This is a genomic window from Curtobacterium sp. MCPF17_001 (assembly GCF_003234615.1).
Classification (GTDB): Bacteria; Actinomycetota; Actinomycetes; order Actinomycetales; family Microbacteriaceae; genus Curtobacterium.
Genome location: NZ_QKSL01000005.1, coordinates 170,388 through 225,229, shown reverse-complemented (window position 1 = coordinate 225,229; position 54,842 = coordinate 170,388). Strand labels below are relative to the sequence as shown.

Genomic DNA, 54,842 nt, shown 5'->3' with positions numbered 1-54,842 from the left:
CCGTCCTGGCGGGCAAGACGGTCGCGGTGTCCTCCGGGACGAACCAGGAGAAGATCCTCCTGGAGTGGCAGAAGCAGCTGGAGGCCGCCGGCGAGACCCTGACGATCAAGTACTACCCGGACGCCAACGCGACGCTGCTGGCGTTGCGTTCGGGCAAGATCGACGCCGCCTTCGGGCCGAACCCGTCCATCGCCTACCAGAACACCCAGAGCGCCGGGAGCGCGAACCCGACGAAGACAGCGGGCACGTACTCCGGCGCCGGGTCGTCACTGCAGGGCCTCATCGCGGCGACGACGAAGAAGGACAACGGCCTCGTCGAGCCGCTGCAGAAGGCGATCGACGAGCTCATCGACGACGGCGCGTACGCCACCTGGTTGCAGACCTACAACCTGTCGAACGAGGCCGTCCCGCGGTCCGAGGTGAACCCTCCCGGCCTGCCGCTCGACAACGGGTGACCGTCGCGGCGGGTGACCGCCATGACGGGAGGCCGGTCAGCGATCCGCTGGCCGGCCTCCCGTCTTCTCGACCTCGGGTCTCAGGCGCCCCATGCGTCGGCGAGCAGCCGGTACGACCGGACCCGGGCGTCGTGCGCGTGGGTGATCGTGGTGACGAGCAGCTCGTCCGCGCCAATCACCCGGCGCAGGGTCGCCAGCCGTTCCACGACGTGCTCGGGCGCACCGACGAACCGGGTCGCCAGGCGGTCGGCGACCGTGACGACGAGGTCGTCGGGCAGCTCCGGGGCGTCCTCGGGGGACGGGTACGGGATCGCGCCGACACCGGAGCGGATCGAGTGCACCCAGGCGCCGTACCCGCGTCCCAGCCGCGTCGCCTCGGTGTCCGTGTCGGCGACGACGACGTCCGCCGACACGACGACGTGCGGTGCGTCGAGGACGCCCGGCCGGAACGCCTCCCGGTAGGCCCGGACCGAATCGAGCACGGTGCCGGGTGAGGAGTGGTAGTTCGCACCGTAGGGGAGTCCGAGGGAACCGGCGATCCGGGCGCTCTCGCCACCGGTGGACCCGTGGATCCACAGCTCTGGAGCCGAGTCCGGACGGGAGGCCGGGGTCGCCTCGACGACGACACCGTCCCGTTCGAAGGTGCCCGCCAAGAAGGCGCGGATCGTGGTGAGTTCGTCGGCGAAGCGATCCACGTCCCCGGGCACGCGGCCGAGGAGTTCGCCCTGGAGGGCGAACCGGCTGCCCGGCGCGACACGGAACGGGAACGGGGCCGGCACGACGAGACCGTCCACGACCTCGTCCGACCGCGCGGCCGCGGTCGCCGGTGCCGGCGGGCGGACACCCGTGCCGGGCGCGGGCGCGCCGGAGCGGCCGAGGCCGAGGTCGAACCGCGGGCCGTGGAGGCCGACGAGCGTGCCGAAGGCCTCGACGATCTGCAGCGCCCGGACGTTGCCGACGAGGGTGGCAGCGCTGCCGACGCGGATGCTCGACGTGGCGGCCGCGACCGCACCCATCACGAGGTTCGGCGCGCTGCCGGCGACGCCCGGGTTCAGGTGGTGCTCGGCGAGCCAGTACCGGGCGTAGCCGGCGGCTTCGGCCTCGCGAGCCAGGTCGACGGTGTTGTGGAGGGCTTCGGATGCGTTCGAGCCCGCGCTGACGGGTACGAGGTCCAGGACGGACAGCGGGACGCGGCTCATGCTGCGTCCAGCCCGAGGGTCTGCCGCAGTGTCGCGTCCGGGTCGTACGACTGCCGGTACACGCCCCGCTCCTGCAGCAGCGGGATCACCCGGTCGACGAACTCGTCGAGACCGTAGGGGTTCGTGTGCGGCACGACGACGAAACCGTCGGTCGCTCCCGCCTGCACGTACCGGTCGACCTCCGCGGCGATGTGCTCCGGCGTGCCGACGAAGCCGCCCCGGGTGGACACCTCGATCACCAGGTCCCGGATCGACAGGCGCTCCGCCTCGGCACGCTCGCGCCACCCGCGGACGACCGGCTCGACGTCACGGACGTGCCGGACCCGGCCGCGGGTGATCGGTCCGCCGTCGAGGTCCGGTTCGACCTCGGGGAGCGGACCGTCGACGTCGTACGCGGAGAGGTCGCGGTTCCAGACCTGTTCGAGGAACGCGATGGCGGTCGCCGGGCTCACCTGGGCGCGTCGGATGGCCCGTGCACGCTCCTCGGCCTCGGCGTCGCTGTCACCCAGCACGAACGTCGCCCCCGGCAGGATCACCAGGTCATCCGCCGGACGTCCGGCCCGCAGCAGCCGGGTCCGGAGGTCGTCGGAGAACCGTCGGGCGTCCTCGAACCCGGTGTGCAGCGAGAACACCACCTCCGCGCGTGTCGCCGCCAGGTCCCGACCTTCGTCGGAGTCGCCCGCCTGCACGACGACTGGTCGGCCCTGGGGGCTCCGCGGCACCGGGAACGTCCCGGTCACGTCGAACTGGGGCCCGTGGTGGTCGACGTCCCGGATCCGGGCACGGTCCGCGAAGTGCCCCGTCGCACGGTCCACGAGGACCGCGTCGGCCTGCCACGAGTCCCAGAGCTCCCGGGCGGTGTCGACGAACTCCGCAGCCCGGGTGTACCGGTCGGCGTGCTCCAGAAAGCCACCGCGGCGGAAGTTCGCCCCGTGGAAGGCATCCGAGCTCGTCACGACGTTCCACCCGGCGCGACCACCACTGAGGTGGTCGAGGGTCGCCAGCTGCTTCGCGAGCTCGAGCGGCTCGTTGAAGGTCGTCTGCAGGGTCCCGACCAGACCGATGTGGTCGGTGACCCCGGCCAGGGCCGCGAGGATCGTCAGCGTGTTTGGGCGCCCGACGACGTCGAGGTCGTGGATCCGGCCCTTCTGCTCCCGCAGCCGCAGTCCCTCGGCGAGGAACACGAAGTCGAACAGTCCGCGTTCGGCGTTCCGGGCGAAGTGCTCGAAGGACGAGAACGCGATCTGGCTCTCCGCCCGGTCGTCGCTCCAGACCGTGGTGTTGTTCACGCCGGGGAAGTGCGCGGCGAGATGGACCTGACGCTTGCTCATGCGCGGACCTCCGGAGTTCGGGCGTAGCGGCTGACGGCGGGGGCGATCCCGAGCCGGGAGCGCAGGTCGGCCACGGGACGGGACGAGACGTCGGCGCGGAGTCCCACCGTGACGAGGGCGGGGACGAGCTGGCGCGCGATGGCCGTGCTGTCCCGAGGGGTGCGGAGCGGCCGGAGCCGGACGCCGGCGATCCCGGCATCGCGGAGCGAACCGATCCGCGCCACCAGCTCCGGAACGGTGGTCGCGAGCACCGCGGCGTCCGACCCGGACCCGAGCGCATACGGCCGACCGGCGGCCTCGTCGAGCGCGGCCAGTTCGTCCTCGGCCAGGGCTCTCGACGGCTCGATGAGCACCGCGAGGTCCGCGATCACCGGACGGGAGGTCCGCGACGGGTCCGTCTCCTCCAGGTGACGGATCTCGGTCACCAGGTCACGCGTCTCCCGGCCGTCGAAGCCGGGCGTGACCAGGACGACGTCCGCGACGTCCACCGCCAACGACGCCGCGTCCGCGCGGTGCGTGAGGACGAACACCGGCGGGCGACCCTGCGGCGACCGGGGGACGATCGACGCACCGTGCACCGAGACGAACTCGCCCCGGAACTCGGCGTTGTGGATCCGGTCGCGGTCGATGAAGCGACCGGTACGGACGTCGCGGATGATCGCGTCGTCGTCCCAGCTGTCCCAGAGCCGCGAGACGACCTCGGCGACCTCACGCGCCTCCGCGAACAGGGCGGCGGCCGTCTCGTCGTCCGGTGCCGACGTGGTCGTCGGGAACGTCCGGCGGCCGAACAACGCGGCCTCGCGAGCGGTCGGACTGACCTGCAGACGCCAGCCGGCCCGACCGCTCGAGACGTGGTCGAGGGTCTGCACGCTCGTCGCGACGTGGAACGGTTCCGTGTGCGTGACGCTGACCGTTGGTACCAGACCGATCTGCCGGGTGGCGGGCGCGACCGCAGCCGTCACGAGCAGGGCGTCGAGCCCGCCGACGACGGTCGTCACGTCGAGGTCGCCGTCGTCGCCGAGCGGGCCGGCGGTGAACGAGTCCTCAACGGTCACCGCGTCGACGCCGAGCCGGTCCTGTTCGACGATGACGTCCCGCCAGTGACGGAGGCTGCGGAGCCGTTCGGCGCCGGAGTCGGCGGCACGCCACGCTGCGGGGTGCCACCCGGCTCCCCGCAGCGCCGTGACGAGGGCGAAGCGATCAGGCATCTGCACCGCCCCGGTGCGTGTGTCCGGCGCGGGTCTGCTGCTCGTGGACCGTCGCCCAGGTCGTGTCCTGCTCGCGGTCGAGGGGGTCGCTCATGCCGCGACGGTACGACCCCCGCCAGCGTCGGCCTCGCTCTGTTGCGACACATGACCGCGGGTTGCGTCACATGACGCCGTCCCCGGCGCAGGTCAGCGGTCGAACACCTCCGGCAGGGTCGCCACGAAGGCGTCGAAGTGGCTGTACCAGACGGAGTGCGCCGCACCGGGGATGCTCCGGACGTCCACACCGGACGCCGTCAGCGCCGCAGCGGTCGCGTCGTCGACGAAGTGGCTCGGGTCCGCGCGGACGACGATCGACCCCGGCCGCGGCGGCCACGTCCCACCCGGTCCCGCGGCGATGGCCGCCGCCGTCACCGGGTCGAACCGGGAGGCTGCCCGTGCCTCCACCTGACAGTCGCGCTCGCCGTAGTGCGGCTTCTCCGCGCGGAGCCGGTCCTCGGTCCGGCTGTCCCGTTCGGCCTCGTACTCGGCCTGCACCTCGGCCCGGTCGTACCCGCCGCGGGTCCCGAGCGGGGCGTCGACGCACACCGTGACGCCGGCGTCGAGCCGTCCGGTCGCGACGGCCGCTGTGAGCACGAGGCCACCGAACGAGTGTCCGAGCGTGGCGACCGGTCGGACCCCCAGCACGTCGAGTGTCCCGGCCACCGCTGCAGCGGCGTCGAGGACCGTCATCGTCGGACTGCGCGGAGAGCGTCCGTGCCCGGGCAGGTCGAGGGCGACCACACGGAGGCCGCGGTCGGCCAGGAGGTCCGTGATGCGCCACCAGCTCTCCGCCGCGCCTGTCATGCCGTGGAGGAGCACCACCGTCTCGTCGCCGTCCCCGGCTGTCTCGGCGTGCAGTCGCATCCCCACATCGAAGCACGGCCGATGCGTTCAACGGCGATTCACCATGAGTTCCGCATGGTGGCGGTGGATTCGCATCTTCGACCCATATCGTCATCGCAAGCGCGATTGCGTGAACTCCTCTGCGCTGGTCGAAGGGCCGCGATGACGGAAGGTCGGTCCCTCGTTGACCACCACCCCAGTCCAGTCGGGCTACACCCGCACCCGTCCCGCGACGAGCGGACGGGGCTCGAGCACATCGACGTACTCGGCGGTCCTGGCACAGGTGAAGGAGCACGACCTGCTCCGTCGCCGCACCGGGTTCTACTGGTCGCTGTTCGGGTCCTTGATCGGGACGCTCGCCCTCGCGTGGGTGGCGTTCTCGTTCCTCGGCGAGTCGTGGTTCCAGCTCATCGTCGCCGGCGTCCTCGGGGTCCTGTTCACGCAGTTCGCCTTCTTGTCCCACGAGGCCGCACACCGTCAGGTGTTCGCCTCGCAGCGTTGGAACGACCGGGCCGGCCGGTACGTCGGGACCTTCCTCGTCGGGCTGTCGTACTCGTGGTGGATGAACAAGCACACCCGGCACCACGGCAACCCGAACACCGTCGGCAAGGACCCGGACATCGCGCCCGGCGTCATCGCCTTCATCCCCGAAGACGCACCCGTCACCGGGCTGAAGGGCGTGTTCACCCGGTTCCAGGGATGGCTGTTCTTCCCGCTGCTCACTCTGGAGGGCATCAACCTGCACTGGTCCGCCGTGCGCGCCGTCGTGAGCGGCACCGGCACCACCGCCGACCGACGGCACCGGATCATCGAGGGTTCCCTGCTCGTCGCACGGTTCGCGATCTACCTGACCGCCGTGTTCTGGTTCCTGCCGTTCGGGATGGCGTGTGCGTTCCTCGGGGTGCAGCTGGCCGTGTTCGGCGTGATGATGGGCGCCTCGTTCGCCCCGAACCACAAGGGCATGCCGACCATCGCGCACGACGCGAAGGTCGACTTCTTCTCCCGCCAGGTCCGCACCTCGCGCAACATCCGCGGCGGCTGGTGGGTGTCGTTCCTGATGGGCGGCCTGAACTACCAGGTCGAGCACCACCTCTTCCCCTCGATGCCCCGCCCCGCCCTCAAGCAGGCACGGCTCCTGGTCCGGGACCACTGCGACAGCCTCGACGTGCCCTACACCGAGACCACCCTGCTGCGCTCCTACGGCATCGTCGTCGCGTACCTGAACCGCGTCGGTCTCGCGGCCCGCGACCCGTTCACCTGCCCGATGGTGTCGCAGCTCCGGATCAACTGACCGCGGGCCGGGAGGTCGCGTGGACACGTCCACTCGGCGGAGGACTTCCGGACGCACCGGCGCAGCACTAGCGTCATCCCGAGACGTGGGGGAGGCGCCGTGTTCATGATGCTGTTGTTCCCGATCGGGGTGGTCGGGACGATCGTGCTGCTCGCGCTGGCGGTCCGCGGGTCGGCGCAGAAGAGCCCGACCGAGGAACGTCAGGACGACGAGTGGCGCGCCCGGCGCGCGGACCGCCAGCGAGCGCGTTCCCGTTCCTGAGCAGGCCGCGAGCAGTCGGTCACCACCGCGTCAGGTGCGAACCCACCTCGGCTCGTCGTCCTCGTCCTCGGCCCCGGCGGAGCGCAGCTGCCACCGCTCCGCATCCGGCTCGATCACGATGTCGTCGGTCAGCCAGAACGTCTCGTCCGGTGACCAGCCCGCGAGCACCGTCGCACCGCCGTCGACGTCGATCGCCCGACCGGCTGCGGCGAGGTAGCCCTGCACGGACACGTGCACGGCGTCGTGGTCCGCCGCGACGGCCGCGTAGTCGGGGAGGAACCAGTGCTCCTCGCGCCCGGTCGACTCCCACCACACCCGCCGTCGTGCCCACTGCGCCGGCATCGGGTAGCGCTCGACCAGGCGTGCCCAGTCCGCGGCGCCGTGCACTTCGAACACCCGGGCGCCGACTGGTGGATGCAGGGATCGGAGCAGGACCTCGTCGTCGCCGAAGGAGTCCTCGACCAGGGTCGACCCGGACGAGCCGAGGCCGTCGACGCGCCGCGTCGACGACGGCAGGATCGCTGCTCCGCCGGGCTCGTCACCGAACTCGTGGGGCGTCGACCACCAAGCGCCACCAGCGGAGTCCACCACGGGCCCGGCGACGCGGGATCGTCCTTCACTGGCAACGACGTTGCGCCGCCACCGGTCGAGCACCTCAGCCATCGGCCCCGAGGTCGCGACGACCTCCGGCACACCGTTCCGCACCGGCTGGGTCACCCACTGCGCCGTCCGGTCGACGTCCGTGCCCCACCACGAGGCGGCGGGGGAGGCGACGACCGCCTCAGCCACAGCCCGGAGTGCGTTCCGCACGGACGGGAGGCCCGTGATCGCGTCCTCGACGAACGGCGGCTGCCACGGCATCGCCGAGTCGACGGAGTGCTGCAGTACGGGGAGGAACCGCATCGGATCGGTCCACGAGGCGAGCTCCGTCGCGTCGACATCGGACAGGACTACGGCGAGAGCGTCGGCAGTGTCCTGCTCCGGCCGGAGGTCGGCGAGCAACCCGTAGCTCGCGGTGATCGGCTCGAGGAGCGCCGTGACGGCCCGGTGCACGCCCTCGTCGAGCCCCGCGGCCACGGCGAGGCAGAGCGTCCGGAACCGGGGACCGTCGAGGAGGTCGTCGAGCGTCGTCTGCTGCACCACCGGATCCTTCCACGCCCGGGCCGTCTCCAGGAGGATGGTGGCGGCGACGACGCTGGTCGCGCCTCCCGTCCGTGCCGACGACGACCGGCGGCCCGACCCGTGAAGGACACCCCATGCAGCCCACCACCCTGACCGGATCCGTCGCCCTGGTGACCGCGGCGTCCCGCGGCATCGGTCGCGCCGTCGCACTCGACCTGGCCGCGCACGGGGCCGATGTCGCGCTCGGTGTCCGCGATCCCGAGGCAGCGGCCGGCCTCGCCGACGAGATCCGCGCGATCGGCCGGCGTGCGGCGGTGGTGGCGATGGACGTCACCGACCTGCCCTCCTGTCGGGCCGCCGTGGACGCCGTCGTCACGGAGCTCGGGACCATCGACGTGCTCGTGAACAACGCCGGCGGTGGCATCGTCGAGGACGCGCTCGACGTCACCGAGGAGCACTTCGACACGGTGTGGGCGCTCACGACGAAGTCGACGTTCTTCGTCTCGCAGTACGTCGCCCGGCACATGCGGACGGCCGGCGGTGGATCGATCGTGAACGTCGCCTCGCAGGCCGGCCTCGTCGCCCTGCCGGGGGAGTCGGTCTACTGCCTGAGCAAGGCCGCCGTGATCCACCTGACCAAGTGCCTGGCGGTCGAGTGGGGCCAGTACGGGATCCGGGTGAACGCGGTGGCGCCGACCTTCATCGAGACGGACGGCACCGCTCCCGCCCTGTCCGACGCGGCGTTCCGGACCGACACGGTCGAGCGCATCGCGGCACTCCACCGGATCGGGCAGCCGGAGGAGGTCGCCGCGGCGGTGACGTTCCTGGCCGGCGAGGGGGCATCGCTCGTCACCGGGACCGCGCTGCCGATCGACGGAGGGTGGACGGCTCGCTGACCGGCACCGGTGCGCGAACTGCGCTCCGGACACGGTGCGCGACGAACAGGGCGACGGACGCGACGAGGATCCACACGACGAGCGTGACCAGCGCACCCGCCGCACCGGCGCCGTCGAAGTAGCTGGTCGCCGTGACGGCTCCGAACGCGGCCCCCGGGGGGAGTGCCCCGCCGACAGCGGTGAGCACCGGCGGCAGCAGGTGGTTGCTGATCGTCGCGCCGCTGGTCGCGTTGCCGAGGGTGGTGAACAGCAGGGTGGAGAGGACGACGCCCATCGGTCCGACGATCGACGTGATCGCGAGCGTGGACAGTGACACCGCGACCGCGAGGAGCGACAGCACCGCGATCACGGCTCCGGTCGCTGCCGGGACGGCGCCGTCGACCGGACCGGCGATCACCGCCACGACGATCGCCGCGGCGACACTCCCCACCACGGTCACGACGATGCGGACCCGGAGCCGGGCGAGGGCGGCGAGGGCGTTCATGACCTGCGCCAGGATGAATGCCGCGAGCGTGGTGCCGAACACCAGGTAGAACCCGGCGATCCCCTGCGAGTCGCTGGTGGACAGCGGGACGAGGTCCTGCGTGCGGACGATGTCGCTGCCGCCGGCCTGTGCGACCCGGCTGAGCATCGTCGTCGCGGCGGCGGTGGCGCTCCGTCCGTTCGCACCGGCGGTGTACAGCGTCGACCCGTCGGCTTCCGGGACGAGCGCGGCGACGACGTCGTGGGAACGCACGAGCTCCTCGGCCGCGGTGGTTGTCCTGACGCTGCGCACGTCGGCCGAGTCACCGAGCGCGGTGGTGGCGGCACGGGCCAGTTGTGCGTTCGCCACGGCGACGGGGAGGTGGTGCGGGACGGGCGACTTCTGGAGCCCGATGTAGAGCCCCGCGAACGCGCCGGCGACGGTCATCGCGACGATCACCTGGGTGATCAGGACCGGGAGGACCCGGCGGAGCGGCGGATGTGGAGCGGGCGGTGTCATCCGGTTAGTAATCGATTCATTACTCATGGCATCGGATGATACCCTCGTGACATGACGACAGCAAGGGGTTCCCTCCCGAAGACGGCGGAACGCATGGCGGGCAGCCAGCGGCGTGAGGCGACACTCGCCGCGGCGGCCGCGGTGTTCGCCCGCGAGGGCTACCACGGCGCCACCACGGAACGGATCGCGCAGGCCGCCGGGATCAGCCAGCCCTACGTGGTCCGGATGTTCGGCTCGAAGGAGAACCTGTTCCTCGCCGTCATCGACGGGTGCCTGGAGGCCGTGCTCGACACCTTCCGCGCAGCCCTCCACGACGGACCACAGCGGACGGCCACGGCACGCCTGGGTGAGGCCTACCGGACCCTCGCCACCGAGGACGGCGTGCACCTCATCGTGATGCAGGCGTACATGCTCGGCGCCGACCCGGTGATCGGGCCGGTGGCGCGGGACGGCTTCACCCGGATCCTCCGCTTCCTCGTCGACGACGCCGGGCTGTCCCTGGCCGCCGCCGAGGCGTTCCTGGCGAAGGGGATGCTCATCAACACGCTCCTCGGGATGCGTCTGGGCGACCACGACGACGAGCTCGCGCAGCGCTTCACGCAGGCGGTGTCCCACCCCGCCAGCTGACGGGAGGCACGCTCAGGCCCCGGCGCGCTCCGCACCCTGGTGCCCGGAGTCGGTCAGATGCCCGGGGCCGGCCTGGTGCGGCGTCTCGGCCTGCAGGACCCGGTCCACCAGTGCTCTGACCGCCTCTGCCGCGCTCGGGCGCTGCCGCGTCTCGGCGCTCAGCCGACGGGCCGCGTCGAAGTGGTCTCGTCCGGCCAGCATCCGGTGCACGGCCGGCCCCACTGCTCCGGGCTCGTCGACGACCACCGCCGTCCCGGCTGCCGCTGCCCGGGCGGCGTTGATGAACTGGTCCGCACCCTGCGGGAGCAGCACCATCGGGATGCCCACAGTCGCCGCGGCGAGCACGGTGCCGGCCCCGGCGGCGCTGACGACGAGGTCGACGCCGTCCAACAGGTCGCGCATCGGGCGGAACGGCACGAAGCGCACGTGCTCGGTGTCCGCCAGGGGCTCGCCGATCACGCCGACGGTGGCCACGACGTCCACCTCGTCGGGGTGGAAGCCGTCGAGGATCGCCCGCAGCAGAGCGGCATCGCCGAAGACGGTGCCGAGCGTCACCAGGACGCGAGGCCGCCGGTCGGCGACAGGGAACAGGACCGGTGCTGCGGCCGCTCCGGGACCGCTGTGCGGCTCGGGACGGCTGTGCGGCTCGGACCGGAAGGGGATGGTGATCGGCGAGGGCGTCCAGCCGGGGGCCTGCAGTGTCACCGGGGTGGGGTCGAGGAGCGCGACGGGCGGTGCGGGGAGCAGTCCTCGCCGTTCGTAGCGTGGTAGCACCAGATCCGTCATCGGTTGCCGGAACACCTCCGGGACCTCGGGCCCGAAGGCGACGACCGCGTACGGCACGCCGAGCTGCGCCGCGACGAGGGGCCCCACCAGGTCGACGGCGTCCGCGACGATGACGTCGGGTGCCCAGTCGGTCGCGACCCGCACGGCGTCGTCGATGGTCAGGTCGACGCGGGTGCCGGCGAAGAACTCCGCCACGGCCGCGGGTTCCGGCCGGTTCGCGGGGTCGCTCCCGGGGATGCGGCGGCCCACCTCGGCGAAGAGCTCGCCGGGCATCGGGCCGGCTGCCAGCACGGGGACCGTCGGCAGCTCGACCGACAGCGCGTCGCGCATGCCTTCGCTGGTGAGCAGGGCGACGTCGTGTCCGGCGGTCTGTGCCGCACGGGCGAGGGGGACGAGGGGCAGGAGGTGCCCGAGGGCCGGGACAGCGGAGAAGAGGATGCGCATGGTTCTTCCTGGGGAGGGGATCGGGAGCGGGGAACGGGGTCAGTCAGCGGCGAGGACGAGCGGGATGCTGCGTCGGGCGCCGGTGACCAGGGGGAGTGTGCCGGCGGCGACCATGAGCACGGCACTGACGAGCGCAGCCGGGAGCGCGGCCGACAGGCCCAGGTGCGGGAGCGTGCCCGGTGTCGTCACGCCGAGGGCGAGAGCCTGACCGACGCTGGTCACGACGAGGACGGCCGCGGCGACGATGACCGCCGTGCCGACGAGGATCACGGACTCCCAGGCAGCGCGGGCGAGCACGATCCCGCGGGAACCGCCGGCGGCCTCGACGAGTGCGGCCTCCTGCTCCCGCGTCCGTCCCGCCATCAGGACCGTGGCGGCCGCGCCGAACAGCGAGACGAGCAGCGGCCCACCGAGCATGAGCAGGAAGCTCTGCGTGTCGATACCGCCCAGCGACCTGCCGGTCGTGCGTTCGACCGCATCGCCGAGGGTCGCGAAACCGGCGGTGATGCTCCCGGGCAGGGCGATCGTCATGACGAGCGCGCTGACCGTCGCACTGCTCCGGCCGACGGCGAAACCGGCCGCGTTCCGAGCGAGGAACCACGAGGCCGAGCGGTGCGCTGGCACCACGGCGGTCCACGCCCGGAGGACGGACGGGAACACCGTCGGACCGATGGCGACGAAGGCCGCGGTGACGAGCGGTCCGACCAGCAGGACCTGTGCTCCCGCCCGGACGCCGCTGGCGGCGAGGCCGAGCGTCATCAGCGTCGCGAGGCCCAGCGCCACGATGCCGGCGGCCCAGCGCCGCCATCCCTTGCGGCGTCGGGCGGCTTCCGGTTCGCGGAGCACCTCGATCGGACGGACCAGGCCGGCCAGCCGGGAGGCCCGGAGGCTGCTGAGGACCACCACGGCGGTGACGGCCACCACGACCGCGACACCGCTGACCGGGCTGAAGCGCTCGTCGAGGCTCCGGAGCCCGTCCGAGGCGGAGAGCCCGTAGTGCAGGAAGACCGGCACGAACGGGGCCGCGACGAGGCACCCGATCGTGCTGCCGACGAGCGCGACGACGCCGAGCTGCAGACGGACGACCAGGGTCACGGTGCCGGACGGCACACCGACAAGCTGCCAGAGGGCGTACCCACGGCGCTGCAGGTCGATCGTCAGACGGGTCACGCTGCCGAGGACCGCGGTCACGGCGACCACCGTCAGCACCACGACGAGTGAGGCGAGCGTCGCGAGTCCGCCGGCCCGGAGGAGATCACGCTCGCCGCCACCCTGCACGAGGACGAAGCCGGTCTCGAGCATCCCGGCGGCGACGGCAGCAGCAGCAGCCGTCGCCGCGCTCACGACGAGTGCGCCGATCCAGATGCCGACGTTGTACCGGAGGTCGCTGAGGACGAGTCGGAGCATCTCAGGTCTCCTGCGCGGCCGCGGTGAGCGCCTGGAGGACCTCGGCGGCGTCCGGCCGGACGAGTTCGCGGTGGATGGTGCCGTCGCGGAGGACGAGGACGCGGTCGGCCCGGGCCGCGGCCTCCAGGTCGTGCGTGACCATCACGACCGCTCGCTCACCGGCGGCGACCTGACGGAGCAGACCGAGGACAGCGTCCCCGGCGGTGGTGTCGAGGGCGCCGGTCGGTTCGTCCGCGAAGACGACGTCCGGCTCGGACGCCAGGACGCGGGCGATCGCGACCCGCTGCTGCTGGCCGCCCGACAGACTGCCCGGGCGGTGGTCGCCCCGGTCCGCCAGGCCCACCGCTGCCAGGGCCGCGTCGACGTCCGTCGCCGAGACCGGCCGGTGCGCCAGGCTGGCGGGAAGCGCGATGTTCTGCCGTGCCGTCAGCGACGGGATGAGGTTGAAGGACTGGAACACGAAGCCGACCGTCGAGCGGCGCAGTGCCTGCAGCTGCTTCGGACGGAGCGACTCGAGCCGCTGACCGGCGATGGACACCGAGCCGCTGTCGTAGGGCTCCAGTGCGGACAGACAGTAGAGCAGGGTCGACTTGCCGGATCCGCTCGGTCCGACGATCGCGACGAACTCGCCCGGCAGGACGGACAGTGTCACGCCGCGGAGCACCGGGACCCGGGACTGTTCCGGGCCGGCGAAGGACTTGGTCAGGTCCTGGGCGTGCAGGAGTGGTTCGGTCATGGCGTCAGTCCATCTCGTTCGGGGCGGCGGGTCACTGGCGTGGGCAGGAGGTCCGTGGTGGAGCAGGCTCCACCACGGCAGGGCGTCGGCAGTGGGATGGTGCGGCGAGGGGCCGTCGTCAGGGCACGACGGCGCCCGCGTCGCGCTGGAGCAGAACCAGCACACGGGCGTACCGCCGCTCCTGGTACACGCCGTGCGCGGTCGCGAGCACCGCTGCCGCGGCGATGCCGGTGGTGAGGGTGCCCCGCGGTCCGAGCACGGTCGAGGCCCGGCGAGCGCGACGACGTCCTCGGAGGGGTCGGGCACAGTGCCTCCCGGCGGTCGTCGGCCGGACCACTCGGCCGCGGCACCAGCGCCACGCGGAACGACCGTCCACGCGGCGGCGGCTCCTGGTCGGGAACCGTCAGGAGGAGCGTCCCAGCCGCCCTGCGACGGGCGCATCCGTTGCGTGACGTAACCCCGTGCCTCCCGGCCGTCGGGGTCCGCCGAGCCGCTGCCTGGAGGCTCAGGGCGTCGGCGGGCCGGTGCCGCGTCGGCGGACCGTCAGTCGGCGTAGCCGTTCGCGGCGAGCGCCTCGGTGAGTCCGGTGCGGCTCGTCACCCCGAGCTTCGGGAACAGCTTGTAGAGGTGGGTGCTGACGGTGCGGTGCGAGAGGTAGATGCGGTCCGCGATCTCGCGGTTCGACATGCCGTCGGCGGCGAGCCGGGCGATCTGCAGTTCCTGCGGCGTCAGCGGGTTGCTCGCCGTCGGGCGCTCGGTGGTGTCGCGGAGTGGGACCTCGCCGGCGGCGCGGAGTTCGGCGGCGGCGCGGGCGGCGAAAACGGGGGTGCCGGCGGCGTCGAACTCGCCGAGCGCGTCCCGGAGGTGTTCGCGCGCCTCGACGACGCGGCGTTCCCGTCGGAGCCATTCGCCGAAGAGCAGGCGGGTGCGGGCGAGTTCGATCGGGGACTCGCTGAGTTGGCCGGCCTCGATGGCCCGTGACCAGTAGTGTTCGGCCTCGTCGGCCGAGGCGAGGAGCGCGCGGCTCCGGAGCACCAGGGACGTCAGGTGCGCGGAGTGGAAACCGCTCGCGACGGACTCGGCCTCTGCCAGGTCCTCGGCCACCGTCTCGGGGCGTCCGCCGTGCACGGCTGCCTCGGTGCGGTCGGCGATGGCCCAGAGCGCCCGTGTCGGGTGCACGGCCATGTGGGTGAACTCGACGAGGGCGTCCCGGTAGCGGTGCTGGCCGAGGGCGATGAGTCCGGCGGCCCATCGTGCGTCGGCGCTGGAGAGGGCGAGTCGCCCGCCCGTGGACCGGGACGAGCTGTCACGGATCGCGCGCCGGGCGGCCTCGACGTCTCCGAGCAGGGCGTAGGCGCGGGCGAGGGTGCCGTGGGCGATCCCCGCGACGAGGGGGATCTGGCTGTCTCCGGCCATGCGCGCGGCGTACTCGGCGTCGGCGACGGCGTCCCGCACCCGGCCGCGGAGCAGCAGGATGGTCGCCCGTCCGCGGAGCGCCTGGGTCTCGTCGGCGACGGCGCCGAGTTCGTGGGCCCGTTCGTAGGCCAGCTCCCAGCAGGTCAGCGCGGTCTCGAGGTCCTGCAGCGACTCGGCCGCGATGGCGAGCGACGCCATGCCGAGTGGTGAGGCGACGAGTTGCGGTACGAGGTGGGGGAGGTTCGCCCGGGCGGCGGGGGCGGCACCGAGTGGGGTCAGCAGCGCGAGTGCCACGGGCTTCAGCGGGCTCGTGGACGGGATCGTTCGGAGCTCCGACTCGAGCGCGTGCCACTCGGCCCGGGGGCGGTTCCGGCCGCGTACGACCAGCGCGGCGGCCCACAGCACCTCGACGAGGCGGTCGGCGTGCTCGGGACCGGCGAGGACCGATCGGACCCGGTCCATCTCGAATGGCGGTGCGCCCACGGAGCCCGTCGTCAGGCTGAGCACCGTCCGGGTGACGGCGGTCTCGGTGACGGTCTGGGCGTCGCCGGCCAGGGAGTCGACCTGCGCGAGGAGCTCGATCGCCTCGCTCGTCATGCCGGCGGCTCGCGCGGTCTCGGCGGCGCGCCCGAGGCGGCGGGCCCGCCCCACCACGCCCTGGGAGAGGGTGGCGGCGCGCTCGTACGCCCGGACGGCCTCCGGTCGGGCGCCCCGCTGTTCGGCCCGGCGGGCAACGGCCTCGAGGTCCGCGGCGATGGTCTCGTCCCGTTCGAACGTCGCCGAGGCGCGGTGCCAGGCAGCACGGGTCTCGTCGCGCGCGACCGATGCGAGCGCCCGGTGGGCGGCGGCGAGTTCCGCAGCGGAGGCGTTGCCGATCACCGCAGACCGGAGGAGCGGGTGCCGGAAGTGCAGGGACGCGAAGTCGGTGCGGAGCAGCCCTCGGACCTCCAGCGGTTCCAGGTCGTCGAGGCCGAGGTCCATCGTCCGTGCGGCCGCCATCACGTCCTGCAGGGCAGCGTCGTCGGCGACCGCCGCGAGGACGAGGAACGCGCGGCTGGCGACGGGCACGGCGGACAGCTGGTCGAGGAACGCCTGCTCGAGGCGACGCGTGGTCGGCAGGCGCGAGGAGAGCGACGTGCCCGCGACCCCGGTGGCGGCGAGCGCGGCAGGGAGTTCGTGGAGGGCGAGTGGGTTCCCCCCTGCCTCGGTGAGGATCCGCCGGCGCGCCGTGTCGGAGAGTGGCCGAGGGAGGGTGTCGGCGAGCGTGGCGAGGAGCGTCTCGGCGGCGTCGGCTTCGAGCGGACCGAGGTCGAACCGGGGGAACGAGCACGGCAGGGTGACGTGGACGTCGTGCCCGGTCCTGGCCGTCGCGATGACGACGATCGGCGCGTTCGACAGCCTGAGGCCGATGAAGTCGAGCACCTCGGCGCTCGACCGGTCGGTCCACTGCATGTCCTCGGCGAGGACGAGCACCGGCCGGCGGGACGCGGCTTCCTCGAGCAGTCCGAGTGCGGCCGTGCTCACCAGGAGGCGGTCGGGGACGGGTCCCTCCTCCACGGCGAACGCGGTGAGCAGGGCCGTGCGTTGCCGGTCGGGCAACGCTGCGACGTACGGCAGCAGCGGGTGGAGCAGCTCGTGGAGGCCGTCGAAGCCGACCGTGTTCGACCCTTGCAACCCGGTGCACCGGAGGACCCGGAAGCCGGCCTGCCGGGCGTGCTGTTCCACGGCGGTCACCAGGGCGGTCTTGCCGATGCCGGCTTCGCCCTCGACCAGGACGGCGGCGCCGCCCTGTCGGTCGCCGTTGCTGTCTGCGGCGTCGCTCCGGGCGGCGTCCACGAGTCCGGTCAGGACGGCGAGTTCCTCGGAGCGGCCGAACAGGACGGGCGGTCCTGCGGGCAGTGCCCGTGCGGTGGCAGCACCGGGTGCGGACGGGAGGCTCGTCCCGACTCCGTCAGCAGCCATGCGCGGTGCTCCCTGGTCTATTGCGTGATCTTTCACACAAAGTACGGGGTGCGCGGGCGACGGGCAAGCCGGCCGCGGGGGCGGCGCGTCGCTACGGGTGGTCCTCCGGGCGTGGCAGGGTGCCGTGGTCGATGACGGTCTCGTAGACCCGCTCGAGGACCCCGGCGAACGCGGGGAGTTCGGCATCGCCGAGTCCGCTGAAGAACATCGCCCGGACGAGTTCGGTGTGCCGGGGCGTGGCCTCGCGGAGGGTGCCCCACCCGTCGTCGGTCAGCGCCACGGCGGTGCTGCGTCGGTCGCGCTCCCAACGGCGGAGGTCCACCAGCCCCCGCTCGGCCAGACGCTTCGTGTGGTGCGACGCGCGACTGCGCTCCCACCCGATGCGGGTCGCGAGGGCGGACATCGTCATCTCGCCGCCGGGCTCGCTGGTCAGGGCGACGAGGACGTCGTAGTCGGCCAGTGAGATGTCGCTGTCGGCGCGCAGCTGCCGGTTCATCTCGTAGCGCATCCGCAGCTGCAGCTTCATCCACGCGTACCAGACCCGCGTCTGCTCGGCGGTGAGGAACGCGTAGGGCGACTCCGGGGGCACCTCGGCCTGCGCTGCCATCGTCCGTCACCTCCCGTCGCCCGACGCTCGGGCGCCCACCATCATCGCAGGGCGCCCGAGCGTCGCGGGTGGGTCGTCGCTCAGGCGGGCGGCGCGCTCGTCAGGAGCGTGTAGACCCTCGCGATCGTGTCGCCCTCGACGAAGCAGATGTCCATGCCGGACACCACGGGCTCCTGCCCTTCCGGTCCGAAGTGCCAGGCCAGGTAGCCCATGCCGTGGTTCTCGTACACGGGGCCGGCCGGTGCGAAGACGAACCCCGGGGCTTCGTCGAGCAGCCGCTGCGCCTTCGCGTGCAGGGCGTCGTGGCCGGTGACGACCTCGTCGGGGTCGAGGAAGGTGACGTCGGCGGCGTAGGTGCGCTCGATCGCTGCCCGGCGGCGTTCGGGGTCGCGTTCGCCGAAGACCTCGAACAGGTTGGCGTGCATCAGGGACTCGAGGGGTTGCGACATGGGGTTCTCCGTGGGTGCTGGTCGGTGGGTGGTCAGGGGTGCGACGGGGACCGGTCGGTCCAGTCGAACACGAGGTGCCGGCGGGCGATCGCCCACGTCCCGTCGACCCGGACGAACTGGTCCAGGTAGCGGATCGACATCGTCAGGAGCGTGCGTGCTCCGTCGTCCTGGAGGACGTGGAAGGCGACGCAGTACGTCTCACCCTCGGCGGAGTCGGCGCCCGTGAACCGGATCGTCGACTGGCCGTTGAGGTACGTCGTCACGTCGTACTGCTCGATCAGGTCGGCGAAGGTCCCGGCGAGCCGGTCACGCCCGCGGATGGTGTCCACGGGCTCGGTGGTCGACGGGTCGCCCTGGAACAGGACGACGACGCCGTCCTCGGTGAACACCGAGGCCTCGAGCTGTGCGTCCCGACGGTCGGCACCGCGGGCGTAGGTGGCGAGCAGGGTGCGGATCTGCTCGCGGTCGATGAGGGTCGTCAGGGTCTCGTCCATGGTGCTCCTCCGTGCGGGTCGGGACGGGACGGGACGGGGCGTCCGGGTCGGCCCCGTCCCGTCGTCCGGTTCAGGCGAGGGCGGCGCGCAGTGACGCGGTGGCGAGCATGAGGGCGTGCTTCGCGGCCTCGGTGTCGTGCATCGAGTTCACCATCACGAAGTCGTGCACGATGCCACCGAAGCGCACGTTGGTCGCCTTCACACCGGCTTCGCGGAGCCGTGCCGCGAACGCCTCGCCCTCGTCGCGGAGGACGTCGGCCTCGCCGGTGATGACGAGCGTCTCCGGCAGCGTCGCGAGCACCTCGAGCGGCGCGCGCAGCGGCGACACGGTCGGCAGGGCACGCTCGCCCTCGTCCGTCGTGTACTGGTCCCAGTACCACTGCATGCCGGCCCGGGTGAGGAAGTAGCCGTCGGCGAACTCCTCGTAGGAACCGGTGTCGAACGCAGCGTTCGTCACCGGGTAGAAGGCGACGAGCTTGACGAACTCGACGTCCCCGCGCTCGGCGGCGAGGAGCGCCAGGGCGATCGCCATGTTGCCACCGACCGAGTCGCCGGAGACCGCGAAGCGGGAAGCGTCGAGCCCCTTGTCGCGCCCTTCCTCGACGACCCACTTGGCGGCTGCGTACGACTGCTCGAGCGCGACCGGGTAGCCGACCTCGGGGGAGCGGTCGTACTCGGGGAACACCACGGCGGCGTTCGAGCCGATCGCCAGGTCCCGTACCAGGCGGTCGTGGGTGTGCGCGTCGCCGAACACCCAGCCGGCGCCGTGCACGTAGAGGATGACGGGCAGGTTCGCGGTCGTCCCGGCGGGCTTCACGAGCCGGATCCGCACGGTGCCGGTGGGCCCGCCGGGGATCTCGTGCCACTCCTCGTCGACGTCGGGCTTGAAGATCGGGCTGTCCTGCACGCCGTCGACGGCCTTGCGGCCCTCGGCCGGCGGCAGCTCGTTGAGGAACGGCGGGGTGGACGTCGCGTCGACGAACTCCTGTGCGGCGGGTTCGAGGGCGATGTTCTTCGGGTTTCCGGGCATGGTGTGCTCCTCCAGGGGTCTGCGGGGTGGTGCGTGACAACGCTGGCAGGAGGCCCGCGGGACGGGCATCCGTCAGCTGACGTATCCGGCACTCAGCTCCCACAGCCGGTCTGCGTTCTCCGGGTCGAGTGCGTACCGCGCCACCCCGCGGTCGTGACCGGTCCCGTCGTCGACGACCGGAGCCTCCTGGCCGTCCTCGAAGTACCGGGCGGTCACGCCGGCGACCAGCGGGGACGCGACGAGCAGCGTCGACGTCGCCGCGCCCTGCGCCGGCGTCTTGAAGAAGGACTGCTCGATCCGGTTGCCGTCGTCGTCCAAGGCGCCCATCGCACGGAGGGTCGCGTCGTCGAGGTGTCGCTGCAGCCCGGTCGTGATCCAGCCCGGCATCAGGGAGTTGGCGGTGACGCCCGCGTCGGCCCATCGGTCCGCCACACCCACGGCGAGCAGCACGTCAGCCGTCTTCGACTGTGCGTACGCCGCCCACCGGTCGTACGGGCGGTTCGCGAAGAACGGGTCCTCGAAGTGGAACGGCGACCGGAGGTGCGCGGTCGAACTGACCGTCACCACCCGGGCCCCGTCGGCGGCGGCCAGGTGCGCACGGAGTCCGAGGAGGAGTGCGAAGTGCCCGAGGTGGTTGGTGGCGAGCTGCATCTCCCACCCGACGGACGAGAGCTGTCGTGTCGGCAGCGCCATGACTCCGGCGTTCGCCACGACGCCGTCGACCGGACCCTCCCAGCCGTCGGTGAACCGGCGGACCGAGCGGAGGTCGGCGAGGTCGAGCGGACGCGCGTCGACGCGACCGGCACCGGGAGTCGGGTCCCGCTCCAGCCGGGCCCGGGCACCCGCCGGATCCCGGACACCGACGGTGACGTCCGCTCCGGCAGCGGCGAGGGCCAGCACGGTCTCCGCGCCGATGCCGGAGCCTCCGCCGGTGACCACGTAGTGCTTCCCGTGCAGGTCGAGGCCGGCGAGTACGTCCGCGGCCGTCGCATCTGCCGTGAACGGTGTGCGGACCGCCTCAGACATCGGCCACCGCCGACCGGCGCTGGGCCGCGGCGAGCGCCGCTTCCATGCCCGCGCGGTCGAGGCGGACGCCGTACGCCGGCTGGTCGCGCTCGGAGCGCCAGCCCTCGCTGAGCGGCCCCGCGTCGACGACGTCGAAGCCGAACCGGTCGAGCAGCGACGTGACCGTCGCCTTCGCGTCGGCGTCGTCGCCGGCGATCGCCAGGCTCCGCCGGGCCGGGGTGCCGGCGGGGGAGCCGTCGGTCGTCACGTCGGCGGAGCCCAGGTTGTTGAGTGCCTTCACGACCGTCGCCCCGGGCAGGAAGTGCTGGAGCAGCTCCGACGTGGTCGGGGCCGAGGGCTGCTCGAGTTCGTCGACGCGGCCGGAGTACTCGGGGTAGTAGTTGCCCGTGTCGATGACGGTCTTGCCCACGAACGCCTCGGCAGGCAGGTCCCGGTAGCCGGAGATCGGGATCGCGACGACCACCACGTCGCCGGCTCGTGCTGTATCCGCGACGGTGGCGGCTCCGGCCGAGGGCGCGAGCTCGGCGATGAGTTCCTCGAGCGTCTCCGGGCCGCGCGAGTTCGCCAGGACGACGTCCAGGCCGATCTGCACGGCTCGTCGTGCGATCTGGGCGCCGACGTTGCCGGCTCCGATGATGCCGAGGGTCTGGACGGGGGTGGTGACCATGGTCGTGCTCCTGCGGTTCGTTGGGGGACGGCCGGGTCCCGGCCGCTCTCGACAACGCTGGACGGTCCTCCCGGCCGGGGCATCCGTCGCACGACGTATCCCTCGGGCGACGCGCCCGTCGGCGGGTCGCCCGGTGTGGTGGTCGCGGCCTGCGCGCTCTACCGTGAGCGGGTGACGACCCCCGACCGGACCGACCCACCGAGCCTGGCCGCCGCTCCGTGGACGTTCCTGCTGTCGGCGACGCCGTGGCGGTCCCTGCTCTCCGTCACGCTGACCGCGGTCCTGGGGCTGGTCCTCGCGGCTCCGGTCGTCGCGACCTGGTTCGTCGCGCCGTTCTGGGGCGCGGTGGTCGCCCGGTTCGAACGGTGGCACCCGGTCGTCCTCGGCCTGCCGCCGATCCGCGACCCCCGCTCCGCCGGTCCGAGTCGCCGGCCGGGCGTCCGAGCGCGCCTGCGTGACCCGCTCGTGTGGTCGGAATCGACCTTCCTCGTGGTCTTCGTCGCGTTCGCGGCCATGAGCTTCGCGCTCGTGGTGCTCGTGCTCCTCACCGCCGCGGTGGCGGTCGGCGCGGCCACCGGCACCCGGCCGCCCGCCGACGACGTCATCCGCAGCTGGCTGGCCGGGTTCCACCTCGGCGCGCCCGTGCTCCTCGCCGGGTCGCTCGTCGTGTTCGTGCTCGCCCTGTACGGGGGGGTCGGCGGTTGCGGCCGTCCACGTCCGGGTGGCCCGGGCCCTGCTGTCCGGGCGCGACGAGGAACTCGAACACCGGGTCGAGGAACTCACGTTCTCGCGCCGGGCCCTGCTCGACGGCTTCGACGCGGAACGCCGACGCATCGAGCGGGACCTGCACGACGGCGCTCAGCAGCAGCTCGTCGCGCTCGCGATGGACGTCGGACTCCTCGACGTCGAACTCGCCGCGGCCGAGCGGGACGGCGGCGACCTCCGCGCCGTCCGCAGCGCGCTCGAGCGGATCGGTGTCCGCGTCGACGGCGCGGTCGGGTCCCTGCGTGCGAGTATCCGCGGCATCCACCCGCGCGTCCTCGTCGACCACGGGCTGGGCGCGGCCGTCGCCGAACTCGCCTCGCGCTCGCCGCTGCCGGTGCGGGCGTCCGTGGACCTGCCCGTCCGGCCCTCGGCGCGGCTGGAGACGGCCGCCTACTTCGTCGTCAGTGAAGCGCTGACGAACGCGGTGAAGCACGCCGGTGCGCGATCGGTGTCGGTGGCGGCGGGGGAGACCGACGCCCGGTTCTGGCTGCGGGTCGAGGACGACGGGGTGGGCGGGGCGCGGCCCGTACCGGGCGGCGGTCTCGACGGACTCCGGGAACGCGCGGTCGTCCTGGGAGGCTCGCTGGACGTCTTGAGTCCGGCCGGCGGTCCGACGGTGCTCCGGTTCACCGCCCCGCTGCACGACGACGAACGCGACGCCGTCCCCGACGTGGTCGGGTGGTGCTCGTGAAGGTCTTCGTGGCAGAGGACGCCGTCCTGCTCCGGGAGGGACTCGTGAGCCTGCTGGAACGCGCCGGCCACACGGTGGTCGGTGTCGCGGCGGACGCACGTCGACTCGTCGACGAGGTGGATGCCCTGGTCGCGGACGGTGCCACGCCCGACGTCGTCCTCACCGACGTGCGGATGCCGCCCACCGGGACCGACGACGGCCTCCGGGCGGCTGTCGTCCTGCGGGAGCGACACGACGGCCTGCCCGTCGTCGTGCTGTCCCAGTACGTCGCCGGCGCGTACGTCCGCGAGCTGCTCGACGACGGCCGGGGCGGCGTCGGCTACCTGTTGAAGGACCGTGTCGGCAAGGTCCCCGCGTTCCTCCGGGCGCTCGAGACGGTCGCCGACGGCGGTGTGGTCGTCGACCCCGAGGTCGTGCGGCACCTCACGCGCAGTCAGGCGACGGACAGCCCGCTGGCCCGGCTGACGCGGCGCGAGACCACTGTGCTGGAGCACATGGCCGAGGGCGCCTCGAACGCCGACATCGCCGCCACCCTGCACCTGTCCGACGCCGCGGTCGCGAAGCACGTCGGCAACGTGTTCACCAAGCTCGACCTGCCGCCGGAGGACACGAACCGGCGTGTGCGAGCGGTGCTGACCTACCTGCGCGAGAAGCGCTGAGCGAGAACGGCCGAGGGAGACACCGGATGAGGACGATCGGACTACGGCGGATGGGGCCGCGCGACCCAGCGCAACGGCACCGGACGGCGACTCCGCTGGAACTGCTGTTCGACCTGGTGTTCGTCGTCGCGGTGGGGCTGGCGGCGACGAACCTGCACGAGATCGAGGCCGAGGGGCGCCTCACCTCGGCGGTGCTGTCGTACGGCCTGGTGTTCTTCTCGATCTGGTGGGCGTGGATGAACTTCACCTGGTTCGCCACCTCGTTCGACACCGACGACTGGCTCTACCGGGTGACGACGGTCGTCCAGATGGCCGGGGTCCTGGTCCTGGCGGCCGGTGTGCACGCGGCCATGGTGGAGGACGACTTCACCATCGGGATCATCGGCTACGTGCTGATGCGGCTGGCGCTCGTCGGGCAGTGGATCCGCGCCGCCGTGTCCTCGACCCGCTACCGCCGCACCGCGGTCCGCTACGCGGTGGGGATCGTCGTCGTCCAGGTGCTCTGGATCGTCTCGCTCGCCCTGCCGGAGGGCCTCTGGCCGTTCGCGGCGCCGTTCCTCGTCCTCGGCGAGGTGCTCGTCCCGGTCTGGGCGGAGCTGGGGGCCGCCGACACCCGGTGGCACACCCGGCACCTGGCCGAGCGGTACTCCTTGTTCACGCTGATCGTCCTCGGTGAGGGGCTCGTCGCGTCGGCCAACGCCGTGATCGACGCCCTGGCGCACACCGACCACCTGGGGTCTCTGCTCACCCTCGCCGCCTGCGGACTGGTCATCACGGTCGGCATGTGGTGGATCTACTTCTCGCGGGAGCAGCACGACCACATCCACTCCCTCCCGACCGCGCTGCTGTTCGGGTACGGCCACTACCTCGTCTTCGCCGCGGCCGGGGCGCTGCCGGCGGGGATCGAGGTGGCCGTCCTCGCCGACGCCGGCCACGTCGAGCTGTCGTCCTCCGCCGTCGCCGCGACCGTCGCCGTGCCGGTGGCCGTGTTCGTGCTCTCGATCTGGGCCCTCGCCATCCGACCCTCGGCGACCCGCCGCGCGAACGTCGTCGTGGTCGTCCTCACCGTGGCGGTCCTCGCCTCGGTCGCGGTGCCCGCGGTCTCCCTGCCGGTCACCGCGCTGCTCGTCGCCGCGGTCGTCGTCACCCTCGAACTGCCGTCCGCGACGCCCCACGAACACGGCTCCGACGCCTCCCAGGCGCGCGGGAGTCGGCTGTCCGCATGAGCGACAGCCACGAGGGAGCACCCATGGTCGACGGCGAACCCGTCACCGCCGAGCGTCTGCAGCACGACCTGTCCTTCGACTCGGACGCGATGCCCGAGGACGACCCGGGCACCGACGAGGACGCCCTCGTCGCCGACGGGGACCCCAGCGAGGAGGACGCCCAGGGATCGCAGGAACCCTGACGCAGCCTCAGCGAGGCCGGCGACGCTGCGCGGTGAGACGCCCGGCCCGGAAGACGAGGCCGAGCGCGGTCACGACGACCCCGCCGACGATCGAGGGCCACGGCAACGCCGCCACCAGGACGACGCATCCAGCGGCACCGATGACGGCCAGGAGGCGCGGGTACCGCCGGTCCCGCCGCTCCTGTGTCAGGGCAGCCGTGTTCGCGACGAAGTAGTAGAGCAGCACCCCGAAGGACGAGAACCCGATCGCCCCCCGCAGGTCGGTCACGGCGACGAGGACGCACACGACCAGACCGAGCACGACCTCGGCACGCACCGGCACCGCCGTCCGCGGGTGCACGGCGGCGAACCACCCCGGCAGGTCCCGGTTCCGCGCCATCGCGAGGCTCGTCCGCCCGATGCCCGCGATCATCGCCAGGAGCGCCCCGAGGGCAGCAGCGGCGGCACCGACCTGCACGACCACGCTGGCCCACGGCTGCGCGGAGGTGGCGACGACGGACCGGAGGGGCGCGGCGGCGGCGGCCGTGCCTCCCGGCCCGAGGGCGTGCAGTGTGGCGAACGCGACCAACGCGTAGACGACGAGCGCGATCCCGAGTGCGGTGGTGATCGCCCGGGGGATCGTGCGGGCCGGATCGACCACCTCTTCACCCAGGGTCGCGATGCGGGCGTACCCGGCGAAGGCGAAGAACAGGAAGCCGGCAGCCTGCAGGACCCCCAGCGGCGTCGCGGCGACGCCCGGGTCGTCCGCCGTCGGCCCGGAGTGCGTGAGCCCCAGGACGACCACGACGGTCAGGGCGACGAGGGCGACCACGACGAGGACCCGGGTGAGGAACGCCGTCCGCGTGATGCCCAGCGTGTTGACCACGGTGAGGGACAGGACCACGGCGACCGCGACGGGCCGCTGCCACGCCTCGGGCACCAGGTACGCGGCGACCGTCATCGCCATCGCCGCCGAACTGGCGGTCTTGCCGATCACGAAGCCCCACCCGGCAGTGAAGCCGACCCAGGGTCCGAGGCGCTCCCGGCCGGAGACGTACGCGCCGCCCGAGGTCGGGTACTGCGCCGCGAGCTGCGCCGACGAGGTGGCGTTGCAGAACGCGATCACGCCCGCGACCAGCAGCGCGACGAGCACACCGCTGCCGGCGACGGACGCCGCGGGGGCGAACGCCGCGAACACGCCCGCGCCGATCATGGAGCCGAGCCCGATCACGACGGCGTCCCGAAGCCGGAGACGCCGCGCGAGGGAGCCGGTCGGGGGAGCGGTCATCCGTCCATCCTGACCACGTCAGGTGAACAGTGCGTGCTCCGTGTGCGGCGCAGCGACCAGGCGGCCAAGCGGCCGGGCGGTCGGGCGGTCAGGCGGCGTGACGGCCGACCGACACCGACTCGAGCGGGGTGTCGCGCAGCTCCCGCCCACGGAACCAACGCAGCAGCCACTCCGCCGGCGAACCCGATAGCCCGGCCGGCAGACCACCGCGGCGCTGCAGGAAGTCACTGAACCCCGGCTCGTCCCGGAGCTCCGCCTCGGACGGGTTGCCGAACGCCATCGACCAGCCGTCGAAGCGGCGCGCGTCGATGTCCTCGCGGCTCAGCGAACGCACGTCCCGGTGCCGCGGGTCACGCTGGATCGCGCCGAACCGGTCCTCGACACTCCAAGCCGGCCCCTCCAGGACCTGCATGAAGCGGCCGTCCTTCGCCACGAGTAGCCCCGAGACACCGAGGGCGTCGTTCTTCAGACGCGCGTCACGCAGCAGCGCGACGAGCTGGGCGTCGGTGAGGTCGTCGGCGGCGACGGACATGTAGACGAGGGAGAGCATCGATCCACGATCCCTCGCGTCCGCCGCACCGGTCAACCGCGGCCACTCCACGAGTCCGGATCCCGCACTCGCCCCACGTCCCCTGCCGTTCACCCGGCGTCCCTACCGTCGCCCCCGATGCCGACGCAGCAGGCCCCCTTCCGCACCGACGTCCACGCCCTCCGCGCCGTGGCCGTCGTGCTCGTGCTCGCCTACCACCTCGACCTCGGCTGGCTCCGCGGCGGGTTCGTCGGCGTCGACGCCTTCTTCGTCGTCGCCGGCTTCCTCATCACCGGACAGCTCCTCCGCCAGCTCCGCGACACCGGACACATCGACCTCCCCGCGTTCTGGGCGCGACGGGCACGCCGACTCGCGCCCGCCGCACTCCTCGTCCTCGCCGCCACCGCGACCGCCGCCGTAGTGCTCACCCCACGCCAGGACTGGCCCACCCTCGGCGCCCAGCTCGCCGCCAGCGCGCTCGCCGTCGAGAACTGGGCGCTCGCCGCGTCCAGCACCGACTACCTCGCCGCCGGGGACCCGTCCACGCCGTTCGAGCACTTCTGGTCCCTGGGCGTCGAGGAGCAGTTCACCCTCCTGTGGCCGCTGCTGCTCCTGGCGGTGTGGCGGGTGGTGCGACGACCAGGGTCGGGCGAGCGCGCCGTCCTCGTCGCCGTCGTGGTCGTCGTCGCCGCGTCCCTCACCTGCTCGTCCGTCCTCACCACCACGGACCCGGCACCCGCCTACTTCTGGCCGCACACCCGGGCGTGGGAGTTCGGCGTCGGCGCGATCCTCGCCCTCGCTCCCGATGGCGCCTCCTGTGCCGTCCCCGGCCCGCGTGCGCGGACGGCCCTCGCCGTGACCGGGTGGCTCGGGCTCGTCGGCTGCGGCCTCCTCCTCACCCCCGCCGTCGCGTACCCCGGGACTGCCGCCGTCCTGCCCGTCGCCGCCACCGCGCTCGTCATCACCGGCCGGACCGAAACCGGCCCGCTCGGCCGAGCCACGCGCCTCCCGTCCGTCCGCTGGCTCGGCCGCATCTCGTACCCCCTGTACCTCTGGCACTGGCCCGTCGCCCTGCTGCTCCCACGGGCCCTCGACCTGCCCACGCCGTCGCGTGTCGCCGTCACGGTCGTCCTCGCCGCGGGTCTGGCACACCTCACCACCGTGCTCGTCGAACGACCCGTCACGACCGGGAGGCTCGCCCACCACCGACCCCGCGTCACCCTGGCCGTCGTGGCCGGTGCCACCGCCCTCGTCCTCGTCGTCCCGGCCGTCGGGTGGGGCGCCCTCACCGGACAGCTCCGGGAGGACCGTGCCCTCGCCACCGAACTCCGCACCGACGGCGACCGGTGCTGGGGCGCCGCCGCCATCGCACCGGGGAGCGGGTGCGCGGTCGCCGGGGAGCCCGGACGCGGGACCACCCCGTCGACCGTGACCGCCGCCTACGACGTCGACCCCACGTGGGACGACTGTCAGGCCGAGGCGACCGACGCCCGAAGCTGCGTCGTCGGCGTCCGCGGTGGCACCCGGGTCGCGCTCATCGGCGACTCCCACGCACACCAGTGGTCCTCCGCACTCATCGCCCTCGCCGAGCAGCGCGGATGGGAGCTGCACCTCATGGTGAAGGGCGGGTGCGCGTTCTCCCACGTCCGCTGGAGTGACGTCTCCGCCGCCGACGAGCGACGCTGCGGTGCCTGGAACCGCGCCGTCGACCGGTCCCTCGCGGCCGCAGCGCCGTACACGCTCGTGTTCACGTCCGCCCGAGCCGACCTCCGGGGTGCCCCCGAGGGGACGGACCCGGCGAGGAGCGCGCGGGACGGGTACCGAGCCTCCTGGCAGCCCCTCATCGACCGCGGAGCGAGGATCGTCGCCATCACGGACACCCCGGCCGTCGGCAGCGGCGTGCAGCACTGCGTCGACGAACACCGCGCCGACCCGGGGTCCTGTCGGATCAGCACCGGGCGGGCGTTCGCTGCGGCAGACCGGCTCGTCGCCGCAGCACGGGCGACACCCGGGGCGGTCGTGACGGACATGACCTCGTCGTTCTGCGTGCAGGGGGCCTGCCCCGCGGTGATCGGCAACGTCCTCGTCTACCGCGACTCGCAGCACCTCACCCGCACGTACGTCACCACGCTCGTCGGAGCGCTCGGGCAGCGGACGGACGCGGCCCTCAGCGCCGCAGGTCCCGCAGGTCCCGCAGAGCGGTAGCACTGCGGTCGGGGGACAGCGTTGTGCTCGCCACCAGTGCGGGCGGGTAGTCAGGACGCATGGGTCATCGTTTCCGCGGCAAGGTCGTCGTCATCACCGGAGCATCGAGCGGCATCGGCCGGGCTGCTGCGCACGAGTTCGCCAAGCAGGGCGCCACGCTCGTCCTCGCCGCACGCGGGAAGGAGAGTCTGGAGGCCGCGGCCGCCGAGTGCCGCGCGCTCGGTGTCGAGGCCGTCGCGATCCCCACGGACGTCGCCGAGGAGCGGCAGGTCAACGACCTCGTCGCCACCGTCACCACCCGCTTCGGTCGCATCGACGTGTTCGTCGGCAACGCGGCGCTCTTCGTGTACGGCCTGTTCGAGCAGACCCCGACCGAGGCGTTCAAGCGCGTCGTCGACACCAACCTGCACGGGCACGTCCACGCGGTCAAGGCCCTGCTGCCGCACTGGAAGCAGCGCGGCGAAGGCACCTACGTCCTCGTCGGCTCGATCCAGTCGCTGCTCTCCGCGCCGTACCAGTCGGCCTACGTGACGAGCAAGCACGCCGCCCTCGGGCTGATGGACGTCCTGGCCGACGAGCACCAGGGCACCGGCATCCGCTTCGGCGCGGTGCTGCCGTCGACGATCGACACCCCGATCTACCAGAACGGCGCGAACTACACCGACAAGGCCTCGCACCCGCTGCCGCCCACCGTCTCCGTGCAGCGGGCCGCCAAGGCCGTCGTCGCGCAGGCCGTGCACCCGAAGCGCAACCGCTACGTCGGCCGCCTCCAGGCGTCGTTCGTCGCCGCCGAGTTCATCGTGCCGTGGCTGTTCCACCGCATCACGACACCCGCGGTCGAGGTCTTCGCGCTCCGCGGGCACCAGGCACCGACGGACGGCAACCTCTACGCCCCGAACGACGCCGGCAACGCCACCGACGGCGGCTGGGTCGCGAAGCGCCGCCGTGTCACGCGCCCGCTCGTGTGGCTCGGCCTGGCCGGGCTCGTCACGCTCGTGGTCCGGCGCGGTCGCCGCTGACGTCGCTGCCCGTCCCGATCCCGGTCCTGTGCCGAGGTCGGGCGGCAGGGGCAGGTGACCGCGGTCGGGTCATCCGAGGCGGCCGCGGACGCCTCGTCGGCCGAGGCCGGACGGATGAGCAGTGTCAGCTGGTTCCCCACCCGTCGGACCCTACCGGCGCGCGACCACTGACATCCGCGCCCCGTAGGGTCGAAGGGTGCCATCGACCGCGAGCAGCAGCCGCACCCGGACCACGCCCACCCTGCGCACCGTGCTCGGGTCGGTGATCGCCCTCGCGACGGTCCTCACCGGGCTCGCGACCGCCGCACCGGCGTCCGCCCACTCGGGCCTCACCGGCAGCACGCCTGCCGAGGGTGGCGTCGTGGCGAGCGACCTGCGCCAGGTGGACCTGACGTTCACCGAGGCGCCGCTCGCGGGACTCGACGCGGGCCTCCGGATCGAGGTCCGCGACCAGGCCGGGCAGGACGAGTCGACCGGCGACGTCACCGTCGCCGGGACGACCATGTCGAAGCAGGTGCAGCTGTCGGCGGGGCCGCACACGATGCTCTGGCGGTACGTCTCGCCGGATGGCCACCCGATCGACGGGCAGGTCGCGTTCACGGTGCAGGCGGCGCAGACCGCGGTCGCCGGACCGACGGTCACGCCCACCGCCACACCGAGCCGGGAGGCCCGTGGGTCGTCCGGCACGTCGGTCACGACGACGCCGACCCCCGTCGCGGACACCGCGGTGGGGGCCGACGGCGACGGGTCGTCGAGCGCGCTGCCCTGGGTGGTCGGCGGTGTGGCGATCGTCGTGGTCCTCGGCGTCGTCGCCCTCCTGGCGAGCCGCCGTCGGTCGGTCCCCGCCGACGACTGAGCCTGGCCATCGGCTGCCTCAGGGCGCGTCGACGACCGCGGCCACCGCCTCGACCTCGACCAGCTGGTCGTCGTACCCGAGGATGGTGACGCCGAGCAGCGTGCTGGGCACATCGTGCTCGCCGAACGCGTCGCGGACGACCTGCCAGGCGGCGACCAGGTCAGCCTGGCGGGACGATGCCACGAGCACACGTGTGCTGATGACGTCGGTCATCCGTGCCCCGGCGTCGGCCAGTGCCTGCCGCAGGTTCACGATGCACTGCTCGGCCTGGGCCGCGTGGTCACCGGGCGCCACGGTGGCGCCGTCCGCGTCGAGTGGGCACGACCCGGCGAGGAACACGAGTCGAGCGTGTGCCGGAGCGGTCGCGGCGCACGCGTACTCCGTCGGGCTCAGCGCGGCGGACCGGAGGAGCCGGACCGCCGACGGCCGCTCGGCGTCCGTCACTCGAACATCTCCGCGAGCATCGCCGACGCGTCCCCGTCCACCACGTGGGCGGACCGTGCCTCCGGCCAGCGCAGCACCCCGTCGTCGGGCCACGACGGCACGACGTGGAAGTGCAGGTGCGGCACGCTCTGCCCGGCGTCAGCACCGGTCGCGCTGAGCACGACGACCCCGGTCGCGCCGAGCGCGGCACGCATCGCTCGGCCGACCTGCTGGGTGAGCAACGTCGTCGCCCGGAGTGCGTCCGGCGACACGTCGAGCAGGCCCGCGGCGTGCTCCCGCGGGACGACCAGCGTGTGTCCGGGAGCGAGTTCCGACTCCGGTAGCGGCCGGAACGCCACGGCGTCCGGCTCGCGCTCGACCCAGACCGTGCCCTGGTCGTCGTGCTCGATGAGGTGGCAGAAGACGCAGTCGTCCGGGAGGTCCGTCCCGGTCACAGGCGCTCGTCCCGTCGTGCGCGGTGCGCGCGCAGGGCCTCGACCACGAGGGCGTGGTCGTCGTGCATCTCCAGCCCGCTCACGCCGACGGCCCCGACGAGGTTGCCGCGGACGAACAGCGGGAACCCGCCGCCGGCTGCCTGGTACTGCCGGGGGTCGAGTGCCGCGGCCTCGTCGAAGGACGACCCGCCCAGCTCGTACTGCGTCCGCACCGCCAGGGTGCTGTGCGCGAAGTGCCGGACGACGCGGAACTTCCGGTCGAGCCAGGCGTCGTTGACCGCGGCGGACCCGGGCGTCGCGGCGTGGAACACCCGCTGCTCGCCGAAGGACACCGCGAAGCCGATGCCGAGCCCCCGCTCGAGCGCCGTCGCCCGCAGCCACGACCCCACCGCCCAGGCATCGTCGAGGTCGAACGCGTCGTGGTCGAGTTCACGCTCCTCGTCGAGCAGCACGGCGAGCTTCTCGTCGGTCGGCAGGTCGCGGTAGCGGGCTCCGGTGGTGTCGGGCATGGTGCTCCTCACAGGGACGGCGGTGTCGCTCGTCACGGTAGCGGCTTCCTCCTATGGTGGGCACGTGGAGTTCCCGGGGGAGGCGGACGGCGCGCGTGACGCGTCGACCTCTCCGGGGTCACCCCGGGGCACGCAGTTCCAGCAGGACCACACGCCCCGAGAGGCTCGGCGCGCTCCGCGCGCGCGTCCTCACGGAGGCACCGACAGGTCCCCCGGGAACCCCACGCCCCTCGACGTCGTCGCCACCGCACTGGCCGACGCGTTCCTCGCCGCGGACGCCTGGGACGCCGACCACCTGACCGCCGCCGGGTACGACGTCGTCGGCCTGGAGCGTGCCTACGTGGGACTCGCGGTCCGGGCGGCACTCGAGGCGTCCCCACGGCCTCCCGTCGATGCGCCGCGCCGACTGGCCGCGGTCCTGGCCGGATCGCCGCCGCTGGTGCGCCTGCACGACTCGCGGCGCGACCGCCGACCGGTGCGGGTGCTGCTCCGACGTGTGGTCGCGGTGCAGGCGGTCCCGACCGTGTCGAGCCGCCTGCTGGTCGACACGCTGCCCGAGCTCGCGCGCGAACTCGACGTGACCGTCGGTCGGCTGCTCTGGCTCGCCGACACCCGCGGCTGGAACCGTCGGCCGGGCCCCTCCAGCCCGCTGCACCACCACCGTCACGAGTGGGTCCGTCGCCCCGGACGGACGCCGCGGCTGCTGGAGAAGCCGATGGACCTGCTGCGCCGGACGCAGCGCACCGTGCTCGACGAGTTGCTCGCGGTCCTGCCGGTGCACGACGCGGCACACGGGTTCGTGCCCGGGCGCAGCGTCGTCACGGGCGCCGCCGTGCACGTCGGGCAGCAGATCGTGGTGTCCGCGGACCTCACCACGTTCTTCGCGAGTGTGCGGGCACGGTCGGTGTACGGCGTGTTCCGGAGCGCCGGGTTCGCCGAACCGCTCGCGCACGTCCTCACCGGCCTCTGCACGCACCGGGTGCCGCCGCACGTCCTCACCGCGATGCCGCCCGGGGGCGACCCGGACGAGCGGGCAGCGCTCCGTCGGGTGCTCGCCGAGGCACACCTGCCACAGGGCGCCCCGACCTCGCCGACGCTGGCGAACACCGTGCTGCGACACCTCGATGCCCGGCTTGCCGGATGGGCTGCATCGGTCGGTGCCGCGTACACCCGGTACGCCGACGACCTGACGTTCAGCGGCGGGGCCGAACTGGCGCGGCGACCGGAGGCGTTCCTCCGCGGGGTGGAGCGGATCGTCACCGACCAGGGGTACCGGCTCAACGCCCGGAAGACACGGGTCCGGCGGGCCGGTGTCCGCCAGTCGGTGACCGGCGTCGTCGTCAACGAGCGGACCGCGCCCGGCCGCCGCGAGGTCGACCGGTTGCACGCGGTCCTGCACAACTGCGTGGTGCACGGCCCGGCGTCCCAGGACCGTGGTGGGCACGCGGACTTCCGGGCGCACCTGCTCGGCCGGATCGGCTGGTTCGCCCAGGTGCACCCGGGTCGCGCGGTGCGGTTGCACGAGGAGTTCGCCCGCATCGAGTGGTGAACGGGACCGGGACCTTCCACCGGGCGCCTCGGCTCGCTACCGTGACGCCATGAGCGAGCACCGCGTCAGCGAACCGGCACCTCCGGCCGACGGCAGCAAGCCGAAGGGCCCGGCGTCGTACTTCCCGAGCATCGCGACCACCTACGGTCGACCCGTGCAGGAGTGGCTCGACCTGGCGGCCGACCGCCTGGACGACCACCGCCACATGGAGGTCGTCGACTGGCTGAAGACCGAGCACGGCATGGGGCACGGCCACGCGAACGCGGTTGTCGCCTACGTCAAGCAGGCCCTCGCCCGCTGACGCCGCCCCACCGCTCGTCAGCCGAACAGCGCGCGCAACCGGGGGAGCGTGTCGGCGTCCTCGTGCGGACCGCCGCCCTCGTGGCCGTTGTACTCCCAGACGGTGATCTCCTTCGGCCCCGCCCACGCGTTGTAGGCGGCGTACACGGTCGACGGCGGGCAGATCGGGTCCATCAGAGCGACCGAGAACCACGCCGGTGCGCTCGCGCGGGCCGCGTGCAGCACCCCGTCGAAGTAGGCGAGCGTCCCGAAGACCCGGTCGGTCGCGGTGCGGTGCGTCGCCAGGTAGTCGACGAGCTCGTGGTACGGGTACGCGTCGGTGATCTGCGTCGCGTGGCGGTGGTCACAGAGGAACGGCACCCGAGGGAACACCCCGGCGAGACCCTCGACCAGGCCGGCGACGGCGATCGCGAGGCCGCCGCCCTGGCTGCCCCCGAGGACCGCGATCCGGTCGCCGTCGATCAGATCGAGGTCACGTGCGGCGTCGACGGCGCGGACGGCGTCGGTGGTGAGGCGCCGGTAGTAGTAGGTGTCGGGCGACTCGATGCCGCGCGTCATCACGCCGGGGATCGCGGGGCCGGTGCCGTCCGGGTCGGGCGTGTCGCCGGTGGCCCAGCTCGAGCCCTGCCCGCGCGTGTCCATCAGCAGGTGTGCGACGCCGGCGGAGGCCCAGAGCAGTCGCTCGGTCGGGAGACCGCGGCCGCCGCCGTAGCCGATGTACTCGACGACGGCGGGGAGCGGTGCGTCGGCACTGCTGCCGGCGGGGACGGTGAGCCACGCGGCGATGCGCTGCCCGTCCCACCCGGCGAACGAGACGTCGTAGGTGTCGACGGTGGCCAGACCCGTGTCGACGCGGTCCGCCTGGACGGCGATCGGATGCTCGCGTGCTGCGCTGAGGGTGCGTCGCCAGAAGTCGTCGAAGTCGTCCGGTTCGGCGACGCTGCCGCGGTACGAGGTGAGGTCGGGTCCGGTGATGTCGGTGTACACGTTCCGACCCTGGCACGAGGGCGCGCCGGACGGAAGACGGCCGCGGGGGACGTCACCGAGACGAGCGGTTGACGCGGTTGTCGTTCCCCGAGTAGCGTCGGGTTGACACGGTTGTCGAGAGGAGTCCTGATGGAATCGACACTGCACCGCACACGGACCGCCGCCGCTGCGGAGGACCTCAGCCCGGCCGAGTCCGCGCTCCTGCGGGCGCTGACCGACCGGATCCGGCTCGGTGAGGCGGACGCCGCCCTCACCGACACGGCGGACGTCGACGCCCTGGCGGAGCGGATGTTGGCCGCCCTGCCGACCGTCAAGCACGAGGCCGATGCGCTGATCGGCCCGTTCTACGACACCGCCTCGTTGGCGAACTGGCGTGGCGTCACCCGGCAGGCGATCCACAAGGCCACCCAGAAGCGCGACCTGATCGGGCTGAAGATCGGCGACGGCACCCGGGTCTTCCCCGCGTTCCAGTTCGGCCGCTCGGGCCAGCCACTGCCGCACCTGCGGCAGGTGCTCGACCTGATCGACCGGGACGGCATCGACCCCTGGGGCAGTGCGCTCTGGCTCAACACCGTCGCGGACGAGTTCGGCGGGACGACGGCCGCCGAGGCGCTCCGTGACGGTCGGATCGAACCGGTCCTGAACGCCGCCCGCCGAGCCGCGCACGCCTGGCATGCCGACGCCTGAGCGGGAACCGGCGCGGACCGACGTCGCCCAGCAGGGACCGGCGGACGACCTCGACCTCACGGACTTCCCGGCCACCGAGTCCCGCGGCACCACCTTCTACCGGGCCAAGCGGCACGACCGCGGCGCCTGGTGGTTCGCATCGACGCCGGCCGACGCCGACGGGGTGGACGGCGGTCGGTTCGACCTCGCCGAGCCGCGCGGCACCTGCTACTGGGCGGACTCGGTCGAGGTGGCCGTGCGGGAACGGCTCGCGCACCACACGCTGCACACGAACACCGTGTTCGCCGCCCGGGCGCGCGAAATGGTCGTCGTCGCGGCGCGGGCCTCCCGCGGCCGACGCTTCGCCGACGTGACCGACGCGGCGGCGGTCCGCTTCGGCGTCGGTGCCGAGCTGCAGACGATGGGCGACTACCGCGTGCCGCAGGCCTGGGCGCGAGCGTTCGACGCAGCGGGGTTCGCGGGGGTCCGCTCCAGCACCCGGTTCACCAGCGCCGCCGCGGCGAACGCGTGGGCGGTCTTCGGCGACGCGGGCGTCCCCCGGAAGCCACGACCCGAGCGGGTGCACCGTGACGGCATCGCGGCCTGTCGGGAGTCCGGCATCCGGGTGCTCGAGGACGGCTCGCAGGCCGGGCCCGAGCGGTTCACGATCGTCACGCCGCCGCGCTGAGGGACCCGGCCCCGACGCCCTGGCTGGATCGGTCCCGCTGCTGTCGGTGGCTCGTCCTACCGTGCGGTCGTGGCCGAACCAGTGGATGCGTGGTGGCGCCGGCGGCAGTGGTCGCGCGGTGTCCCGGTGCCGTACGCCGTGGGCGAGTTCCGTGCGGAGTGGGCGTCATGGCCCGTCCTGGTGCGGCAGTACCACCCCGACTGGAACGCCGGCGTCGTCCTCACCCAGATCCCGCCGGCCGCCGACGTCCTGCTGACGTGGGAGTGCGACGTCGGACACGTCTTCGTCGCCACCCCCGGCGAGCAGCGGTCTCGACCCGGCCGTGAGCGGCGCCGGTCGGTGTGGTGCCCGGAGTGCGCCGTGCTCGCCCAGCCGCAGCGCTGGCCGGTGCTGCCCGAGGACTGGCCGAGCGCCGTCCCGGTGCCGCAGCGAGCCGTCCGTTCCACCGGGCGCCAGACCCTCCCGGCCGCGCCCGCACGGGGCCTGCCCGGCGGAGCGGTCGCGTCGTCCCGGCGCACCACGTCCCGCCCGCGCACCGGCGGCACCGGCGTCCGCGGCCGTGGCACCCGGACGACCGCGCCCCGGACGATCTGTCCGAAGACCCCGCGGCTGCCGTCGGGGGAGTCGTTCGTCAGCCAGTGCGCGCCGGCGCCGGCGTCCGCGGTCGAGGCCGAGCTCCGGGCCGGGCTGCGCGAGCGCCTCGACCTCACGTTCGAGCACACCGCGATCCGCCTCGACCGGCCGCTCCACGACCACGTCGAGGTCTGGCCGGACATCATCCTGCCGGAGCTCCGCGTCGCGATCGAGTACGACTCCACCGGTCGACACGGGCTCGAACACGTCGGCTCCCGCGAGGAGTCGGACCGCCGGAAGGACCGCGCCACCCGGGCCGTCGGGTGGGAGGTCGTCCGGATCCGCACCGGACGCCTGCCCGTCCTGGGGCCGTGGGACCTGCAGGAGTCCGGGGTGTCCGGACGGACGATCGACCGGCTCGTGGACGTCCTGCGCGAGATCCGCGGCCCGCTGTTCGTCGACGCCTACGCCCGCTGACGGCCGCGGCCGACACCGGCCGCCGGCGCTCAGGACCGGAGCGCCAGCGCCTCGCTCACCCACCGCGTGTGCAGCGCCCACGGGTCGGGCACGCCGGCGGCGACGACGTCGACGTGCGCCAGGAGCTCCGGCGTCACCCGGAACCACTCCGTGCCCGGGTAGCGGGAGGCGGCGAACTCCGCGTGCCGCTGCCGTTCGAGGGTGCGATCGCCGCGTTCGAACCCGAGCAGGTCCTGGTGGGCGATCCGGCCGAGCCGTTGCCGCGGGTTCGCCGTCGTCCCGATCTTGATCCGGTCGCCGGTGTCGTCGCGCATCCGCAGGTAGTAGACGACGTCGACCCGCGGGGCGCCGAGCTCGCCGTCCGGCACGTCGCCGAAGCGCCACTCGCAGACGGCGCACACCGAGCCGGAGGGGAACCTGATCCCGATCCGTCCGCCGCAGACCAGGCACGGGCCCGGGAGGACGTCGTCCACCCCGACGTGCTCGGCCGCGAACTCGGCGACCAGCGTGACGTGTCCGGTGCAGAGCGGCACCGGTGCGTCGGGGGAGCTGTCCGCCCCGCAGCCGGGGACGCAGCAGCGTGCGACGCTCTCCGACCGGACCATGGGCGGAACGCTACCGACGGCCACCGACGACCCCGGCTCAGTCCGCGAAGACCACGCCGATCGGTTCGCGCTTCTCTTCCTGGAACCGGTCCTCGGCGCGGCCGAGCGCCCAGTACGCGGACAGCGACAGGTCGGCCTTCTCGAGACCCCAGTCGTCCTGCAGCACCCGCCGGATCGCCTTGATCGCGGCCCGCTCGCCGTGCGCGAAGACGCTCACCGGCCGGGAGGCACGGGGCAGCTCGCGGGTCGCCGCCAGCAGCAGCGTGCCCGGCTCCGCATCCGCCGCGTCGCGGTGCAGCCAGCGCAGCTCGACGCCGGCCGGGTGCACGAGCGGCTGCTCGTCTGCGGGGCCGGCCACCTCGACCAGGGCGACGCCCGTCGCGGTGGGGCCCATGGCCTCCAGGGCGGCACCGATCGCGGGCAGGGCGCTGTCGTCACCGAGCAGCACGTGGGTGACCTCCGGGTCCTCGGAGGGGGCCCAGCCACCGCCGGGGCCCGACAGGGCGATGCGGTCGCCCGGCTGGGCCGCGGCGGCCCAGGGTCCGGCGAGCCCGTCGGTGCCGTGCACGACGAAGTCGACCGCGATGGTCCGGGCGACGGTGTCGACGGCTCGCACGGTGTAGGTACGGCGGGCCGGCAGGTCGGACTTCGCCGTCGTCGCGCGGAGCACCTCGAGGTCGAACGGCGGTTCCAGGCCGGAGCCGGGCTGCGGGAGCATGAGCTTGACGTACTTGTCGGTGGTCGCCAGGCGCTCCGGGTCGGCGTGCTCGAGGAAGGCGTCGTACCCGGGGCCCCCGAGGTGGACGCGGACCATGTGCGGGCTGAGGCGCTCGGCGCGGTCGACGACCAGGACGTGCTGCGGGCGGTTCGGCTTGGGGCTCATCGTCGGACGAGCCTCCTTTCCTGCATCTTCCCGTCGGAGGGTGACGACGGACACCTCGTGAGGTTAGCCTCACCTCATGAGCACGAACGTCGTCCCGTTCTCCGAGGCCCTGCGGGTCCGGACGCGGCGCTCGCACGGGGTCTCGGCCGGCCACGGCTTCATGCACGACCTGGTCGAGGGGCGGTGTGACGTCGCCGACTACGCGACGCTCCTGGGGCAGTACGCCTTCGTGTACGACGCGCTCGAGTGCGCCGCCGACCGGATGGCGGACCACCCGGTCGCCGCCCCGTTCGTGACCAGCCGGCTCACCCGCATGCCGGGCATCCGCGCCGACCTGGAGTACCTGGTCGGGCCGGACTGGGACGAGCTGCTCACCCCCCTGCCGGCGACGACGGCGTACGTCCGACGGCTCAACGAGGTCGCCGCGACCTGGCCCGGCGGGTTCGTCGCCCACCACTACACGCGCTACCTCGGGGACCTGACCGGCGGCCACGCCCTCGGACGCCTGCTCGCCGACCAGTTCGGCTTCGAGACCAACGGCGTGTTGCTCTGGATCTTCGACCAGGTCGCCGACCCGGCCGCGTTCACCGACACGTACCGGGCGGAGCTCGACGCGGCCCCGTGGAGCGACGACGAGCGGGAGCGGGTGATCGCCGAGGTCGAGCTGGCCTACCGTCTCGACGCCGGGCTCCTCGCGGCCGTGGACCGGATGCGCCTCCCGTCCGCCCTGGCCGACCCGGCCTGAGCGACGGGCGCGTCCGACCGGGCCGTCCGGACGGTCGTCGTCACGTGGCGTCGGCGCCCGGTACGCTGCTGCCACGCCGGGACAGCCCGGACCGACCCGGGAAGGACGAGATGACGGCGATCGACGGTTCGACGCGCTTCGGACGCGCGCGTGACGACGTCAGCGGAGCGGTCGACAGTGACCTGCGCGCTGACGTGCGGTACCTCGGCAACCTGCTCGGACGGGTGCTCCGCGAGACCGGTGGCGACGACCTGCTGCGGGACGTCGAGGCGCTCCGCCAGGCGGTCATCGACGCGTACGAGGGCACCGACGAAGACGGCGCCACCCGCGCCGAAGCGGTCGTCTCCACGTTCTCCGCCGAGCGCGCGGAAGAGGTCGCCCGGGCCTTCACCTCGTACTTCCACCTGGTCAACCTCGCCGAGGAGCACCACCGGGTCCGGGTGCTCCGTGCCCGCGGCGACGACGGCGGTCAACCGGGTGACTCGTTCCCCGCGACCTTCGTCGAGCTCGTCGAGCAGGTCGGCGCCGACGAAGCCGCTGCCCGTCTCGAAGGCCTGCGCTTCCACCCGGTCCTCACCGCGCACCCGACCGAGGCCCGCCGTCGTGCGGTGACCACGGGTGTCCGGCGCATCACCGACCTCATCGACGAGCGCGACCGCACGAAGAACGCGACCGCCCGTGCCGAGAACGAGCGTCGTCTCCTCGAGGAGATCGCCACGCTGCTCCGCACCTCCCCGCTCCGCACCACCCGGCCGACCCCGCTCGACGAGGTCCGCACCGCGATGAGCGTGTTCGACCAGACCCTGTTCGAGATCGTGCCGCAGGTGTACCGGCTGCTCGACGACCGCCTGCAGGGTGACGACGCCGGCCGCGCCCCGGTGCAGGCCCCGGCGTTCGTGCGCTTCGGCACGTGGATCGGTGGGGACCGCGACGGCAACCCGCACGTCACCGCCGACGTCACCCGCCAGGCCGCCGAGATCGCCGCGGAGCACATCCTGCTCGGGCTGGCCCGGGCCGCCACCCGCATCGGCAGCGCCCTGACGCTCGACGCCGACCACACCCCGGGAGACGCCGGGCTCACCGCGCTGGTCGCGGCGCAGGAGGCGCTCGACCCGGACGTCGCCGAGCGCATCGGCATCCGCGCCCCCACCGAGACCCACCGTCGGGCGCTGCTGTTCATCGCCGCCCGCATCGACGCCACCCGCCGCGACGACCGACCGCTGGCGTACGGCGGCCCGGACGAGTTGCTCGCCGACCTGCACGTCGTGCAGGCCTCGCTGACCGCCGCCGGGGCCCTGCGTGCCGCGAACGGTGAGTTGCAGAACCTGGTCTGGCAGGTCGAGACCTTCGGGTTCCACCTGGCCGAGCTCGAGATCCGTCAGCACTCCCAGGTGCACCGCACGGCCCTCGCCGAGATCCGCGCCGGGGGAGACCTGAGTGCGATGACCGAAGAGGTCCTCGCCGTCTTCCGCACCATCGCCGACCTGCAGCACCGCTACGGCGTCCGCTCGGCCAGCCGGTACATCGTCTCGTTCACCCAGTCCGCCGAGGACCTGGCGAACGTCCACGAACTGGCCGTCGCGGCACTCGGGTCGGTCGAGGCCGCTCCGGTGCTCGACGTCATCCCGCTGTTCGAGACCTTCGCCGACCTGCACGCCAGCGTCGACATCCTGGACGAGGCCGTCCGCACCGAGCCGTTCCAGCGTCGTCTGGCCGCGACCGGGCACCGGCTCGAGGTCATGCTCGGCTACTCGGACTCCTCGAAGGACGTCGGGCCGGTGTCGGCCAACCTGGCGCTGTACGACGCCCAGGCGCGGATCGCGTCCTGGGCGACGGAGCACGACGTCGAGCTGACGCTGTTCCACGGCCGCGGGGGGTCGCTCGGTCGTGGCGGCGGCCCGGCGAACGAGGCTGTGCTCGCGCAGCCGCCCGGGTCGATCGACGGCCGCCTGAAGCTCACCGAGCAGGGTGAGGTGATCTTCGCGCAGTACGGCGACCAGGACATCGCCGCCCGGCACCTCGAGCAGATGGCCTCGGCCACGCTGTTCGCGTCCTCGCCGTCGAACGAGTCCCGTACCGCTGCCGCCGCCGAGCGCTTCGCCGACCTGGCGCAGCAGCTCGACGACGTCTCCCGCGCCGCCTTCTACGACCTCGTGAAGGCCGACGGCTTCGCACCGTGGTTCGCCCGTGTCACGCCGATGGAGGAACTCGGGCTCCTGCCGCTCGGGTCCCGCCCGGCCCGTCGTGGTCTCAGCGTCGAGTCGCTCGAGGACCTCCGGGCGATCCCGTGGGTGTTCTCGTGGACGCAGGCCCGCATCAACCTCGCAGGCTGGTACGGCCTGGGCTCCGCGCTGGAGGCGGTCGGCGACCTCGACCTGCTCCGCACGGCAGCCGCCGAGTGGCCGCTGTTCACCGCGCTGGTCAAGAACGTCGAGATGTCGCTCGCGAAGACCGACGTGCAGATCGCGCGGCGGTACCTCGCGCTCGCGGATCGCGGTGACTTCGGCCAGAAGGTCCTGGACGAGATGGACCGGACCCGCTCGTGGGTGCTGCGGATCAGCGGCGCCGAGGACGTGCTCGAGGACCGACCGGTGCTCGCGCGGGCCGTCCGGCTGCGCTCCCCGTACGTCGACGCCCTGTCGCACCTGCAGCTGCGGGCACTCCGGGCGATCCGTTCCTCCGGCAGTTCCGACACCACGGACAGCGACCACCGACTGCTCCTGCTGACGGTGAACGGAATCGCCGCCGGCCTGCAGAACACGGGGTGATCCCCCGGACCGGGGGCACGGACGCCAGCGCGTCCTGTTCCCCCGGTCGCCAGGACCCGTTAGCCTCCGATGAGGCACGCGCAGACTCTCGAGGGGGCCCCACACACAATGGACATCGTCGTACACGAAGCCGGCACCGAAGCGGCGGTGCTGGAGTGCTCCGGACGCCTCAACATGGTGTCGGCACCCGCCTTCCGTGAGACCGTCGCGACGGTCATCGAGGGCGGTCGTCCTCGTGTCGCCGTCGAGCTGTCGCACGTGGAGTTCCTCGACTCCTCGGGCCTCGGAGCGCTCGTCGGTGCGCTGAAGACCGCCCGCCAGGCGGGTGGTGACCTCCGGATCGCGGCACCGTCCGAGCAGGTCGCGATGGTGCTGAAGCTGTCGAACATCGACAAGATCCTCCGCAGCTACGCCGACGGCGACGAAGCCGTCCGCGAATGGGTCTGACCGGGGCCGTCGTGGGCGAGCACCGGTTGGACTTCGCGTCGCCGCCCGACGACGTCTCCTCGGTGCACGACTTCCTCAGCGACGTCTGGACGGCCGAGCCCGCCGTCAGCGTCGAGGACCGGATGGCCCTCGAACTCGCGATCATCGAACTCGCGTCGAACGTGATCGAGCACGCCACCGCCGGCATCCCGCTCACGTGCTCGTTGACGCTCGCGGTTGCCAGCGACGCACTGGAGGCCCGGATCACCGACGACGGCCGCCCCGCGTCCGTCGACGTGGCCGGTGCCACCCTGCCGGACGACATGGCGGAGAGTGGTCGCGGCCTCGCCCTCGTGCAGATGGTCGTCGACGAACTGCGCTACGACCGACACGGCGACGAGAACCGCTGGACGGTCCGGAAGTCCACCCGCGTGGCGTGAGCCGCTTCCCGCGGCAGGTTCATCCAGATGCATGAAGTTGTCGCGGTGCGTGCCACGATTCCCGGGATGACCACCACCGTGGACCCCAGGACCGTCTTCGAGACGTCCGGGGCCGACCTCGACGCCGCCCGGGCGGTGTTCGAGCAGGCCTACGAGGCCTCCGGGTTCCTGCCCGAGCGGACCGAACGCGTTTTCGGGTACCGCTTCCGGACGGTCGGCGACCAGACGATGTCGTTCCGGTCGACCCGGTTCGACGCGCGCATGGTCGGCGAGGTCGATTCCGGCGACCAGGTCAGCGTGTCCTGGGTGACGGACGGCGGCGGCGTGCTGGACGTCGGCCGCGACGAGCTGGGGCTGTCTCCCGGACGGCCGGTGGTGTTCCCGACCGGACGCCCCTACCGCTTCGAGCTGGCCGACGTGCGGCAGAGCGTGGTGCAACTCGATCGGACCTTCCTCGAACGGATCGCGGCCGAGGCGTACGGCACCGAACCCGGCACCCTGGTCTTCGACCACACGGCAGCGCCCGGGGTCGAGGCCGTCCGTGCCTGGAACCACCAGGTGCAGGAGGCGTCCCGGATCGTGCTCGGCAACGCCCCGGTGTCGGTGCTGGCCCTCGCCGACACGGCCCGACGGACTGCCCTGGCACTCCTGACCACGTTCCCGCACCGCATCACCGCCCGTCAGGTCCCGCTGCCGACCGGGGCCACCGGGCGGGTGCGATCGGCCGTCGAGTACATGCACGCCGCTGCGCACACCCCGATCACCACGACCGACGTCGCCGAGCACGTCGGACTGAGCGTCCGCGGCCTGCAGCAGGCGTTCCAGCGGCAGATCGGCGTCGCACCGAACGCCCTGCTGCGGGGGATCCGCCTGGACCGGGTCCGAGACGAGCTCCGTGCCGGCACACCGACCGACACCACCGTGGCCAGCGTCGCCGTCCGGTGGGGCTTCGCGCACCTGGGTCGGTTCTCGGCGGCCTACGCCCGGCGCTTCCTGGAGTACCCCCGCGACACCCTGCACGGCTGACACCGCGATCAGCCCCGCGCTGTCCCCGGACACAGCGACACGCCGCTCCGACCGGGGCGACATGCCACCGGATCCCGCGACACTCCGCCGATGTCCGCGCCGATCGAGCGTGCGATATTCATACTCCTCACATGGAGACGCAGGCCGGAGCACGCACGCCCCTCGTGGACCCCTTCGGTCGCGAACTCGAGGAGTGGTTGCGCGACGCCCCGGCCACGCGGTCGCCGTACCTCGCAGACCTCGTCGTCCCCCCGGTGACGGGTCCGGTGCGCCGTCCCGTGCTGCCCTCGGTGGACGCGGAACAGCCGGCAGTCGACCTCCTCGAGACCGACGCCGAGGCCGAGACCCTCGCCGAGACCGAGGTGGACGCCGAGCCCGCGGTCGCCGCCGAGCCCGCCGCCCCCACCACCTCGGGTGACGACCGCGCCTTCCGCCGCGACCGTGCCCGTCACGTGGCCGTCTGCGCCCCGTCCTTCCCTGAGCCGCCCGAGCGCCTCGCGCTCCGCTTCGACGACCTCGCCGTCGCGCTCGACGCCGCCAGCGGCCGGACCACCATCGAACGCATCGACCTGCTCGAGGACGAGGTCCGCGTCCGCGACGAGGACCTCGCTCGCCTCGCCGCCTGGGAGGCCGTCGTCGCCGACAGCACCGATGCCGAGGTCGAGGGTGCACGTGCCTTCGCCCGCGAGGTCTTCGCCGACCTGCTGGCCGACGCCGCACTCGAGGCCGACCGTCGTGAGCGAGCCGCCCTGCGCCGGGCCGCCACGTCGCCCGTGCGGCTCGGAGCCGTCCGCTCGCTCCTGCCGGCACCGCACCGCGCGGTGGCCGATCCGGTGACGGTCGACGTCCCGGCCGACGACCGGTCAGATGACGGCATCCCCGCCACCGCCGGACCGCGGGCCGCGGTCCGACCGGTGTCGAGCCTCCAGACCGTCTCGCCGTCCTCCCCGCCGGTCCCGGCCTCCGGTCGACCGACGCCACTGGTGCAGCCGGCCACCGGCCCGACCGTCATCGACCGTGCGGCGTTCGCTGCCGTGCTCCGCGCGCACACCGGTGAGCAGCCGGTCGTGTCCGTCGAGGTCCCGGTGGCCGCTCCGGTCGCGGCACCGGGGACCACCGACGACACCGTCTCGGCGGACGTCGCCGACAGCGCGGCCGACCGGGAGGCCCGTACCGACGCCTCGACCACCGCGCCGTCCGGCTGGTGGTCGCGTGTCGTCGCCCGGCTGCTGCACCTCGTCGGCCGTCGCTGACACCCGGGTGGAGCCCGCCGTCTCGGTACACTGACGGGATGCCGACGCTCCGAGAACTGCAGTCCGTCGTCGAGTCACTGTGGCCGGCGGCCGGGGCGGAGTCCTGGGACTCCGTCGGCCTCGTCTCGGGCGACCCGGACGCGGTGGTCGAACACGTCCACCTGGCCGTCGACGCCGTGCCGGACACCGCGCGCGAAGCCGTCGCTGCCGGGGCCGACCTGCTGCTGACACATCACCCCCTGCTGCTGCGCGGTGTGACCACGATCGACGAGTCCACCTACAAGGGGTCGGTCCTCGCGACGCTCGTGCGCGGCGGCTGCGCGCTCCTCGCGGCCCACACGAACGCCGACGTCGTCACCACCGGCACCTCCGCCGTGCTCGCGGACCGGCTCGGCCTGCAGCAGCAGCGTCCGCTCGAACCCGCCGCCGACGGCATGACCGGCATCGGCCGGGTCGGCGTCCTCGCCGAACCCGTGGCGCTCGGCGTCCTCGCCCGACGGATCGTCGACGTCCTGCCGGCCACCGCGACCGGGGTCCGGGTGTCGGGGGAGTACGACCGTCCGGTCCGCACCGTCGCCCTGTGCGCCGGCGCGGGCGACGCGTACCTCGGCAATCCCGAGGTGCGCGCGGCCGACGTCTACGTGACGAGCGACCTCCGGCACCACCCCGCCTCCGAGTTCCGTGAGCAGGCGATGGTGGCCGACGGGCCCGCGCTCATCGACACCTCGCACTGGGCGACCGAGTGGCTCTGGCTCGACGTCGCCGCCGAACAGCTGCGTGCCGCCACCGGGGTCCGCGTCACCGTGAGCGACCTCCGCACCGACCCGTGGGACTTCGCCGTCCTGCCATCCGCCCCCAACGAAGGAGCCTGACCATGAAGGCAGCACCCGAGGACCAGGCCATCCTGCTCGACGTCCAGCGACTCGACAACGACATCACCCGGTTGGCACACCGGATCAGTTCCCTGCAGAAGGGCGAGCACCTCACCGAACTCGGCACCCGGGCCGCCGGGCTGCGGAGCCAGCTCGCCGCGGCCACGGGGGACGTGGAGGACGCCGAACGCGACCTCGCCCGCCTCGAGTCCGACACCGCGACCGCGCAGGCACGCATCGAGCGTGACACCACGCTGCTGCAGAACGTCGGCAGCGCGAAGGACGCCGCCGGGCTGCAGAACGAGCTCGACTCGCTGAACCGTCGGACGAACGACCTCGAGACGCAGGAACTCGAGGTCATGGAGAAGCTCGACCAGCTCCGCGCGCGGGTCGGTGACATCGAGGCGCAGCTCGCCGACATCGACGCCGAGCGTGGACGCCTGATGGGGGTGCGCGACGACGGCATCGCCCGGTTCGAGAAGGACCGCGTGGCCGCGGTCCAGTCCCGCGCCGACGTCGCAGCCAAGGTGCCGGCGGACCTCCTCGCGCTGTACGAGCGCCAGCGGGCCCGGTACGGGTTCGGGGCATCGCTGCTGCAGGGCGGCGTGTCGACGGCGTCCGGCGTTGCGCTGAACAACTCCGACCTGGCGTCGATCCGGGCCGCGGCGCCGGACGACGTCGTGCTCTGCCCGGACAGCGACGCGATCCTGGTGCGGACGGCCGAGTCCGGTCTGTAGGCGGCGGGTTCGCAGGCTCGGTGCCGCCGAGACGCCGCCGTTCCGCCGAGACGCCGCCGAATTCGGCGGCGTCTCGCGCGTTGCGCGGCGTCTCGCGGCGACGCCGGCGTCGTGGGGTGTGCCTGGCGGGAGGCGCGGTGCGGGTCGGCCGCGTGCCTCCCGTCGGCTGAGACGCGCACGTCTGCGTGAGACGCCGTCGTCCGGGCGAGACGCCGCGGGATCCGGCGGTCTCGCGCGTTGCGTGGCGTCTCACGGTGACGCCGCCATGGAACACGACAGCCCGGCACCTCGCGGTGCCGGGCTGTCGTGTTCGTACGGTCTGGGCGAACGGGCCGGCCGTACGCCGGGTTCTGTCCCGCCTCGCGGCGGTGACGGCCATCTCTCTCGGACCGACGTTGCCGTCGGCCTCCAGCGGTCTACCCGAGGACTCGGCGAGCAGCCTCAGCGTCCTCTGTCTGACCTTGCTCCGGGCGAGGTTTACCGAGCAGATCCGGTCACCCGGATCCCTGGTGGTCTCTTACACCACCGTTTCACCCTTACCGACGTCGCCGCCGGCGGTCTGTTCTCTGTGGCACTGTCTCGCGGATTGCTCCGGGTGGGTGTTACCCACCGCCCTGCTCTGTGGAGCCCGGACGTTCCTCGGCACTCCCGGGGGAGTGACGCGACCGTCTCACCGACCCGTTCGCTCCGACGAGTGTAGCGGCCCAGGTGATCAGCCCCGATCAGCACCCCGACCCGGTCGCACGCCCGCAGCCGGTCAGCGGGTGCTGCGTGCCGCCAGGGTCGCCGCGCCGATGATGCCCGCGTTGTTGCGGAGCGTCGCGGGGATGATCTCCGCCTGCAGGTCGAGCAGCGGCAGGAACTCCTCGTACTGCTTCGACACGCCACCACCGACGACGAAGAGCTCGGGGGAGAGCAGTGCCTCGAGCCGCGAGTAGTACTTCTGCAGGCGCTTCGCCCAGTGCTTCCAGGACAGGTCGTCCCGCTCCTTGGCGGCGAACGAGGCCTTCGTCTCGTAGTCGACGCCCTCGATCTCCAGGTGGCCGAGTTCCGCGTTCACGATGAGCACGCCGTCGTTGATCAGCGCTGTGCCGATACCGGTGCCCAGCGTCGTCATGATGACGAGTCCGTCGCGGCCCTTCGCGGCGCCGAACTGCTGCTCGGCGAACCCGGCGGCGTCGGCGTCGTTGACGAAGTGGATGGAGCGGCCGAGCTCCTTCTCGAACAGCGCCTCGGCCTCGAAACCGATCCACTTCTTCGAGACGTTCGCCGCGGACATGGTCTTGCCGTCGCGGACGATCGCCGGGAAGCAGACCCCGACCGGGACGTCCGAGGCAGGGGAGAGGTCGTCCAGGATCGACTTGGCGACCTCGACGATGTCGTTGGGCCGGCCGCCCTCGGGCGTGGCCTTCTTGATCCGGTCGGTGGTGAGTTCGCCGGTCGCCGTGTCGACGATCGCGCCCTTGATGCCTGTTCCGCCGATGTCGACGCCGACTGCGAGTGAGGTCATGGGGAGCGGTGCCTTCCGTAGGTGACGAGTGTGTCCGGCACGGTCCCGAGGCCGGGCGCGCCGCGGGTGGTCAGGAGACGGTGAGGAGTTCGGTGCCGCGTTCGGTCACGAGGAGCGTGTGCTCGAACTGCGCTGTCCAGGAGTGGTCACGGGTGGTGACGGTCCAGTCGTCGGCCCAGATGTCCGCGTCGATGCCACCGAGGGTCAGCATCGGCTCGATCGTGAAGACCATGCCGGGCTCGATCACGGTGTCGTAGCGGGCGTCGTCCACGTGCGGGATGACCAGACCGGAGTGGAAGGCGCGTCCGACGCCGTGCCCGGTGTAGTCGCGGACCACCCCGTAGCCGAAGCGCTTGGCGTACGACTCGATCGCGCGGCCGATGACGTTGACCTGGCGGCCGGGAGCGACGGCGCGGATGCCGCGGTGCATCGCCTCTTCGGTGCGGGTGACGAGGTCCTGCACCTCGGGCGCGGCCTGCCCGACCACGAAGGTCCGGTTGGTGTCACCGTGCATGCCGTCCTTGTACGCGGTGATGTCGATGTTCACGATGTCGCCGTCCTGCAGCACGGTGTCGTCGGGGATGCCGTGGCAGATCACCTCGTTGAGGGACGAGCAGAGCGACTTCGGGTACCCGCGGTAGCCGAGGGTCGAGGGGTAGGCGCCGTGGCCGACGACGAACTCGTGGCCGATCCGGTCGAGTTCGTCGGTCGTGACGCCCGGGCGGATCGCTGCACCGACGGCGTCGATGGCCTGCGAGGCGATGCGACCGGCTGTGCGGATCCGCTCGACCTCGTCCGGCGTGTACGTGTCGCCGAGTCCGTGCTCATGGGGCTCGACCTTGCCGACGTACTCGGGTCGCTCGATGTCCTTCGGGACGGGCCGCTGTGGTGAGACGCGGCCGGCCGTCAGGTGTCCGTGTTCGTCCCGGGGCATGCGTTCCACTCTAGCGGCGTGTCGGGCCCGGCCGTCGCCTCCCGGCTGTGGGGCTCGCCCGGCAGGCACACTGCACGAGCCCGCCCGCCTGCCCGCCGGCTCACCGCCCGGCCCGCGACCCGACCCCGCTGCGCGGACGCCCCGCGTCCGCCCGGGTACGGTCGGGCCCATGACCGACGAGCGCATCGAATCCCAGTGGTGGTACAACGACAAGACCGGCGAGGTCGAGCAGGGCCCGAAGTCGACGAACCGGCACCACATCGGCCCCTTCCCGACCCGCGACGAGGCCGCACACGCGTTGGACCGGGTCCGGCAGAACAACGAGCGCGCCGACGCCGCGGACCAGGACGGCTGACCGGCCTCAGGCCGTCGGCTCGGCGGGCGGCTCCGGTTCGGTCCGGAACCCGATGATCTTGTGCGTGCCGTCGCAGTAGGGCTTCAGCATCGACTTGCCGCACCGGCAGAGGGCGACCGTCCGGCGTCGCCGGGGCAGTTCCTGTCCGTCCGGGCCCAGCACCGCGACGTCACCGCGCAGCAGGAACGGACCGTCCGGGTACGCGACCACCGACGGCTCGTCCTCGCGTTCACGCGACACGGGAGGCACCGTCCGAAGACCGCATCGCCGTGACGTCGGCGCCAGGGGCATCCGCGTCGCCGACGCTCCCGGACTCGCCGTCGAGGGGGCGCCGCAGGGAACTGCGCCCCTGCTCCCAGCTGGAGAGCAGCTGCGTCCCTGCCATGCCCTCGACGACGAGGCACGCGGCAGCGCCGAACATCACGTCGTCGAGCAGCGTCGGGTCGGCCTCGACCATCCCGCCGGCCAGGTCACGGCCGGCGATCTGCTCGTGCACCGCGTCGGCCTCCACGTGTTCGTCGAAGTACCACGTCGCGTCCTCGTCGAACCCGTTCCGCCGGAACCCGTCGCCGTAGAGCTTGCTCGGGATCGACGAGGTCATCTCGAACGCCGCCAGGTGCCCGACGATGGCTCCGCGGAGGCGCCGGTGGAGCCCGAACATGCTCATCATGTTGAGCGCACCGAGCGTGATCGCCGGCAGGTGGTCGACGTAGGCCCCGTAGGAGTCGTCCAGGCCGGCGGCGCGCAGTGTCCTGGCGAAGATCGCCGAGTGCATGCGCTTCGGTCGTCCGCCGCCGTACTCGTCCGACTGGATCTCGACCAACGCGGCCTTGGCCCGACCCGACAGCCGCGGGATCGCCCAGCTGTGCGGGTCGGCCTCCTTCAACGTGTACACGGTTCGCTGCACCAGGAACTCGCGGATCTGCGCACGATCAGCCTTCCGGGCGACCCACCGGGACACGCTCGGTCCGCTGTCGGCGGCCGTCAGGGCGAACAGCGCCGCGGAGACCGCCTCGGCGGTCGGCTCGGGGCGCTCGGGCACCGGGACGGCGGCGCGGACGGCGGCTTCGAGCGCGGTCTCGACGACCGCACGCGTGCCGAGCAGGTGGACGTCCCACTCCAGCGAGTCGTCGACGCCGGCGATGCCGCCGTAGTGGAGTTCGTAGAGGGCGAACAGTGCGAGCTGCAGGTCGTCGTCGTTCAGGACGTCCTGGGAACGGGCGACGGCGGCGACGGCGACGTCGCGGAGGGTCTCGTCCGGTGCGCCGGTGGTGAGTGCGGCGAGGACTGCGGTGCTGAGGGGGCCCCGTGGTGCCGGCACGGGCATCGGGGTCTGGGTGAGGACTTCGGCGGCGTCGAGGACGGCCATGTGGTGCTCCTTCGCAGGGTCGGTACGGTCCGAGCCTGGCCCAGGCGGCTGACAGGCCCGGCGCGAGAGGCCGCTGAGCGCACCCGGCACGCGCGTCGACGTCGCCCTCGCGCCGTCCACAGCCCGCGCGCGCCCCGCCCACGAGGAGTCGCACGGGCACTAGCCTGTGTGCACGGTCGCGATGCGGCCCGGCGGGTCGCGTCGCGGCTCGGTGAACACGGAAAGGTCGTGCATGGACAAGCAGACGGACTTCGTGCTCCGCACCATCGAGGAGCGCGGGATCAAGTTCATCCGACTCTGGTTCACCGACGTGATCGGCACGTTGAAGTCGGTCGCCATCGCGCCGGCCGAGGTCGAGGGCGCGTTCGCCGAGGGCATCGGGTTCGACGGCTCCGCGATCGAGGGCCTGACCCGCTCGTACGAGGCCGACGTGCTCGCGCACCCGGACCCCTCGACGTTCCAGATCCTGCCCTGGCGCGGCGAGATCGACCCCACCGCGCGGATGTTCTGCGACATCACGACGCCGGACGGGCAGCCGGCCGTGGCCGACCCCCGCAACGTGCTGAAGCGCACCCTGGCCCGGGCGAGCGACCGCGGGTTCACGTTCTACACGCACCCCGAGATCGAGTTCTACCTGCTGAAGGACCGCGACTGGAAGGACGGCGGCCCGAAGCCCGTCGACCAGGCCGGCTACTTCGACAACGTCCCCGGCGGCAGCGCGCACGACTTCCGTCGTCGCTCGGTCCGGATGCTCGAGGACCTCGGCATCTCGGTGGAGTTCAGCCACCACGAGGCCGGCCCGGGTCAGAACGAGATCGACCTCCGGTACGCCGACGCCCTGACCATGGCGGACAACATCATGACGTTCCGCACCGTGGTGAAAGAGGTCGCGATCGAGCAGGGCGTCTACGCGACGTTCATGCCGAAGCCGCTGTCCGGGCAGCCGGGATCCGGCATGCACACGCACGTGTCGCTCTTCGAGGGGGACCAGAACGCGTTCTACGAGCCCGGTGGCGAGTACCAGCTCTCGCCCACGGCCAAGCACTTCATCGCGGGTGTGCTGCGGCACGCGCCGGAGATCACCGCGGTCACGAACCAGTTCGTCAACTCCTACAAGCGTCTCTGGGGCGGCGACGAGGCCCCGTCCTTCGTGACGTGGGGTCACAACAACCGCTCGGCGCTCGTCCGCGTGCCGCTGTACAAGCCGAACAAGGGCCAGTCCGCCCGCATCGAGTACCGCGGCATCGACTCGGCGGCGAACCCGTACCTGGCGTACTCGCTGCTGCTCGCGGCGGGCCTGAAGGGCATCGAGGAGGGCTACGAGCTCCCCGCCGAGGCCGAGGACAACGTCTGGAGCCTGTCCGATTCGGAGCGCAAGGCCCTGGGTTACAGCCAGCTGCCCGCGAGCCTCGACCACGCACTGTCGCTGATGGAGGACTCGGAGCTCGTCGCCGAGACCCTGGGGGAACAGGTCTTCAACTTCGTGCTCCTCAACAAGCGCCAGGAGTGGAAGCGGTACCGCGACCAGGTCACCCCGTTCGAGTTGGACACCAACCTCGGCATGCTCTGACACCCACGTCAGGACACACGACGGGAGCACACGCCAGATGACCAGCCGGACCGAAACCTCGCGTTCCCAGCTGGCCCGGCTCGGGTTCGCCGACCTGTCCGGCTCGCTGGAGCGGATCGCCGCCCTGGAGGCCCGTCCCGGCTCGGATCTGCGCGTCCCGATCGCGGATGCCGAGTCGGTCTGGGCCGCCACGGCGGACCCGGACGGAGCGCTGCTCGCGCTCGAGCGGCTCATCGAGTCGGCTCCGGAGCAGCTGCGCCCGGTCCTGGCCGACCCCGGGGCGACCGAGCGCCTGGTGCGGCTGCTCGGCGCGTCCACCGGGCTCGCCGAGTTCCTGCAGCGCCGGCCCGACGAGCTCGCGCTGGTGCTCGATCCCGTCGCGCCGCCGTGGTCACAGGAGCGGTACACGGCCTCCCTCGACCAGGCGGTGGACGGCAGCTCGGGCGAGACGGCTCGACGGCGACTCCGTGTCCGCTACCGCCGGCACCTGGCGCAGATCGCCCTGTTCGACGTCCTGCACGCGTCTCCGACCGAGGCGTTCCCGGACGTCGCCGCCGGCCTCGCCGACCTCGCCGGCGCTGCGCTCGACGCCGCCGTGACGGTCGCGCGTCGCGAGGTCCCGTTCCCCGTCGCGGACGTCGCCGCCACGCCGCTCGCGGTGATCGCGATGGGGAAGGCCGGGGCACGCGAGCTCAACTACGTCAGCGACGTCGACGTCATCTTCGTGACCGAGCCGACCGAGCCGACCGTGCCGACCGTGCCGACCGAGCCGACGGAGGGGGACGACGCGCCCCGGATCAGCACCGACCGCGCGGTCCTCATCGCGACGCGTCTGGCGATCGCCGCGACCCACGTCATCACGGACCTCGCCGCGGAGCCCGCACTGTGGGAGGTCGATGCGAACCTCCGGCCGGAGGGCAAGGACGGCGCGCTCGTCCGGACGCTCGAGTCGCACGTGGCGTACTACGAGCGCTGGGCGAAGGGGTGGGAGTTCCAGGCGCTGCTCAAGGCCCGGGCGATCGCCGGGTCGATGGACCTCGGGGAGCGCTACGTCGCCGCGGTGGCCCCCTTCGTGTGGCAGTCGTCGAAGCGTCCGGGGTTCGTGGAGTCGGTGCAGCGGATGCGGGAGCGGGTGACGGCGCACATCCCGGATGCCCAGGTCGATCGGCAGCTGAAGCTCGGCCCTGGCGGTCTGCGTGACGTCGAGTTCACCGTGCAACTCCTGCAGCTCGTCCACGGGCGCGACGACGAGTCCGTGCGCGTCCGCTCGACGCTCGAGGCGATGGACGCCCTGGCGACCGCCGGGTACGTCGGACGGCCGGAAGCGGCGCGCTTCGGACCGGACTACGCCCTGCTCCGGGTCCTCGAACACCACATCCAGCTCCGGCGGCTGCAGCGCACCCACCTGATGCCGTCCGACGAGGACGAACTCCGGGTCCTCGCTCGCTCCACCCGCCTGGCGTCCTCGGCGTCGGCGCTGCTGGACCGCTGGCGATCGGTCAAGCTCGAGGTCCGCGGCCTGCACGAGCGGCTCTTCTACCGACCGATGCTCGCGGCGGTGGCGTCCACCGACGGCGAGATCGTCCTGACGAGCAGTCAGGTCAGCGACCGGCTCACCGCGATCGGGTTCCTCGATCCGGACGGGGCCGTGGCCCACATCCGGGCTCTGACGCAGGGGACGACCCGGCGGGCAGCGATCCAGCGGAACCTCCTGCCGGTCCTCCTGCGATGGATGGCGGAGGGGCCCGCGCCGGACCGGGCGCTGCTGGCCTTCCGACGACTCAGCGACACCCTGGGGGAGTCGAGTTGGTTCCTCCGGATGCTCCGGGACTCCTCGGGCGCCGCGCACAGCCTGACGACGGTGCTCAGCGAGTCGGCGTTCCTGTCCGGTCTGCTCGAACGCTTCCCCGAGGCCGTGGCCTGGTTGGACGAGCCGGACACCCTCCTGAAGCCGCGTCCGCTGCCTGCGCTGCTGGCCGAGACGGGCGCGACGACCGCGCGACACGGGGACGCCGTGGACACGGCGGCCTCGCTCCTGCGCGGGG

The 54,842-nt window shown here is 72.8% G+C and carries 57 protein-coding genes and 1 other RNA gene (2 of these 58 cut by a window edge); 28 read left to right on the top strand and 30 right to left on the bottom strand.

Annotated features, from left to right (window positions below):
• Window positions 1–455, top strand: partial view of an ABC transporter substrate-binding protein gene (locus DEJ24_RS07185; RefSeq protein ID WP_111077925.1) — the end only. It extends 559 nt beyond the left edge of the window; 455 of the gene's 1,014 nt are visible here — the last part of the coding sequence; its start codon lies off the left edge, out of view; its stop codon occupies window positions 453–455.
• 80 nt (window positions 456–535) lie between these two features.
• On the opposite strand, the gene DEJ24_RS07180 is transcribed toward DEJ24_RS07185, so the two are convergent.
• The 4 genes from DEJ24_RS07180 to DEJ24_RS07165 form a co-directional block, all read right to left on the bottom strand.
• Entirely contained in the window at window positions 536–1,654 is a 1,119-nt protein-coding gene (locus DEJ24_RS07180) for an LLM class flavin-dependent oxidoreductase (protein ID WP_111077924.1), read from the bottom strand.
• Window positions 1,651–2,985, bottom strand: a complete 1,335-nt coding sequence (locus tag DEJ24_RS07175; RefSeq protein WP_111077923.1) for an NtaA/DmoA family FMN-dependent monooxygenase — start codon at window positions 2,983–2,985, stop codon at window positions 1,651–1,653. The genes DEJ24_RS07180 and DEJ24_RS07175 overlap by 4 nt, the downstream gene beginning before the upstream one ends.
• Window positions 2,982–4,193 (bottom strand): LLM class flavin-dependent oxidoreductase, encoded by a 1,212-nt coding sequence (locus DEJ24_RS07170; protein ID WP_146245951.1) that lies wholly within the window; start codon window positions 4,191–4,193, stop codon window positions 2,982–2,984. Before DEJ24_RS07170 ends, DEJ24_RS07175 begins: the two co-directional genes overlap by 4 nt.
• 186 nt (window positions 4,194–4,379) lie before the next feature.
• A complete protein-coding gene (locus tag DEJ24_RS07165; protein ID WP_111077921.1) occupies window positions 4,380–5,096 on the bottom strand; it encodes an alpha/beta hydrolase family protein in 717 nt (238 codons plus the stop codon).
• A 163-nt stretch (window positions 5,097–5,259) separates the two neighbouring features.
• On the opposite strand from DEJ24_RS07165, the gene DEJ24_RS07160 reads away from it, so the two are divergent.
• A complete protein-coding gene (locus DEJ24_RS07160; protein WP_375334696.1) occupies window positions 5,260–6,366 on the top strand; it encodes a fatty acid desaturase family protein in 1,107 nt (368 codons plus the stop codon).
• Window positions 6,367–6,471: 105 nt separating this feature from the next.
• A complete protein-coding gene (locus DEJ24_RS16855; RefSeq protein WP_181436553.1) occupies window positions 6,472–6,627 on the top strand; it encodes a hypothetical protein in 156 nt (51 codons plus the stop codon).
• A gap of 30 nt (window positions 6,628–6,657) precedes the next feature.
• Here the strand turns inward: DEJ24_RS16855 and DEJ24_RS07155 are convergent, their stop codons facing one another.
• Entirely contained in the window at window positions 6,658–7,767 is a 1,110-nt protein-coding gene (locus DEJ24_RS07155) for a hypothetical protein (protein ID WP_146245950.1), read from the bottom strand.
• 116 nt (window positions 7,768–7,883) lie between these two features.
• On the opposite strand from DEJ24_RS07155, the gene DEJ24_RS07150 reads away from it, so the two are divergent.
• A complete protein-coding gene (locus tag DEJ24_RS07150; RefSeq protein ID WP_111077919.1) occupies window positions 7,884–8,645 on the top strand; it encodes an SDR family NAD(P)-dependent oxidoreductase in 762 nt (253 codons plus the stop codon).
• Here the strand turns inward: DEJ24_RS07150 and DEJ24_RS07145 are convergent.
• Window positions 8,599–9,654, bottom strand: coding sequence for a hypothetical protein (locus DEJ24_RS07145; RefSeq protein WP_146245949.1), 1,056 nt, complete (start codon window positions 9,652–9,654; stop codon window positions 8,599–8,601). The two genes, DEJ24_RS07150 and DEJ24_RS07145, sit on opposite strands and share 47 nt — an antisense overlap.
• Before the next feature lie 24 nt (window positions 9,655–9,678).
• Between DEJ24_RS07145 and DEJ24_RS07140 the strand changes: the two genes are divergently transcribed.
• A complete protein-coding gene (locus DEJ24_RS07140) occupies window positions 9,679–10,254 on the top strand; it encodes a TetR/AcrR family transcriptional regulator (RefSeq protein ID WP_111077917.1) in 576 nt (191 codons plus the stop codon).
• Window positions 10,255–10,266: 12 nt separating this feature from the next.
• Here DEJ24_RS07140 and DEJ24_RS07135 read toward each other — a convergent pair whose 3' ends face one another.
• The 11 genes from DEJ24_RS07135 to DEJ24_RS07090 all read right to left on the bottom strand — a co-directional run bounded on the left by DEJ24_RS07135 (window position 10,267) and on the right by DEJ24_RS07090 (window position 21,278).
• Complete coding sequence (locus DEJ24_RS07135; RefSeq protein ID WP_111077916.1) at window positions 10,267–11,484, bottom strand: glycosyltransferase; 1,218 nt, start codon at window positions 11,482–11,484, stop codon at window positions 10,267–10,269.
• Between the two features lie 39 nt (window positions 11,485–11,523).
• Entirely contained in the window at window positions 11,524–12,891 is a 1,368-nt protein-coding gene (locus tag DEJ24_RS07130; protein WP_111077915.1) for an FtsX-like permease family protein, read from the bottom strand.
• A gap of 1 nt (window position 12,892) precedes the next feature.
• Window positions 12,893–13,627: an ABC transporter ATP-binding protein gene (locus DEJ24_RS07125; protein WP_111077914.1), complete on the bottom strand. Its 735-nt coding sequence runs from the start codon at window positions 13,625–13,627 to the stop codon at window positions 12,893–12,895.
• Window positions 13,628–13,745: 118 nt separating this feature from the next.
• A complete protein-coding gene (locus DEJ24_RS16850; protein WP_181432764.1) occupies window positions 13,746–13,886 on the bottom strand; it encodes a hypothetical protein in 141 nt (46 codons plus the stop codon).
• A gap of 284 nt (window positions 13,887–14,170) precedes the next feature.
• Window positions 14,171–17,005: a LuxR family transcriptional regulator gene (locus tag DEJ24_RS07120; RefSeq protein WP_111077913.1), complete on the bottom strand. Its 2,835-nt coding sequence runs from the start codon at window positions 17,003–17,005 to the stop codon at window positions 14,171–14,173.
• A gap of 91 nt (window positions 17,006–17,096) precedes the next feature.
• Window positions 17,097–17,612, bottom strand: a complete 516-nt coding sequence (locus DEJ24_RS07115) for a MarR family winged helix-turn-helix transcriptional regulator (RefSeq protein ID WP_111077912.1) — start codon at window positions 17,610–17,612, stop codon at window positions 17,097–17,099.
• 80 nt (window positions 17,613–17,692) lie between these two features.
• Window positions 17,693–18,061 carry a nuclear transport factor 2 family protein gene (locus DEJ24_RS07110; protein WP_258374753.1) on the bottom strand — a complete coding sequence of 123 codons (369 nt, stop codon included), beginning with the start codon at window positions 18,059–18,061 and terminating at the stop codon, window positions 17,693–17,695.
• 32 nt (window positions 18,062–18,093) lie between these two features.
• A complete protein-coding gene (locus DEJ24_RS07105) occupies window positions 18,094–18,555 on the bottom strand; it encodes a nuclear transport factor 2 family protein (protein ID WP_111077911.1) in 462 nt (153 codons plus the stop codon).
• Window positions 18,556–18,625: 70 nt separating this feature from the next.
• Window positions 18,626–19,585 (bottom strand): alpha/beta hydrolase, encoded by a 960-nt coding sequence (locus DEJ24_RS07100; protein WP_111077910.1) that lies wholly within the window; start codon window positions 19,583–19,585, stop codon window positions 18,626–18,628.
• Window positions 19,586–19,657: 72 nt separating this feature from the next.
• Window positions 19,658–20,611 carry an SDR family NAD(P)-dependent oxidoreductase gene (locus DEJ24_RS07095; protein WP_111077909.1) on the bottom strand — a complete coding sequence of 318 codons (954 nt, stop codon included), beginning with the start codon at window positions 20,609–20,611 and terminating at the stop codon, window positions 19,658–19,660.
• Entirely contained in the window at window positions 20,604–21,278 is a 675-nt protein-coding gene (locus tag DEJ24_RS07090; RefSeq protein ID WP_111077908.1) for an NADPH-dependent F420 reductase, read from the bottom strand. The genes DEJ24_RS07095 and DEJ24_RS07090 overlap by 8 nt, the downstream gene beginning before the upstream one ends.
• A gap of 721 nt (window positions 21,279–21,999) precedes the next feature.
• On the opposite strand from DEJ24_RS07090, the gene DEJ24_RS07080 reads away from it, so the two are divergent.
• From DEJ24_RS07080 to DEJ24_RS16565, 4 genes are read left to right on the top strand one after another with little or no spacing between them, the layout of a single operon-like run.
• Window positions 22,000–22,734, top strand: a complete 735-nt coding sequence (locus DEJ24_RS07080; RefSeq protein WP_111077906.1) for a sensor histidine kinase — start codon at window positions 22,000–22,002, stop codon at window positions 22,732–22,734.
• Window positions 22,731–23,393, top strand: coding sequence for a response regulator transcription factor (locus DEJ24_RS07075; protein ID WP_111077942.1), 663 nt, complete (start codon window positions 22,731–22,733; stop codon window positions 23,391–23,393). Before DEJ24_RS07080 ends, DEJ24_RS07075 begins: the two co-directional genes overlap by 4 nt.
• Before the next feature lie 26 nt (window positions 23,394–23,419).
• On the top strand, window positions 23,420–24,619 hold the full coding sequence (locus DEJ24_RS07070) for a low temperature requirement protein A (RefSeq protein ID WP_111077905.1): 1,200 nt from the start codon (window positions 23,420–23,422) through the stop codon (window positions 24,617–24,619).
• The gene (locus DEJ24_RS16565) at window positions 24,616–24,801 is read left to right on the top strand and encodes a hypothetical protein (protein ID WP_146242520.1); all 186 of its coding nucleotides are present in this window, start codon (window positions 24,616–24,618) and stop codon (window positions 24,799–24,801) included. The genes DEJ24_RS07070 and DEJ24_RS16565 overlap by 4 nt, the downstream gene beginning before the upstream one ends.
• Window positions 24,802–24,808: 7 nt before the next feature.
• Here the strand turns inward: DEJ24_RS16565 and DEJ24_RS07065 are convergent, their stop codons facing one another.
• The gene (locus DEJ24_RS07065) at window positions 24,809–26,068 is read right to left on the bottom strand and encodes an APC family permease (protein ID WP_111077904.1); all 1,260 of its coding nucleotides are present in this window, start codon (window positions 26,066–26,068) and stop codon (window positions 24,809–24,811) included.
• Between the two features lie 88 nt (window positions 26,069–26,156).
• A complete protein-coding gene (locus DEJ24_RS07060) occupies window positions 26,157–26,618 on the bottom strand; it encodes a BLUF domain-containing protein (protein ID WP_111077903.1) in 462 nt (153 codons plus the stop codon).
• A gap of 117 nt (window positions 26,619–26,735) precedes the next feature.
• On the opposite strand from DEJ24_RS07060, the gene DEJ24_RS07055 reads away from it, so the two are divergent.
• From DEJ24_RS07055 to DEJ24_RS07045, 3 genes are all read left to right on the top strand, one after another.
• Window positions 26,736–28,802, top strand: coding sequence for an acyltransferase family protein (locus DEJ24_RS07055; RefSeq protein ID WP_111077902.1), 2,067 nt, complete (start codon window positions 26,736–26,738; stop codon window positions 28,800–28,802).
• Window positions 28,803–28,861: 59 nt separating this feature from the next.
• A complete protein-coding gene (locus tag DEJ24_RS07050) occupies window positions 28,862–29,821 on the top strand; it encodes an SDR family NAD(P)-dependent oxidoreductase (protein WP_111077901.1) in 960 nt (319 codons plus the stop codon).
• A gap of 196 nt (window positions 29,822–30,017) precedes the next feature.
• Window positions 30,018–30,677, top strand: a complete 660-nt coding sequence (locus tag DEJ24_RS07045; protein ID WP_111077900.1) for a copper resistance CopC family protein — start codon at window positions 30,018–30,020, stop codon at window positions 30,675–30,677.
• An 18-nt stretch (window positions 30,678–30,695) separates the two neighbouring features.
• Here the strand turns inward: DEJ24_RS07045 and DEJ24_RS07040 are convergent, their stop codons facing one another.
• From DEJ24_RS07040 to DEJ24_RS07030, 3 genes are read right to left on the bottom strand one after another with little or no spacing between them, the layout of a single operon-like run.
• Complete coding sequence (locus DEJ24_RS07040) at window positions 30,696–31,121, bottom strand: RidA family protein (RefSeq protein ID WP_111077899.1); 426 nt, start codon at window positions 31,119–31,121, stop codon at window positions 30,696–30,698.
• Window positions 31,118–31,555 (bottom strand): HIT family protein, encoded by a 438-nt coding sequence (locus DEJ24_RS07035; RefSeq protein WP_111077898.1) that lies wholly within the window; start codon window positions 31,553–31,555, stop codon window positions 31,118–31,120. The genes DEJ24_RS07040 and DEJ24_RS07035 overlap by 4 nt, the downstream gene beginning before the upstream one ends.
• On the bottom strand, window positions 31,552–32,064 hold the full coding sequence (locus DEJ24_RS07030) for a heme-degrading domain-containing protein (RefSeq protein ID WP_220036702.1): 513 nt from the start codon (window positions 32,062–32,064) through the stop codon (window positions 31,552–31,554). The genes DEJ24_RS07035 and DEJ24_RS07030 overlap by 4 nt, the downstream gene beginning before the upstream one ends.
• Before the next feature lie 64 nt (window positions 32,065–32,128).
• Here DEJ24_RS07030 and DEJ24_RS07025 point away from each other — a divergent pair, with 64 nt between their 5' ends.
• Complete coding sequence (locus DEJ24_RS07025; RefSeq protein WP_111077897.1) at window positions 32,129–33,613, top strand: reverse transcriptase family protein; 1,485 nt, start codon at window positions 32,129–32,131, stop codon at window positions 33,611–33,613.
• A 49-nt stretch (window positions 33,614–33,662) separates the two neighbouring features.
• Window positions 33,663–33,914 (top strand): DUF4287 domain-containing protein, encoded by a 252-nt coding sequence (locus tag DEJ24_RS07020; RefSeq protein ID WP_111077896.1) that lies wholly within the window; start codon window positions 33,663–33,665, stop codon window positions 33,912–33,914.
• 17 nt (window positions 33,915–33,931) lie between these two features.
• On the opposite strand, the gene DEJ24_RS17205 is transcribed toward DEJ24_RS07020, so the two are convergent.
• Complete coding sequence (locus tag DEJ24_RS17205; RefSeq protein ID WP_111077895.1) at window positions 33,932–34,900, bottom strand: acetylxylan esterase; 969 nt, start codon at window positions 34,898–34,900, stop codon at window positions 33,932–33,934.
• 129 nt (window positions 34,901–35,029) lie between these two features.
• On the opposite strand from DEJ24_RS17205, the gene DEJ24_RS17200 reads away from it, so the two are divergent.
• The 3 genes from DEJ24_RS17200 (at window position 35,030) to DEJ24_RS07000 (ending at window position 37,304) form a co-directional block, all read left to right on the top strand.
• Window positions 35,030–35,587, top strand: a complete 558-nt coding sequence (locus DEJ24_RS17200) for a hypothetical protein (protein ID WP_111077894.1) — start codon at window positions 35,030–35,032, stop codon at window positions 35,585–35,587.
• On the top strand, window positions 35,574–36,254 hold the full coding sequence (locus tag DEJ24_RS07005) for an RES family NAD+ phosphorylase (protein WP_111077893.1): 681 nt from the start codon (window positions 35,574–35,576) through the stop codon (window positions 36,252–36,254). The genes DEJ24_RS17200 and DEJ24_RS07005 overlap by 14 nt, the downstream gene beginning before the upstream one ends.
• Window positions 36,255–36,323: 69 nt before the next feature.
• A complete protein-coding gene (locus DEJ24_RS07000) occupies window positions 36,324–37,304 on the top strand; it encodes a hypothetical protein (RefSeq protein ID WP_111077892.1) in 981 nt (326 codons plus the stop codon).
• Window positions 37,305–37,333: 29 nt separating this feature from the next.
• On the opposite strand, the gene DEJ24_RS06995 is transcribed toward DEJ24_RS07000, so the two are convergent.
• Window positions 37,334–37,909 (bottom strand): GIY-YIG nuclease family protein, encoded by a 576-nt coding sequence (locus DEJ24_RS06995; protein ID WP_111077891.1) that lies wholly within the window; start codon window positions 37,907–37,909, stop codon window positions 37,334–37,336.
• A gap of 37 nt (window positions 37,910–37,946) precedes the next feature.
• On the bottom strand, window positions 37,947–38,792 hold the full coding sequence (locus tag DEJ24_RS06990) for a siderophore-interacting protein (protein WP_111077890.1): 846 nt from the start codon (window positions 38,790–38,792) through the stop codon (window positions 37,947–37,949).
• Window positions 38,793–38,868: 76 nt separating this feature from the next.
• Between DEJ24_RS06990 and DEJ24_RS06985 the strand changes: the two genes are divergently transcribed.
• The 8 genes from DEJ24_RS06985 (at window position 38,869) to DEJ24_RS06950 (ending at window position 47,059) form a co-directional block, all read left to right on the top strand.
• Window positions 38,869–39,537, top strand: a complete 669-nt coding sequence (locus DEJ24_RS06985) for a heme oxygenase (biliverdin-producing) (RefSeq protein ID WP_111077889.1) — start codon at window positions 38,869–38,871, stop codon at window positions 39,535–39,537.
• A gap of 110 nt (window positions 39,538–39,647) precedes the next feature.
• Window positions 39,648–42,305, top strand: coding sequence for a phosphoenolpyruvate carboxylase (locus DEJ24_RS06980; protein WP_111077888.1), 2,658 nt, complete (start codon window positions 39,648–39,650; stop codon window positions 42,303–42,305).
• Between the two features lie 108 nt (window positions 42,306–42,413).
• The gene (locus DEJ24_RS06975; RefSeq protein ID WP_110904558.1) at window positions 42,414–42,752 is read left to right on the top strand and encodes an STAS domain-containing protein; all 339 of its coding nucleotides are present in this window, start codon (window positions 42,414–42,416) and stop codon (window positions 42,750–42,752) included.
• On the top strand, window positions 42,743–43,171 hold the full coding sequence (locus DEJ24_RS06970; RefSeq protein ID WP_111077887.1) for an ATP-binding protein: 429 nt from the start codon (window positions 42,743–42,745) through the stop codon (window positions 43,169–43,171). Before DEJ24_RS06975 ends, DEJ24_RS06970 begins: the two co-directional genes overlap by 10 nt.
• Before the next feature lie 66 nt (window positions 43,172–43,237).
• Window positions 43,238–44,197 carry a helix-turn-helix domain-containing protein gene (locus tag DEJ24_RS06965; RefSeq protein WP_146242521.1) on the top strand — a complete coding sequence of 320 codons (960 nt, stop codon included), beginning with the start codon at window positions 43,238–43,240 and terminating at the stop codon, window positions 44,195–44,197.
• 131 nt (window positions 44,198–44,328) lie between these two features.
• Window positions 44,329–45,450: a hypothetical protein gene (locus tag DEJ24_RS06960; protein ID WP_111077885.1), complete on the top strand. Its 1,122-nt coding sequence runs from the start codon at window positions 44,329–44,331 to the stop codon at window positions 45,448–45,450.
• 38 nt (window positions 45,451–45,488) lie between these two features.
• Window positions 45,489–46,322, top strand: coding sequence for a Nif3-like dinuclear metal center hexameric protein (locus DEJ24_RS06955; RefSeq protein WP_111077884.1), 834 nt, complete (start codon window positions 45,489–45,491; stop codon window positions 46,320–46,322).
• Window positions 46,323–46,324: 2 nt separating this feature from the next.
• Window positions 46,325–47,059, top strand: a complete 735-nt coding sequence (locus DEJ24_RS06950; RefSeq protein ID WP_111077883.1) for a zinc ribbon domain-containing protein — start codon at window positions 46,325–46,327, stop codon at window positions 47,057–47,059.
• A gap of 324 nt (window positions 47,060–47,383) precedes the next feature.
• Here DEJ24_RS06950 and rnpB read toward each other — a convergent pair.
• From rnpB to map, 3 genes are all read right to left on the bottom strand, one after another.
• Window positions 47,384–47,740: RNase P RNA component class A (gene rnpB, locus DEJ24_RS06945), an RNA gene on the bottom strand.
• A 76-nt stretch (window positions 47,741–47,816) separates the two neighbouring features.
• Window positions 47,817–48,569 carry a polyphosphate--glucose phosphotransferase gene (gene ppgK, locus DEJ24_RS06940; protein ID WP_110904552.1) on the bottom strand — a complete coding sequence of 251 codons (753 nt, stop codon included), beginning with the start codon at window positions 48,567–48,569 and terminating at the stop codon, window positions 47,817–47,819.
• 70 nt (window positions 48,570–48,639) lie between these two features.
• Window positions 48,640–49,503 carry a type I methionyl aminopeptidase gene (gene map, locus DEJ24_RS06935; protein ID WP_111077882.1) on the bottom strand — a complete coding sequence of 288 codons (864 nt, stop codon included), beginning with the start codon at window positions 49,501–49,503 and terminating at the stop codon, window positions 48,640–48,642.
• A 169-nt stretch (window positions 49,504–49,672) separates the two neighbouring features.
• Here map and DEJ24_RS06930 point away from each other — a divergent pair, with 169 nt between their 5' ends.
• Window positions 49,673–49,858, top strand: a complete 186-nt coding sequence (locus tag DEJ24_RS06930; RefSeq protein ID WP_111077881.1) for an SPOR domain-containing protein — start codon at window positions 49,673–49,675, stop codon at window positions 49,856–49,858.
• 6 nt (window positions 49,859–49,864) lie between these two features.
• Here DEJ24_RS06930 and DEJ24_RS06925 read toward each other — a convergent pair whose 3' ends face one another.
• Both DEJ24_RS06925 and DEJ24_RS06920 read right to left on the bottom strand, forming a co-directional pair.
• Window positions 49,865–50,098, bottom strand: coding sequence for a CDGSH iron-sulfur domain-containing protein (locus DEJ24_RS06925; RefSeq protein ID WP_258366038.1), 234 nt, complete (start codon window positions 50,096–50,098; stop codon window positions 49,865–49,867).
• The gene (locus DEJ24_RS06920; protein ID WP_258374752.1) at window positions 50,088–51,227 is read right to left on the bottom strand and encodes an iron-containing redox enzyme family protein; all 1,140 of its coding nucleotides are present in this window, start codon (window positions 51,225–51,227) and stop codon (window positions 50,088–50,090) included. Before DEJ24_RS06920 ends, DEJ24_RS06925 begins: the two co-directional genes overlap by 11 nt.
• A 232-nt stretch (window positions 51,228–51,459) precedes the next feature.
• Here DEJ24_RS06920 and glnA point away from each other — a divergent pair, with 232 nt between their 5' ends.
• Window positions 51,460–52,797, top strand: a complete 1,338-nt coding sequence (gene glnA, locus DEJ24_RS06915) for a type I glutamate--ammonia ligase (protein ID WP_111077879.1) — start codon at window positions 51,460–51,462, stop codon at window positions 52,795–52,797.
• A 37-nt stretch (window positions 52,798–52,834) separates the two neighbouring features.
• Window positions 52,835–54,842: the 5' portion of a bifunctional [glutamine synthetase] adenylyltransferase/[glutamine synthetase]-adenylyl-L-tyrosine phosphorylase gene (locus DEJ24_RS06910; RefSeq protein WP_111077878.1), read on the top strand. Its footprint extends 995 nt past the window's final position; only the first 2,008 of its 3,003 coding nucleotides appear in the window; the start codon lies at window positions 52,835–52,837; the stop codon falls past the right edge of the window.

Bases quoted from the DNA above. Each gene is read 5' to 3' on its own strand.
- DEJ24_RS06965 (WP_146242521.1), top strand. From the start codon at position 43,238: ATGACCACCACCGTGGACCCCAGGACCGTCTTCGAGACGTCCGGGGCC.
- DEJ24_RS06975 (WP_110904558.1), top strand. From the start codon at position 42,414: ATGGACATCGTCGTACACGAAGCCGGCACCGAAGCGGCGGTGCTGGAG.
- DEJ24_RS07055 (WP_111077902.1), top strand. From the start codon at position 26,736: ATGCCGACGCAGCAGGCCCCCTTCCGCACCGACGTCCACGCCCTCCGC.
- map (WP_111077882.1), bottom strand. From the start codon at position 49,503: ATGCCCCGGGACGAACACGGACACCTGACGGCCGGCCGCGTCTCACCA.
- glnA (WP_111077879.1), top strand. From the start codon at position 51,460: ATGGACAAGCAGACGGACTTCGTGCTCCGCACCATCGAGGAGCGCGGG.
- DEJ24_RS06920 (WP_258374752.1), bottom strand. From the start codon at position 51,227: ATGGCCGTCCTCGACGCCGCCGAAGTCCTCACCCAGACCCCGATGCCC.
- DEJ24_RS07130 (WP_111077915.1), bottom strand. From the start codon at position 12,891: ATGCTCCGACTCGTCCTCAGCGACCTCCGGTACAACGTCGGCATCTGG.
- DEJ24_RS07145 (WP_146245949.1), bottom strand. From the start codon at position 9,654: ATGAGTAATGAATCGATTACTAACCGGATGACACCGCCCGCTCCACAT.
- DEJ24_RS07090 (WP_111077908.1), bottom strand. From the start codon at position 21,278: ATGGTCACCACCCCCGTCCAGACCCTCGGCATCATCGGAGCCGGCAAC.
- DEJ24_RS07060 (WP_111077903.1), bottom strand. From the start codon at position 26,618: ATGCTCTCCCTCGTCTACATGTCCGTCGCCGCCGACGACCTCACCGAC.
- DEJ24_RS07005 (WP_111077893.1), top strand. From the start codon at position 35,574: ATGCCGACGCCTGAGCGGGAACCGGCGCGGACCGACGTCGCCCAGCAG.
- DEJ24_RS06985 (WP_111077889.1), top strand. From the start codon at position 38,869: ATGAGCACGAACGTCGTCCCGTTCTCCGAGGCCCTGCGGGTCCGGACG.
- DEJ24_RS07180 (WP_111077924.1), bottom strand. From the start codon at position 1,654: ATGAGCCGCGTCCCGCTGTCCGTCCTGGACCTCGTACCCGTCAGCGCG.
- DEJ24_RS07070 (WP_111077905.1), top strand. From the start codon at position 23,420: ATGAGGACGATCGGACTACGGCGGATGGGGCCGCGCGACCCAGCGCAA.
- DEJ24_RS07135 (WP_111077916.1), bottom strand. From the start codon at position 11,484: ATGCGCATCCTCTTCTCCGCTGTCCCGGCCCTCGGGCACCTCCTGCCC.
- DEJ24_RS07150 (WP_111077919.1), top strand. From the start codon at position 7,884: ATGCAGCCCACCACCCTGACCGGATCCGTCGCCCTGGTGACCGCGGCG.
- DEJ24_RS07020 (WP_111077896.1), top strand. From the start codon at position 33,663: ATGAGCGAGCACCGCGTCAGCGAACCGGCACCTCCGGCCGACGGCAGC.
- DEJ24_RS07170 (WP_146245951.1), bottom strand. From the start codon at position 4,193: ATGCCTGATCGCTTCGCCCTCGTCACGGCGCTGCGGGGAGCCGGGTGG.
- DEJ24_RS07105 (WP_111077911.1), bottom strand. From the start codon at position 18,555: ATGGACGAGACCCTGACGACCCTCATCGACCGCGAGCAGATCCGCACC.
- DEJ24_RS06980 (WP_111077888.1), top strand. From the start codon at position 39,648: ATGACGGCGATCGACGGTTCGACGCGCTTCGGACGCGCGCGTGACGAC.
- DEJ24_RS07175 (WP_111077923.1), bottom strand. From the start codon at position 2,985: ATGAGCAAGCGTCAGGTCCATCTCGCCGCGCACTTCCCCGGCGTGAAC.
- DEJ24_RS06990 (WP_111077890.1), bottom strand. From the start codon at position 38,792: ATGAGCCCCAAGCCGAACCGCCCGCAGCACGTCCTGGTCGTCGACCGC.
- DEJ24_RS07120 (WP_111077913.1), bottom strand. From the start codon at position 17,005: ATGGCTGCTGACGGAGTCGGGACGAGCCTCCCGTCCGCACCCGGTGCT.
- DEJ24_RS16855 (WP_181436553.1), top strand. From the start codon at position 6,472: ATGATGCTGTTGTTCCCGATCGGGGTGGTCGGGACGATCGTGCTGCTC.
- DEJ24_RS07095 (WP_111077909.1), bottom strand. From the start codon at position 20,611: ATGTCTGAGGCGGTCCGCACACCGTTCACGGCAGATGCGACGGCCGCG.
- DEJ24_RS07030 (WP_220036702.1), bottom strand. From the start codon at position 32,064: ATGCCCGACACCACCGGAGCCCGCTACCGCGACCTGCCGACCGACGAG.
- DEJ24_RS07100 (WP_111077910.1), bottom strand. From the start codon at position 19,585: ATGCCCGGAAACCCGAAGAACATCGCCCTCGAACCCGCCGCACAGGAG.
- DEJ24_RS07125 (WP_111077914.1), bottom strand. From the start codon at position 13,627: ATGACCGAACCACTCCTGCACGCCCAGGACCTGACCAAGTCCTTCGCC.
- DEJ24_RS17200 (WP_111077894.1), top strand. From the start codon at position 35,030: ATGGAATCGACACTGCACCGCACACGGACCGCCGCCGCTGCGGAGGAC.
- DEJ24_RS06970 (WP_111077887.1), top strand. From the start codon at position 42,743: ATGGGTCTGACCGGGGCCGTCGTGGGCGAGCACCGGTTGGACTTCGCG.
- DEJ24_RS07050 (WP_111077901.1), top strand. From the start codon at position 28,862: ATGGGTCATCGTTTCCGCGGCAAGGTCGTCGTCATCACCGGAGCATCG.
- ppgK (WP_110904552.1), bottom strand. From the start codon at position 48,569: ATGACCTCACTCGCAGTCGGCGTCGACATCGGCGGAACAGGCATCAAG.
- DEJ24_RS16565 (WP_146242520.1), top strand. From the start codon at position 24,616: ATGAGCGACAGCCACGAGGGAGCACCCATGGTCGACGGCGAACCCGTC.
- DEJ24_RS06950 (WP_111077883.1), top strand. From the start codon at position 46,325: ATGAAGGCAGCACCCGAGGACCAGGCCATCCTGCTCGACGTCCAGCGA.
- DEJ24_RS06960 (WP_111077885.1), top strand. From the start codon at position 44,329: ATGGAGACGCAGGCCGGAGCACGCACGCCCCTCGTGGACCCCTTCGGT.
- DEJ24_RS07140 (WP_111077917.1), top strand. From the start codon at position 9,679: ATGACGACAGCAAGGGGTTCCCTCCCGAAGACGGCGGAACGCATGGCG.
- DEJ24_RS07165 (WP_111077921.1), bottom strand. From the start codon at position 5,096: ATGCGACTGCACGCCGAGACAGCCGGGGACGGCGACGAGACGGTGGTG.
- DEJ24_RS06995 (WP_111077891.1), bottom strand. From the start codon at position 37,909: ATGGTCCGGTCGGAGAGCGTCGCACGCTGCTGCGTCCCCGGCTGCGGG.
- DEJ24_RS06930 (WP_111077881.1), top strand. From the start codon at position 49,673: ATGACCGACGAGCGCATCGAATCCCAGTGGTGGTACAACGACAAGACC.
- DEJ24_RS06955 (WP_111077884.1), top strand. From the start codon at position 45,489: ATGCCGACGCTCCGAGAACTGCAGTCCGTCGTCGAGTCACTGTGGCCG.
- DEJ24_RS07110 (WP_258374753.1), bottom strand. From the start codon at position 18,061: ATGTCGCAACCCCTCGAGTCCCTGATGCACGCCAACCTGTTCGAGGTC.
- DEJ24_RS07065 (WP_111077904.1), bottom strand. From the start codon at position 26,068: ATGACCGCTCCCCCGACCGGCTCCCTCGCGCGGCGTCTCCGGCTTCGG.
- DEJ24_RS07115 (WP_111077912.1), bottom strand. From the start codon at position 17,612: ATGGCAGCGCAGGCCGAGGTGCCCCCGGAGTCGCCCTACGCGTTCCTC.